This window comes from Streptomyces sp. NPDC002838, assembly GCF_040295365.1.
GTDB lineage: Bacteria > Actinomycetota > Actinomycetes > Streptomycetales > Streptomycetaceae > Streptomyces.
Window position 1 is genome coordinate 1 of sequence record NZ_JBEOVF010000050.1, and the last position, 57,671, is coordinate 57,671.

Consider the following 57,671-nt stretch of genomic DNA (forward strand, 5'->3'; position numbering starts at 1 on the left):
CCTCATGAGCAGGTCCGCGATCCTCTCCCACCTCGCCGATCTGGAGCCGAAGTACACCTCCTTCATCCTCAACTGCCCGCCCAACCGCAACGGCCGCCTCGACACCAACATCGTCAACCGGCTCGCCGAAGTCGGCGCGGCGTGGAGCCCCGACACCTCCCGGCCACCACTGCCCACCCAACTGCTGCGCGCCGAGCACCCCGTCACACCGGTCAACGCCTATGCGACCGCCTTCCACACCGGGGAGGGACCGCTGAACGCCATCGACGGACTCAGCGACGTCCGCTACGAGACCTGCTGGTCGACATGGGGCCTGTCGCTGCCGCAGTCCATCACCATCGACCTGGGCGGCGTGTGGAGCAACGTCTCCACCCTGGAGTACCTGCCCAAACAGTGGAACCGCACCAACTCCACCGACGGCGACATCACCTCGTACACCATCCTGACCAGCACCGACGGGGTCACCTTCACCCAGGCCGCCACCGGTACCTGGGCCGGCAACCGCACAACCAAGCTGGTCGAGTGGCCCGCCCGGAACGCGGGCTTCGTACGGATCCAGGTCAACGCGGCCACCGGCGGCTACGCCAACATCGGCGGCGTCCGGATCGGCGGCCGGACGGCCAAGCCGGCGCTGGTGTCCACCACGCTGCCCGGTGACGGCACCGTCTACCGGCTGGCCGCCCGGCACAGCGGCAAGGTCGCCGACGTGGCGGGCGCGGGCACCGCCAACGGCACCAACGTCCACCAGTGGCCCTGGCGCAACCAGACCAACCAGAAGTGGACCTTCACCCACACCGGCGACGGCTACTACAAGATCAAGGGTGTCGGCAGCGGCAAACTCCTGGAAGTCGCCGGTCTCTCCCGCGCCGACGACGGCAACGCCGGAATCTGGGCAGACGCCGACGCCCCCCAGCAGCACTGGGCCATCACCCCCACCGGTGACGGAAACTACTTCCTCATCAACCGCTACAGCGGCCTGTCCCTCGGCGTCGACGACGGCAACACCGCCGACGGAACCAACATCGAACAGCAGCCGTACGCATCACAGACACGCCAGCAGTGGCAGATCATCCCCTCCTGAGCCTGCCCTCCGCTCAGTACGGCGGAGTGGTCCCCGGCGGTGACGGCCCACACGCCGCCGGTGACGCCGTTGTTGGGGTTGTGGGTGACGGGCGCCAGGAAGACCGGGGCCCGTGAAGGGGCCAAGGACCTCGCGGGCTTCGGCGTACACGCCCTCTGCGTCGGCATCGGCGGCATCGGTGTCCGGGCCCTAGGCGGGGGCCTCCTCCGTCGCCCCGCGTCCGCGCAGCCACACGTACACCGGGATGCCCGCGAAGAGGAACAGCACGCCCTGGTAGACGGCCGCGTAGCCGGCGCCCGCGATCAGCCAGAAGGAGAACGCGAAGGAGAGGGCGGCGACGATCAGGTCGCGGACCAGGCCGGCCGGGCGGACCTGCTCACGGGTGCCCTTCGCCAGCCAGTACAGCTGGGCCGCGGCCGACAGGAGGTACGGCACACAACCCGTGAACGTGGTGATCAGGACGAGGACGCGGAAGGTGGTGTCCGGGCCCGCCGTGTAGTTGAGGGCGATGAGCAGCGTGCCGAGGACCGCTACCGCCCAGACGCCGAAGCCCGGCACCCCGCCCTTGCCCACACGGGCGAAGGGCGCCGGGAAGAGTCCGTCGCGGGCGGCGGCGTACGGCATCTGCGCGGCGAGCAGGATCCAGCCGTTGAGGCAGCCGGTGATCGAGGCGACGGCGACCAGGGCGATGGCGGTGCCGCCCCAGGTGCCGCCGGCGATGGCGTTCACGGCGTCGGCGAAGGGGGCGCCGGAGTCGACCAGTTGGTCGTGCGGGACCAGGCCGAAGACGGCGACGATGCCGAGGATGTAGACGAGGGCGGAGCCCAGCGTGCCGAGGACGCTCGCGCGGCCGACCGTGCGTTCGGGGTCGCGGACCTCGCCGGCGCTGACGGCGGCCGACTCCACGCCGAGGAAGCTGTAGAGGAGCAGCGCGGCGGAGGCGGCCAGCGCGCCGGGGACGCTGTCGCCGGAGGCGTTGAACGGGCCGAAGTTGTCCGTGTCGACGAAGAAGAGGCCGATCGTGGCGACCAGCAGCAGCGGGACGAACTTCAGGACGGTGGAGACGACTTGGACCGTGCCGACCCAGCGGGTGCCGGCGAAGTTCGCGGCGGCCGGCAGCCACAGTGCGGCGAGGGCGACCAGGGCTTCGAGGGTGTGGTCGCCGTGCAGGGGTATCAGGACGTCGACGTAGCCGACGACCGCGACGGCCAGGGCGGCGATGCTGACCCAGCACATCGTCCAGTACGACCATGCCGACAGGAATCCCGCGAAGGGGCCGAAGGCGTCGCGCGGGTACACGTACAGTCCGCCGGTGACCGGGCTGCGCCGGGCCAGCTTGCCGAAGAGCAGCGCGAGCAGCACCGCGCCGACCGACAGGACCGCGAAGGCGAGCAGGCTGATCCCGCCGTACGGGGCGACGGTGGCGGGCAGCGCGAAGATGCCGCCGCCGATGATGTTGCCCATGACGAGGGCGGTGGCGGCGACCACTCCGAAGGTACGGCGGGGCGAGGCGGCGGCCGGATCCGTCCCGGGCTCGGCGGCCTCGGTGGAACTGGGGGCAGTCATGGCGGTGTTCCCTGGGGACGGGGACGGGGACGGGGACGGGGGCAGGAGGGCGGGGAGGGCTTGATCGTAACCCGGCATCCCACATGCTGGGCGACCTGTTCATGTAATGGACACATACGGCTGGCCCTCGCCGCTTCGACTAGCGTCGTGACATGACCAGCGACACGTCCGTCTCTTCCGACACGACCCTCGCCGACGCCCTCGCCGCCGGGAGGACGGTCGTCCTCGACGGCGGCATGTCCAACCAGCTCGAGTCCGCCGGGCACGACCTGAGCGACGAGTTGTGGTCGGCGCGGCTGCTCGCCGAGCGGCCGGAGGCGATCACCGAGGCACACCTCGCCTACTTCCTGGCGGGCGCGGACGTGGCGATCACCTCCAGCTACCAGGCGACCTTCGAGGGCTTCGCGAAGCGCGGGATCAAGCGGGACCGGGCGGCCGAACTGCTCGGCCTGAGCATCGAGTTGGCCCTCGACGCGGCGATGGAGGCACGGGCGCAGGGCGTCACCCGGCCGCTGTGGGTGGCGGCCTCGGCCGGCCCGTACGGCGCGATGCTCGCCGACGGCTCCGAGTACCGGGGCCGGTACGGGCTGAGCGTGGCCGAGTTGGAGGCCTTCCACCGCCCCCGCCTGGAGGTGCTGGCCGCCACCGGCCCGGACGTCCTCGCACTGGAGACGGTGCCGGACGCCGACGAGGCCGAGGCGCTGCTGCGGGCGGTGCGCGGGCTCGGAGTGCCGGCCTGGCTGTCGTACAGCGTCGCGGGCGACCGCACCCGGGCCGGGCAGCCCCTGGAGGAGGCCTTCGGTCTGGCCACCGACGCGGACGAGGTCATCGCGGTCGGCGTGAACTGCTGCGTCCCCGAGGACGTCGACCGCGCGATCGAGATCGCCGCCCGCGTCACCGGCAAGCCGGTCGTGGTCTATCCCAACAGCGGCGAGGCCTGGGACGCCGAGGCCCGCGCCTGGGCCGGCAGCTCCACCTTCGCACCCGAGGAGGTGCGCCGCTGGCGGGAGTCGGGGGCGCGGCTGATCGGCGGGTGCTGCCGGGTGGGGCCGGAGGCGATCACGTCGATCGCGGGGACGCTGGCGGCGGCATGACCCCTCGCGGCTGACACCCGCACAACTCCTCCCAGTTGCTCCTCCCCACTGCTAGCCTCCGCGTCGGGAACCGGTTTCCATCCATGTTGCCGCAGTTCCCGAGGGGTGGGCGACGACGCCCGGGGAGAGGGACGAGGCAGGCATGACGAGGAAGAGCGAGGACGCGAGCCGGAGCACGATCCGGGATGTGGCGGCCCGCGCGGGGGTGTCCGCGTCGACGGTGTCGCGGGTGCTCGGCGGGGTCTATCCGGTGAGTTCGGCGACCCGCACGCGCGTGATGCGGGCGGTCCGCGACCTGGACTACGTCGCCGACGCGCGCGCCAAGGCGGTCGCGGGGGTCGGCACGCCCACGCTGGCGTTCGTGCTGGAGGACATCACCGGACCGTCGTTCGCGCTCATGGCGCACGGCGTGGAGCGCGAGGCGACCCGGCTCGGGCATCTGTGCCTGGTGTGCAGCACGGAGGGCGATGTGCGGCACGAGCTGGAGTTCGTCGAGATGATGCGCTCCCAGCGGGCGGCCGCCGTGATCCTGGTCGGCGGCACCGCCGACACTCCCGAGTACCGCGAGCGCACCCGCCGGATGGCCGACTCGCTGGCGTCGGCAGGCTCCCGCCTGGTGCTGTGCGGCCGCCCGCCGCTGGGCCCCGGCGCACCGGTGACGGTCATCGAGTACGACAACGAAGGCGGCGCCTACGCCCTGGTCGCCCACGTCCTCGCCCAGGGCCACCGGCGGATTCTCTTCCTCGGCGGCGCCCCGGACCACACCACGGCGCAGGGTCGCGAGCGCGGCTATCTGGCCGCCCACCGCGCCCGCGGTCTGGAACCCGACCCGGCGCTGCTGCTGCACGGCGACTTCACCCGGGACGCCGGGCACCGGCTGATGCGGGAGGCGCTGAAGGACGGGCTGGAGTTCACGGCGGTGGTGGCCGCCACCGACATGGTCGCGGCCGGCGCGCTGACCGCCCTGCACGAGGCGGGTCTGGACGTGCCGGGCGACGTCTCGCTGGCCGGGTACGACGACATCCCGTTCGCCCGTGACCTGCACCCCGCCCTGACCACGGTCCACGTCCCCTACGAGGAGCTGGGCCGCCTCGCCGTGCGCACCGCGCTGGGCCGCACGTCGGAGGCCTCGGACGAGCATCTGCTGCTGGGGACGCACGTGGTGGTGCGCGACTCGGTGACGGCAACCGGTTCCTGACCTGTTCCGGCGCCGGCTCGTGTCAGGTGCGGCGGACCGAGCCGGGCAGCCGCAGCCGTCGTACCACCGACCGCAGCTCCACGCTCCGGGTGGGAACGCCGTTCACGGGCACACCGTCCGCGGGCTCGCCGTCCGCGGGCTCGGCCACCGCCGCCTCGGCCTCCCGGGCGACCGCGTCCGCCGTCCACACAGCGAATCCACGATCCCGTGGACCGTATGCCGTATGCGGCTCACCGTCGCCGAAGATCCGCACCGGATGCGAGGCGTCCCACCGCTGCCAGCCGGGGTCGCCGTCGGCGGCGAACCGCACCCAGGCCCCGTGCATCGCGTCGGCGAGCTCCTGCGGGGCGCCCCAGCCCGCGAGCTTGGCGGACTCGGGCACCTCGCCGGTGTCGAAGACGAAGCCGAGCTCCAGGGCGTGGCAGGAGCCCAGGTCGGGCAGCAGCGAGGGCCAGGCGAACTCGTAGAGGTACGCGGGCTCGGGGCGGGCCTCGGCGAGGCGGTGCAGCGGGATGCGCAGCAGGTGGTCGGTGACCATCTGGCCGACGATCTCGGCGGTGCCGGCCTCGGGGTGCAGGGCGCGGTAGCCGCGTACCACCTCGTGGCCGCAGTGGCAGCGGGCCATGGCGCCGGCCAGGGCGACCGGACCGAGCCGGTCGACGCGCTCCAGCAGGCCGCCCGGGACCAGCCACAGCCGGTACTCGTCGCGGGTCCAGCCCATCATGAGCCCGACGCCCCGCGCCGCGTCACCTTCGACGAGGGCTTCCAGGGGATCGCGCGGGACGAGGTCGCCGTCGACGACGATGCCGAAGGCGGGTCCGCCGAGCACGGGGCTGCTGAGCCGTCCCACCTCGGCCTGGGTGCGCAGCAGCAGGTCACGGTCGATGTCGGCGAAGGCCGCGGCGGTGGCGGGGATCTTCAGCCGGGTCGCCATACGGCGCACCATCCGCCGTACCTTGTCGCGGTCGCTCGCCTCGGGTGGCCCGCTCTGCAGGACCGCGCGCCGGAACAGACCCTGGGCCTGCGGTGCGGCCAGCAGGGCGCCTGCGCTGATCGCCCCGGCGGACTGGCCGCCCAAGGTGACCCGGTGGGGGTCGCCGCCGAAGGCCTCGATCGACTCGTGCACCCACTTCAGGGCGGCGAGCTGGTCGCGCAGGCCGGGGTTGGCGGGGGCGTCCGGGAACAGTCCGTAGCCCTCCACTCCCAGTCGGTAGTTGACCGAGACGAGGACGACGCCGTCGCGGGCGAAGGGGTGCCCGTCGTACACCGGCACGGCGGACGAGCCGCGGGTGAGGGCTCCGCCGTGCAGCCACGCGAGCACCGGGAGCCGCGCCCCAGGGCCCGGCTCCGGTGTCCACACGTTCAGATTGAGGCAGTCGTCACCGGGCACGACCGGGTCGGACAGGTACTGCGCGAAGGCCTCCGAGTACGGCGGTTTCGGCGGCGTCGGCCCGAAGGCGCCCGCGTCGCGCACGCCGTCCCAGGGCTCGGGCGGCTCGGGCGGCCTGAACCGTCGGGGGCCGAAGGGCGGGGCCGCGTACGGGATGCCCCGGAACATCGCGACGCCGTGTTCGTACCGGCCGCGTACGGGCCCGTACGGCGTCCTGACCACAGGTTCTGCCTGGACTGCTGCCGTCATGCGCCCACCGGCCTCCCGTGCCGCGCTCGTGCACCGTGAACATCAGAGCACCACAGGGTGGCTCCGTATTCCGGCGTACGAGCGCGGCTTTGCGGCTATACGGGCGACGCGCTCACGGGGCGCACACGGGCATGTACACGAGTCACTTCGCGTACATCAGCGTGCCGAAGCCCAGCTGGTCGAAGCCGCCGCTATTGGTGCCGTAGTCGCCGCCACCTCCCTCCGGGTAGACCGTCCCGGCGATGCGCTGCAGGTACGGGACGGACAGGTTGCGGCGCCGCCGGTAATGGGAGTCGAGCATGGCCCACACCGGGCGGAGCTGGCCCCGGGCGACGTCGGAGATGACGGTGTGCTCCCTGAAGTCGCAGTTGACGCCGGTGCCCCAGGTGTACCTCGTGAAGGGCACGCTCTCGTTGAGGTTGTACTTGGCGACGTACTGAGCGGCCTTCATGAACCGGTTGCTGTCGTAGCCGTACAGGTCCTCGCCCTGGTTCCAGGCCATCTCGCAGATCGCGCCCATCTGGCCCATGCCCATGATGGTGTGGCCCTGGTCGCGGCCGGACTCCTGCCACTGGCCGAGGTTGTCCGGGTGCAGGAACGGCACGGCCTTGCGGATGGCGCCGTTGCCCGCGCCGTTCTTGAAGTAGTTCACGGCCTGGTCGTACTTGGCGCCGTCGTCGCACAGGATGCCGATGGCCAGGACGGACGCGACGTTGCACAGGTCCCAGTTCGCCCAGTAGTTGGTGATGCAGGCGCCGTTGTGCTGGGTGAGGAACTGGTTGTTGAGCGGGTAGAAGACGTTGCGCATCATGTTCTGGAACCGGCCGAGGTCGAAGCCGGCGTATCCGCGCATGAGTTCGGCCGCGTTGGCGAACTGCCAGCCGTAGATCCCCGCGGCGAGGAACCGGTCGGCGTTTCCGGTGACGGTGGTGAGCCTCGACGACCAGGCGTTGAGGATCCGCACGGCGCAGTCGGCGTTGTCGCGGGTGCCGCCCACCTGCCAGCGCAGCGCGTTCTGGTAGGCGGCGGCGATGTCGTTGTAGAGGATTCCGTAGTTCTGGCCGTCACCCCCGCGGATGACGGTCTCCTGCGGGTTGGGGGTCCAGGTGGACCGCGAGTGGGGGTTGTCGATCAGGCGTTGCCAGCCGGCACGCCACGGGTCGTCGCCAGCGGCGACCCTGACTTTGGCCCGGTTGATGTCGCCCCAGTTGTGCAGCATGCCGGGGTGGGTGAAGGTGGCCGGCGCCGCCTCGGCCGCGCCCGTGAGGGCGGTGGCCGAGGCGCCGACGGCGAGGGCGGCGGTGAGGCCGCCGGCGGTCTTCAGCAGACCGCGGCGGCTCAACTCGGGTGTGTGGAGGTGCTCGTGGGGGGAAGTGCGGCTCATGCGGTGCATCTCCATTCCGTGGAGGTTCTACATGGGGGTGATGCTCACCTCGTCGAACTCGGTGGTGCTGCGGACCAGGGGGCTGCGGGAGCAGACCACGAGGCCCACGTAGTAGGGGGCGTCGCCGAAGCCGGGGATCTCTCCCTCGGCGAGGGGGGTCCAGCTGACGCCGTTATCGGTGGAGGCGTACGCGGCGAAGCGCGTCCCGGTGCGCTTCAGCCGCAGCAGGCAGGGGGCGGTGACCGCCCCGTTGCCCGTGAAGGTGGATCGTCCGGCCACGGCGGTGCGCAGCATGAGCTGGGCGCTGGTGCCGCCGGTGACGATCGCGCCGGCCGCCTGGTCGAACGGCGACAGGGATTTGGCCATGAGCAGGCCCACCCGGTCGCCGCTCGCACCGGTACGGGAGACCAGCCGGGCGGTGACCTGGCAGTCGCCGGTGACGGGCCGCCGTACGAACTGGCCGGTCATTCCCTGATTGTTGACGGTGAGGTCGGTCCCGGCGCCCCGCACCACGAAGGTCCCGTCCTTGTGGGAGGTGCTGCCGGGGGTGCGGACGACGGCCACGCCGAAGGTGGCGAAGGCGCGGTCGTCGAGGACCACGTCGCCGAGGTCGCCGTACGTCCATGGCTCGGGCGGCGGGGTGCCGACCGTGAGGGTGAGGGTGCCGGTGGCGGCTCCGGCGGCGTTGCCCGCGGTGGTCGTGACGGTGAACTCGCCGGTCTCGGTGGGTGTTCCGGAGATCAGACCGGTGTGCGGGTCGACGCGCAGGCCGTCGGGCAGGCCCTTGGCGGTGAAGCGGACGGGCTCGTGCGCGGCTCGCAGCACGTGCCGGAACTCGGCGCCCTTGTTCGCGAACGCCGTGGTGGCGGAGGTGAGTTCGGGGGCGGAGGGCTGCGGCATGGCGGCCGAGGCGGGTGCCGAGCGCGGGCCCTTGCCGCCCACGTTCGTCTTGGCGACGGCGTAGTGGTACGTCGTGCCGGGCGTGCCGGTGGCGTCGGTGTACCGGATGCGGGTGCCGAAGCCGACCGGGCCGACCTCCATGGCGAGGGGGCGGTAGGGGCCGTCCGCGCTCTCGGCGCGCAGCACGGTGTAGCGGGCGGCCGGGTCCGGGTCGGTCCAGGCCAGTTCGACGGCGTCGGCGCCGGTGGCCGCGCTCAGCCCGGCCGCGGTGTGGGCGGGGCGGGGCGGGGACCAGACCTCGCCGGTCGTGGAGGTCACGGTGACGTTGTCGAAGGCGCCGGTGCCGGTCTCGGCGTACTCCTCGTCCACACCGAGGCAGGAGGTGAGGACGAGACCCGCGTATGCGGTATTCGGTAGACCGTCGACCTCAGTGCGACCGACTTCTGTCCACCGTATGCCGTCCGGTGAGATCGCCCCGGTGCACCACCGCCCCTTTCGGGTCAGCCGAACCCAGTACGGCTCGCGCAGCCGGTAGCCGTCGCCCGCGCCCTCGACGTACGGCGCCTCGAGCGGGGTGGCCGACTCCGGCAGGGTGCCGAGGTCGGAGATCGGGAAGGACGCCTTGGCGGTGATCATCTCCTGCTGGGACGGCGGCACGGGGGTGCTGCCGGTGGCGGAGATCTGGGCCCCGGCCGTCGGGCGTACGGTCCACACCCCGCTCCACGTGTGCAGCGGCAGCCCCTGGATCAGCATGGCCGCGTGTGCCGCGTCCGCGTCCAGACCCGCCCGCACGGTGACGCCGATCTTGGAGTACTGCGAGCTGAGCGGGAACACGATCCGCGCGGTGACCGTGCCGTCGCCGCGCAGCGGCAGATACGCCATGCGGTAGGTGTCGGCGGTGCCGGAGGCCTCCAGCACGAACCGCTCACCGTCGAACACGGCCGAGCCGGGGATCTTCACGCCTCCGATGTCCCGGGTCGACCAGGGCTCGGGGAGCCCGGCGGTCGCCGATGCCCAGGCCGAACCGCCGCTCTTGCCACGGGAGTTGGCGGCGCTGACGGTGTAGTAGTAGGTGCGGCCGGTGCGGACGCCGCGGTCGGTGTACGTCGGCTTCGAGACGCCGGAGGCGACGGTCTCGTACGGCCCGTCGGGGCTGGTGGCCCGGCGCACGGTGTAGCTCGCGGCCCAGGCGGACGGCAGCCAGGACACGGTGACCGCCCGGTCCGCGCCCGTCGCCGTGACGCCCGCCGGTGCCGTCGGCGTGCCCGGCGCGGCGGCCTTCGTACCGGCGTACGTGAGGGTGCCCCAGCCGGGGTGGTCCTCGTGGTAGCCCTCGGTCACGCGCGTGCCGTCCGGGCCCCGGAAGACGGCCTTCTCGGTGTACGGCGCGGACATGCCGAGGCGGCCCGCGTAGTGCGCGTACCCCATCTCCCACACCGGCCGGAACACCCCGCGCTGCCGGTCGGAGACGGCCGTCTTGACGTACTTGCCGGTGCGGTCGAGGTCGGGCGTGAACGGAACCGAGTCGTCGCCGAGGTTGTAGCGGGCGAAGTACTCGAAGTTGGCGAGGATCCGGCTCTCGGTGAAGCCGTACAGGTCCACGCCCTGCTGCCAGGCGACCTCGGCCGCGTCCGCGAGCAGGCCGACGGCGAGCTGCTCGTGAGCTTGGTCGCGGCCCGATTCCTGCCCCTGTCCGGTGGCGCTGACGACGCGGTGCAGCACGGAGCCGTTGCCGGCGCCGGCGGCCGCGAACCGCAGGGCGTCCTCGAACATCACCTGGTTGTCGCAGAAGACGGCGATGGCGAGGATGGTGCGCAGCGCGGCGATGTCCCAGTTGCCGTTGGCGTACAGGCAGTAGCCGGACAGGGCCGGGTACCAGACGTCGGTGAAGGAGCGCTCGCAGCTGCTGATGGATTCCGCGGGCCAGCCGTCGTAGCCGGAGTGCCGCAGGATCTCGGCGGCGTTGACGAACTTGAAGCCCTGGATCCCGGCCCCGAGCTGGCCGTCGGCACCGGTGATGCCGGTGAGGGAGGCGGCCCAGACGTCGAGGATGTCGCGGGCCTTGTCGGCGTGGCGCACGTCGCCGGTGATCGCCCACATCAGGGCGTTCTGGTAGGCGGCGGCCGCGTCGGTGACGGCCTGGCTGGTGTTGTCGGTGGGGCCGCGGCCCCAGGTGCGGATCTGTCCGGTGTTGCGGATGCCGTAGGTGTGCTGAGAGCGGAAGTCGGCGGCCAGGGCCGCGAATCCGGTGGCGATCGGGTTGCTCCCGCCGGCGACCGCGGACCGCATCCGGTCCAGGTCGGCGCGGGAGTGCAGCAGCCCGGGGTGAGCGAAGGCGTACGCCTGCTCGGCGGCCTGGGCCCAGGCGGGCGAGGCTACGGCGGACAGCAGTCCACCGGCGGCTACGCCCGCGAGCCCCGCGGCGCCGAGGAACGTACGTCTGCTGAGGGATTGCACGGATGACTCCTGGCTTACGCGTTCTGCACGGTGAGAGTGACGGACTGGGTCGCCGTACCGGCGGTGTTGGTGGCCTTGACGGTGACCGTGTAGGTGCCGGGGACCTGCGGAGTGCCGGAGATGAGGCCGGTCTTCTCGTCGATCGTCAGGCCCTTGGGCAGTGCCTCGGCGCCGAACGAGGTCGGCAGCGCGCCGGCGGTGATCAGGTAGTTGAAGACCTGCTGCTTGACGGCCGTCGCCGTGCCCGCGCTGGTGATCTCGGGCGTGGCCGTGGAGGCCGCGGTGGCCGCGTCGAGGAAGCGGAGGTTCTTCACGTGCTCGTTGGCGAACGCCGGCACCATGTCGGTGGTCAGGTACCAGCCGGGCTTGCGCATCTTGTCGTGCACGACCGTGCCGTTGATCGCCAGGTTCTGGAAAGTGAGGTTCTTGATGGGGTGGTCCGCGTCGTAGCCGGTCAGGATCGCCATGGTGGCGTGCGTGCCGTCGTAGGAGAGGTTGCGGACGTAGACGTCCTCGATGCCGCGGCCGTGCGCGGCGTTGTACCGGTTGGCCATGACCCGCATGTTGATCAGCTGACCCCAGGTGAAGTCCTCCACCCGGACGTCCTGGATGCGGATGTTGCGGATGAGGTTGCTGTCGCCGGGGTTGAGGGCGAAGCAGCCCTGGTAGAGGACCTGCGGCTCGCGGTGCTGGAGGACGTCGATGTTGCTGAAGACGATGTTCTCGATGGTCTCCGGCTTCTCCGGGTTGCCGTGGGTGCCCATGTTCACCGGGTGCGCGACGTCGGCCCAGAGGGTGGAGTCGCGGACGGTGACGTTGCGGGTGTCGCCGTACCAGTCCCAGCGGTGGGCGTAGATGGCGACGCAGTCGTCGCTGTTGCGCATGAAGACGCCCTCGATCAGCACGTCCTCGCTGCAGAACACGTCGATGCCGTCGCCCCACTGACCGCTGCTGTAGGAGTGCAGGTTGCGGACGGTGACCTGCTTGGACTGGCCGATGGTGCAGGAGTAGCCGGTCTTCGGGTTGAGGACGAGGATGCCGTCGATCTCGATGTTCTTGGAGAACGACACCAGGGTGGCGGCGTCCGAGTTCCAGATGATGCCCCGGCCCAGCAGGCGGGCGTTCTCCACGTTGACGAACTCCACGCGGGCGTTGAGCACCGCGCCGCCGGCCAGGTACACCGTCTTGCCGCTGGGCACCTTCACCACGCCGCCCGAGGGGGTGTGCAGGCCCGGGCCGAAGTAGATGACGTCGGGGTCGTCCTGCTCGGGCTGTGTCTTCTCGATGGGGTTGGCGTGCAGCTGCAGGTTGCCGTAGATGTCGCCGTCGATCTCGATCGAGAGGTTGCGCGGCTGGGTGAGGCTGAAGGTGATGGTGTCGCCGCTGACCTCGTGCTGGATGTCGTACGACAGCGGGCGGATCCGCGCGGAGGGGATGGTGCCCTTGGACCAGGTGACCTGCACCTCCACGGTGCCGGTGAAGTCGAGGCTGGCGACCGAGGTGGGGCGGACGATGCCGCTGCCGGTCTTCTCGTTGATGGTCTTCGTGGTGGCGCGCAGGACGGGCACCGGCTTCCACTGGCCGCCGGGCGTACGGGCCTTGACGACATAGGTGGTGTTGATCGGCAACGCGCCCGGGACGGGGTGGATGACCAGCCGGTCGGCGGCCTCCGGCCTGTCGTCCGCCGCGGCGGCGGTGCCGGCCGCCGTGCCGATCAGGGAGTAGGCCGCCGCGGCGGCGCCGGCGGCCTGGATGACGGTGCGCCGGGTCAGTCCGGTGCCCTGAGTGTTGTTCATGGCCAAGTTCCTTACGGTCTTGAGGAAAAGGGGGATGGGCTACTTCAGTCCGGACGTGGACATCCCGGCGACGAAGCCGCGCTGGGCGATGAGGAAGATCAGCAGGATCGGGACGACGTACATCACGGAGGCGGCGGCCTGGAGCTCGGGGACGGGCGTGCCGGCCTCGCTGACGTAGGTGGTCATCACGGCGACGGCGAGCGTGGTGCGGTCGGTGGACAGCAGCAGCTGCGGGGCGATGTAGTCGCCCCAGGTCCAGGTGAAGGCGATGATGAAGCTGGCGGACAGTACGGGCCAGGACTGCGGCAGGAAGATCCGCCAGAAGATCGACGTGTATCCGCAGCCGTCGACGATCGCGGCCTCCTCCAGCTCGCGCGGCATGCCCGCGAAGAACTGCCGGAAGAGGAAGACGAGATACGGCGCCGCGGACAGGCCCCACAGCACCCACGGCCAGTACGTGTCGACCATGCCGACCTTGGCGAAGATCAGGTAGGTCGGCAGCAGGGTGACCATCTGCGGCAGCATCATCGAGCCGAGCAGGACGCCGAACAGCACCTTCTTGCCGGGCGCGTCGAGCCGGGCGAAGCCGAAACCGACCCAGGCCGAGCTGAGGGTGACGAGCGTGGCGTAGAGGAGGGCGATGACCAGGGAGTTGCGGGCGTAGCCGAGGAAGTCGATCTGGGTGAAGGCGTCGGCGAAGTTGTGCCACTGGAAGGCCTCGGGCAGCCAGTGCACGGGCGCGGCGGCCAGTTCGCCCTGGGTCTTCAGGCCGGAGAGGATCAGCCAGCCGAAGGGGCCGAGGAACAGCCCGGTGACGGAGACGAGAACCGTGTAGAGGACGAGGCGTTTGGCGCGCACCCGCACGCGTATGTCGGTCGTCGATGACTTGGGCGGCAGCGTGGTGGCGGTCACTTCTTCGCCTCCGGGTCGACGTTGTAGAACACCGCGCCGGACGTGAACTTGAAGATGAGTCCGGTCACGGCGAGGATCAGGACGAAGAGCACCCACAGCAGTGCGGAGGCGTAGCCGTAGCGGCCGAGCGCGAAGTACTGCGCGAAGACGTGCATCATGTACAGGTAGTTGGACTGCGGGACCGTGGTGATGCCGCTCGTGTCGCCGAGCGGGGCCAGCAGCAGCGGCATGATGGTCTGCACCGAGGCGATCATCCCGGTCACCGTCTGGAAGAGCAGGACGGGCGACAGCAGCGGCACGGTGATGCTGCGGAAGGTGCGCCAGGCGCTCGCCCCGTCGATGCGGGCGGCCTCGTGGAGTTCGCGGGGTACGTCCTGGAGCCCGGCCAGCGAGATGATCATGACGTTTCCGGCGGCCCAGAGCACCGTCATCAGCAGCACGTAACGGGCGTAGGGGTCGGCGAGCCAGCCGACGGCGTCGAAGCCGAAGAAGGTCAGAACGCCGTTGGTGGCACCGGAGTTCTGGTCGAAGAGGAGCTTGAAGGCGAGGCCCGCGCCCACCGGCGGCACCACGGCGGGCAGATACAGCAGCGTGCGGAACAGGCCGCGCGCCTTGATCGGCCGGTTGACCAGGACGGCGAGGCCCAGCCCCGCGATGATCGACAGCGGCACCGAGGTCACCGCGAACAGGCCCGCACGGCCCAGCGCGTCCCAGGTGACCGGATCGTTCAGCAGCTCGCGGTAGTTGCCGAGTCCGACGTAGCGCCAGTTGGGCGAGATGCCGTCGAACGTGGTGAAGCTCAGCCACAGCGCGTACACCATCGGCGTGATGGTCAGCAGCACGAACCCGATGATCCAGGGCGAGGTGAACATGTAGAACGCCCGGTGCCTGCGCACGGTCATCGAGGTCCGCGGCCCGCCGACGGCCGGTGCGCGCCTGGCGCTCGCGGCGGCATCGGGCCGGTCCGCGACGGAGGAGATCTGGTCGACCGTCATCCCACTTGCTCCTTACCGCGCTTCAGCTGCTCGTTGATGGCCGAGTTCAGGCGCCCGGCGAGGGTGTCGACGGAGATCTGGCCGTTCATCGCGGCGGGGGCGATCTGGTTGAAGAGGGCGTCGAGCGCGTCCGCCCGGGTGTAGGGGGTGAAGGAGACCACCGAGAAGTGCTTCAGCTCGTTGTCCTGCACCTCGAGCGCCCGCTTCTGGTAGTCCTCCTTGGCCGGCATCAGTGAGCGCATCGACTTCAGGGTGGGGATGCCCCAGCCGCCGGCGGCACGTGCCTTGGCCGGCTCCTCGCCGAAGAACCACTCGAAGACCCGCCATGCGGCGTCCTTGTTCTTCGCCCCGCGCGGCATCCACAGGCCGGTGCCGCCCTGGCAGGCGCTGACTCGCTCGCCGCCCGCGAAGAGCGGAGCGGGCGCCAGGCGGGACACCTCCGCCAGCTTCTTGTCGGTGCCGATCATGCCGCCCAGCCAGTAGCCGGCGTTCGACATGGCCAGCCGCCCGGCCTGGTAGGTGGGCCCGTCCCAGCCGTTGGGGTCGGGCTGGATGAGGCTCGGCCCGACCTTGGTCTTGCAGTAGTCGATGAACCAGGCCAGGGCCCTGCGGGCCTCGGGGGTGGTGAAGTCGACCCGGGAGAAGTCGTCGTTGAAGAGGCTGCCCCCTGCGGACGCCGTCATGGTCGCCAGGAGCGTGGCCCGGGTCAGGCCCAGGTAGCTGCCGCCGAACACGGTGGTCTGTCCGCTCTTGCGCTGCACGAGGCGCTTGGCGTTGTCCAGCCACTCCTCGTACGTGATCGGCTCGGTCTCCGGCGGGTGGTCGACACCGGCCCTGCCGAAGGCCGAGGCGTTGTACCAGTACATGGAGTCCTGGGAGAAGTCCTTCGCCATGCCGTAGCGCGGGCCCTTGCCCTGGGTGCGGCCGTCGTACCGCCACAGGTCGTTGACGGGGTCCAGGTCGTCGAGCTTGAGGACGCTGCTCCGGGCGAAGTAGGGGTCCAGCTCCTCGGCCACGTCCCGGGCGGCGAAGAACGGCAAGTCCACGGCGCCGACGCCGCGCACCAGGTCGGGCGGGTTGCCGCTGGTGAGCATCGCGATCAGCTTGGTGATGTCGTACTTCACCAGGACGATCTTGATGCCGAGGTCCTTCTTGGCCTGCTGGACCTGCTCCGGGAGGACGTCCCCGGAGTTGACCATCACGGTGACGGTCTCGCCCGATCCGCTGACCCCGGTCGACACCTGCATCGCACAGCCGCTCAACGCCGCCGCGCCGGTGGCGGCGCCGGTTGCCGAGAGGGAGAGGAATCGGCGGCGGCTCAGGGAAGCACCAGCATGTGGACGCATGAACGCGCCACCTCCTGCTTCGTTCTGTTCGGAATTTCGACCACGGATCGGCCACGGAATCGGCCACGTCCCGGGATGTCGGCAACCGGTTGTTGTGCGTTGGGGAGGAGCTTCTTCCTGTCCGGAAACTGCGTCAAGAGTCTTGACGAACTTTCGAAAAGACTGTGTAACCTCGACGTCATGAGCCAGAGGGCCGGAGGGTCGCTGCGGAGCCTGCGACGGTCGAACGAAGAGCAGCTCATCGCCCTGCTGTTGGCCCATGGCCCCCTGCACAGAGCCGAGCTGGCACGTCAGGCGGGGGTCTCCCGGACCACGGTCTCGACGATCGTCGGCGAGCTGATGGAACGCGGCCTGATCATCACGGCCGATGACGAGCCCGACAGTGATCTCGACGGTCGGGCCGGGAACCGGTTGCTGATCAATCCGCGAGCGGCGGTCGTGGCCGGCCTGAACCACACCTTCGACGGCGTCTGGGCCCATCTCGCCGACCTGGCCTCGGGCGAGATCGCCGACGCCGGCACCGCCCTGGACCCCGGCACCGGGGCGGCCGAACGCATCGAGGCCGGAGCGGAGATCCTGCGCGGGCTGCTCGACGCGGCCGGACTGGACGAGCAAAAGGTCATCGGCGTCGGCGTGGGCGTGCCCGGTCCCATCCACCGGGAGACCGGGGTGGTCGGCGTGTCCCTGCCGGGCCAGCCCTGGTCGCACGTGCACGCCGCCGAGGAGTTCGAGCGGGCGCTCGGGCTGCCGGTGACCGTGGAGAACAACACCCGGCTGGAGGGCGTGGCCGAGGCCCGCCGGGGTGCCGGGCGCGGAGTGGCCGACCTGCTCTACTTCGGCCTCTCCAGCGGCATCGGCTCCGCGCTGGTCCTCGACGGACGGCTGTACCGGGGAGCGATCGGCGGCGCGGGTGAGCTCGGCCATGTGTCGGTGAGCGTCGACGGGCCGCCCTGCCCGTGCGGCAACCGGGGCTGCCTGGTGCTGTACGCCGGTCTGCCCGCCGTACTCACCGCGCTGCGGAAGGTCTACGGCGAGGACCCGGGCCTGGAGGAGATGCTGGCCCGCACCGCGGCCGGGGACGGGGCGGGCGGGCAGGTGTTCGCCGAGGTGGGCGCGGTGGTCGGCGGGGTCCTCGCGGGACTGTGCAACCTGCTCAACCCCGAGCGGATCGTCGTGGGCGGCGAGCTGTGCCGCGCCGGCGAGGCGCTGCTCGCACCGATGCGCGAGGCGATCCGGGGCCATGCCCTGCCCATGGTCCGCGAAGTGGAGGTGGTGCCGGCCGAGTTGGGGCTCGGCACACGGGTGGGCGCGGTCGGCGGCGCCGCGCTCGTCCTCAGCGAGACGCCGGATCTGGCGGCGGCGCTCAATCGGATGACCGTGAACGGGGCCGCCGTATGACGGCACCCGACGACCCCGACGACCCCGACGACCGCTCGTCGACACCCCGGCACACCTGCCCGACACCCCCCGCGCTCCCACCCCGCTTCGCCGGCAAGGTCGCCGTCGCCTTCCGCTACGCCGACGGCCACGTGGAACGGCCGACAGCGCCAGGGCTGGGCATGCCCTCGGTCAGTGTGCCGTTGCCGATCCGGAGCATGTCGGGGTCGTTCCAGGCCCCGGGACGGGAGTAGCCGTCCAGGCCGACCTGCTGGTCGAGGGTGGACAGCACCGACTCCCAGGTCGGCACCAGGTCGTCCATGGTCCGCCAGAGGTTCGCCACCCCGGGCGCCCACTGCCACGGCTTGAACAGGCCGTACTCGGAGATGGAGTACACCACCGGCCGGCCCGCGGCCCGTAGTGCCTCCCGCATACGGCGGAAGGCGGGTCCGGGCTCGAGACCGTCGTTGAGGTGGGCGCGGCACCAGTCGTACTTGAGGTGGTCGACGCCCCACTCGGCGAAGGTCTGCGCGTCAGTGGTCTCGAAGCCGAGGCTGCCGATCCCCGAGGCCTGGTAGTCGTCGTACTGCTGGCCGCAGGTCAGCGAGCCGGGCACGGAGTCAGGCCGAACTTCAGGCCCAGGCCGTGGATCTCCTCGGCGAGCGCGGCGATGCCGTCCGGAAAACGCGTGGGGCCGGCGCGCAGCCGGCCGTCCCGGCCCCGGGTGGGGGCCTGCCAGCAGTCGTCGACGACGACGTACGAGTATCCGGCGTCGCGCATGCCGGAGTCGACGAGCGCCCCGGCGCACTCCAGCAGACGGGGTGGACGCGGTCGGGCTGGGGGTCGGGGTCGGCTGGTACGTACCGTCTCTCCGCAGGGAGTAACCGATTTCACAACAGAGCAGGGACAGGGAAGCGTGCCGTCGACACGACGTCAACCTCCTCGCATCGATGGGCATCAGAAGACCTGCCCACTCACCTGCCGAAATGCGAATGTAAGCGACAGAAGGTGACCAAAAGTCTGCACACTCAGACTCTCCTCCTACCGATTGACCACGCCGACCGCCAGATCTACGGTAGAAGACGCTTTCTGAAAATGTTTCCACCCAGTGTGTCAGGAGAGACATGCCCAGCCCGCAGCCTCCAAGGGCCGTGTTCGCGATGGATCCGGTGCACCTCCCCCTGCTTTTCCCCCCGCCGCTCATGGCCCGGCTGACACAGGCGGCCGACCTCGACCCCGCGCTCGTCGTCCAGGACTTCGCCGACCCCAAGGCGGCCGATGCCCTGGCCCAGGCGGAGGTGCTGATCACCGGCTGGGGCTGCCCCCCGCTCGACGCCGGCGTCCTCGCCACCGCCCCGCGGCTGCGCACGGTCCTGCATGCCGCCGGCTCGGTCCGCTCGCTGGTCAGCGAGGCCGTGTGGGAGCGCGGGATCACCGTCTCCAGCGCGGTGACCGGCAATGCCCTGCCGGTCGCGGAGTACACGCTCGCCATGATCCTGCTCGCCGGGAAGGACACGTTCGCCCACCGCGAGCGCTTCCGCGACACGCACGCCTACCCGACCTCCGCCGAGACCGCCGCCACGGGCAACGTCGGCCGCCGGATCGGGGTCATCGGCGCGTCCCGGGTGGGCAGACGGCTGCTTGAGCTGCTGCGCCCGTTCGACTTCTCCGTGCTGCTGCACGATCCGTACGTCAGCCCCGCCGAGGCCGCCGCCCTGGGTGCCGAACTGCTGTCGCTGGAGGACCTGCTCCGGCACAGCGACATCGTCACCCTGCACGCCCCCGACATCCCCGAGACCTACCGCATGCTCGACGGCGAACGGCTCGCCCTCATCCGGGACGGCGGCGTGCTGATCAACACCTCCCGCGGCGCCCTGGTCGACCCCGACGCGCTCACCGACGAGCTGGTCTCCGGCCGGCTGCACGCGATCCTCGACGTCACCGAGCCGGAACCTCTGCCCGCCGGCTCCCCGCTCTACCGCCTGCCCAACGTCTTCCTCACCCCGCACATCGCGGGCTCCCTCGGCAACGAACTGGAACGCCTCGGCCGTATCGTCGTGGAGGAACTGGAACGCCTGGTCGGAGGCCTGCCACCGGGCCACGAGGTACGACACTCGGACCTGGCCCGTGTGGCCTGAGGCCCGCGCCGACGCGAAGCGGCGTCCCGGAGAAACAATGGGATACGGTTTCGCCACCGGCGCGGGGGCAAGGGGCGCCCCACGGATCCCGGCAGGACCCGCCAGGCACCCCCTGGCCCAGTCGCCGGGCGAGTCGGTCCCAACGGTGAAGGAGCCGCAACGGTGAGTCAGCGCAAGGCGGTCGGCGACGCCGGACGGGCCACGATCCGTGACGTGGCTCAGCGTGCGGGCGTCTCCGTCGCGAGCGTGTCGCGCGTCCTGTCGGGCAACTACCCGGTCTCGGAGGACCTGCGCCGCCGGGTGATGAAGGTCGTCCGGGACCTGGACTACGTCACCAACGCCCACGCCCGCTCCCTCGCCGGCGGCGGCACCCCCACGGTGGCGATCCTCATCAACAACATCACCGGCGCCGCCTTCGCCCACGTCGCCAAGGGCGTCGAGGGCGCGGCCACCCTGCGCGGCTGGCTCTCGCTGGTCGGCACCACCGGGGACGACCCGGAGCGGGAGCTCGCGCTGGTCAACCTCATGCGCCAGCAGGGGGTCGCCGCGGTGGTCCTGCTCGGCGGTGCCTACGACTACGACGAGTACCAGCTGCGCATGGCCCGCTTCGCCCGCTCACTGGACGCGGCCGGCTCCCACCTGGTGCTGGTGGGCAGGCCGCCCCTGGAGGGCGACGTGCCGGCCACGACGGTCGACTACGACAACGAGGGCGGGGCCTACGCGATGGCCAGCCATCTGCTGTCGGCCGGACACCGCCAGGTGCTGGTCCTGCCGGGCCACGCCGAGCTCACCACCGCCCAGGGCCGGCTGAAGGGCGCCCGGCGTGCCTTCGAGGCCTATGGCGTGCCCTTCGACGCGGGCATGGTGCGACACGGGCCGTACGACTACGAGCACGGGTACGACGCCGTCGAGGAGACCCTGCGCGACGGGCTCGACTTCACCGCGGTGCTCGCCGGAACCGACGTCGTCGCCGCGGGCGCGATGCAGGCGCTGCGCGCGGCCGGACTGCGGGTACCCGAGGACGTCTCGATCGTCGGCTACGACGACATCCCGCTGGCCTCCCAGCTCACACCCCAGCTGACCACCGTGCACGTGCCCTACGAGGAGATGGGCCGGGTCGCCCTGCGGGCGGTCGCCGACCGGCGCGAGGGCGGCTCGGGCCGCCGCAAGGGCAGTGACGGCGACCATCTGGTGCTGGGCACCCATGTCGTCGTACGGAGCTCTGTGCAGCCGCCCGCACGGCGTGGCTGATATGAGCAGCCGCAAGAGATCGTTTCGTAAACGTTTTCCCGAAGGTTTTCACCGTTGCCGGGACACCTTGCGGTTAACCGCGCCGCACTGCGGGAACCTTGCGCTAACCCAGGTCTGACCTGCATGTATCTCGCCCGGTAGAGGCGCGGCCGACCTGCGCCTGGACCTAACCCCACGGACAAACCGGCGTAACAAATTGCCCCGCACCTCTTGCTATGAACAGGGCCGTCGGCCTACCGTCCCAGGAAACGCTTACTACAGCTTCCGCTTGGCCGTACCCCCCGCAACCGCGAGCCGATGATTTCCGGCCGTCGTTCCCGGCCGGCGCCGAGCCGCCGAACACTCCCCTCTCTGGTCTCTCTCTGAGAGCGCCCTACTTTCCGAAGGAACACGTCAGATGAACTTCACCAGCCCCCGGAGAAGGTTCGCCCGTGCCGCCGTCGCGGGTTTTGCGCTGACAGGTCTGCTCACCGCCTGCGGAGGCGGCTCGGACTCCGGGGACGACGCGTCCTCCGGTCCGGTCACCCTCCCCTTCTGGGGCTGGGCCAACGGTCAGGAGGCCGTCGTGAAGGCGTTCAACGCCTCACACGAGGACGTCCAGCTCAAGTACACCAAGGTCACCGACCAGCTGACCATGCAGAAGCAGCTGACCAACGCGGTCAAGGCGGGCAACCCGCCCTGCCTGGTGCAGAACACCGCCGAGTACGTCACCAGCTGGGTCTCGCAGGACGCGCTCGCCGACATCACGAAGTACGTCGAGGGCGAGCAGGACAAGTTCAACGCCGGTTCCTGGGCGAGCGCGCAGGTGCAGGGCAAGATGTACGGCGTCCCGACCAGCTCCTCGCCGAACTTCACGATCTACCGCACCGACCTGTTCAAGAAGTACGGCATCAAGGCCCCCGCCACCTGGGACGACTTCATCGCCGCGGGCAAGGAGCTGAAGAAGCACGGCATCAAGATCACCAACTACGCCGGTGAGGACCCCAGCACCCTGGAGGTGCTGGCCATGCAGGCCGGGGCGCACTGGTACTCCGTCGACGGCGACGCCTGGAAGGTGGACTTCCAGGACGAGGGCACCCTGAAGGCCGCCAAGGTGATCCAGGAGATCATCGACAACGACCTGAACTCCAAGCTGTCCTTCGCCGACTACGCGGCCGTGCAGCGCAACTACGACAACGGCGGCACCGCCACCCGGCAGATCTCCACCTGGCAGATGGCCGGCATGGTGCAGAACTTCACCAAGTCCTTCGGCGACTGGGCCCTGTCCCCCTGGCCGACGTTCACCGGCGAGGCGCCCAAGACCCCGGCCGGCACCAACCTCACCGGCAGCGTGACGCTGGTGACCAAGGACTGTGAGCACCAGGAGCAGGCCGCCGAGGCCGCGCTGTGGATGTCCACGAACACCGACGCGGTCAAGACGATGGCGAGCCCGGAGACCGGCAACGGCGTGATGCCGGCGCTGAAGGACAGCGACACCTACGTCAGTGAAGCGATCTCCGAGAAGCTGCTCGGCAAGAACTACGAGCCTGCCAAGAAGATCGTCACCGACAGCCTGGGCACCGTCACCACCGACTGGGTCTACGGCCCGAACTGGACCGCGATGTTCACCGAGATGCAGGCCGGCTGGGCCAAGGTCGTCAGCAAGGAGCAGAAGGTCACCGACCTGCTCGCGCACATGCAGAAGTGGACGGTCGACGACCTGAAGTCCCGCAACATCAGCGTCAAGGGCTGAGGCAACGTCCGATGATTCGCTCTCTGCGCTGGAAGGGTGCCGCCTTCACGGTGCCCTTCCAGCTCGGCTTCGTCTTCCTCTACCTGCTCCCCATCGGCTACGCCATCTACCAGTCGCTGTTCCGTGTGCAGCAGTCCGGGCTCGGGCTCGGCGGCTCGACGGAGAAGTTCGTCGGCTTCGACAACTACCAGCAGGGTCTGACCGACTCGGCGTTCATGGGCTCCGTGCTGCGGGTGGTGCTGTTCGCCTGCGTGCAGATCCCGGTGATGCTGCTCATCAGCCTCCTCATGGCGCTGTTCCTGGACGCGCTCACCTCCAAGGTGGCGAGCCGGTTCCGCATCATGCTGCTGGTGCCGTACATGATCCCCGGGGTGGTCGCCGCCCTCGTGTGGATCAACCTCTACAGCCCGGACGTCGGCCCGCTGACGCCGCTGGGCGAGGTGTTCGGCTTCGACTGGAACTTCTTCGCCCCCTCGATGGTGTGGCCGTCCATCGGCAACCTGCTGACCTGGCACGGCATCGGCTACAACATGGTGATCATCTACTCGGCGCTCCAGGGCGTGCCCCGCGAGCTGTTCGAGGCCGCGCGTCTGGACGGCGCCTCCGAGAAGCGCATCGCGCTGAGCATCAAGATCCCGCACGTGCGGGGGGCGCTGGTGCTGACCGGCATGCTGTCGATCATCCAGATGCTGCAGATCTTCAACGAGCCGGCGTTGTTCCGGAACATCACCCCGCAGACGGTCAGTGACAGCTTCACCCCGATCATGATCATCTACAACCAGGCGTTCAACGCCGGCAACTACCACTACGCCGCTTCCCTGTCGGTGCTGCTCGCCCTGATCCTCGGCGTCGCCTCCTTCCTGTTCTACCGGCTCACCTCGAAGGAGGCCGACTGATGACGCTCACCGAAGAACGTACGAAGACGCACCAGGTCGGGCGTCTGAGAAGGCCGGATCCGGCGAGTCGTTCACGCGGCGGCCAGCGATTCCTCCTCGTCGGTCTGATGCTGGCCAGTGTCTACAGCCTGTTCCCGGTGTGGTGGCTGATCGTCGCCTCGACCAAGGACCGCACGGGTCTGTACCAGACCAACGGCCTGTGGTTCTCCGGCTGGCACCTGTGGGACAACCTGCAGCAGCTGTTCACGTACGAGGACGGCATCTTCCTGCGCTGGACGGCCAACTCGTTCCTGTACGCGGGTGTCGGCTCCCTCGGCGGCACGCTGCTCGCCCTCGCCACCGGCTACGGCCTGGCCCGCTTCGACTTCCCCGGCCGCAATCTGGTGTTCGCGTGCGTGGTGGGTTCGTTCCTGATCCCGATCGCTCTGCTCACGCTCCCGCTGTACCTGCTGTTCTCGGAGATCGGCCTGGTCGACACGCCCTGGGCGATGCTGATCCCCTGCCTGATCAACCCGTTCAGCGTGTACCTGGCCAAGGTGTACACCGAGGCGACGATCCCCTTCGAGCTGCTCGAGGCGGCCCGTATCGACGGCGCGGGCGAGCTGCGGATCTTCTTCAGCATCGTGCTGCGGATGATGACGACGGGTGGCGCCACGGTCTTCCTGCTGGCCTTCGTCAACACCTGGAACGCCTTCTTCCTCCCCCTCACCGTGCTGCGCGGCGAGGAGAACTGGACCCTGAACCTGGGCCTGTACAACTGGTCCGGCAAGCGCCTGGAGTCCGGCGTCGACCTGACCAGCCTGGTGCTGACCGGCGCCCTGCTGTCCATCGTGCCGATGGCGATCATGATGGTCGCGATGCGCCGCTACTGGCGTTCGGGCGTGACGCTGGGGGCGCTGAAGTGACCGTGCTGCGCAACCCCGTCATCCGGGGGTTCGCCCCGGACCCGTCCATGGTGCGGGTGGGCGACTGGTATTACGTGGCGACCAGTTCCTTCGAGTGGTTCCCGACGATCCCGATCCACCGCTCCCGGGACCTGGAGCGCTGGGAGTACGCGGGTCACGTCCAGGGTGCGGTCCCCGGCGACTCGCTGGCCGGTGTCCCCGACTCGGGCGGCATCTGGGCGCCGTCGCTGAGCTGGGACGGTGAGCGGTTCTGGGTGGTCTACTCGATCGTGCGCTCGGTCGGCACGCCGTACTTCGACACGGACACCTATGTCAGTACGGCCACGGAGGTGGGCGGTAAGTGGACCCCGCCGCGTCGCATCGCGAGCCACGGCTTCGACCCCGCGCTCTTCCACGACGAGGGCAGGTTGTGGCTGCTCAACCTCCAGAACGACCACCGCCCGGGCGGCCGGCGCTTCGCCGGGATCGTCGTGGCGGAGCTGGACCGGGAGACGCTGGCTCCCGTCGGTGACACGCATCTGCTGCTCCAGCACGAACGGCTCGTCGAGGGGCCGAAGTTGCTGAAGCGCGCCGGCTGGTACTTCCTCGTACTGGCGGAAGGAGGAACCGGTTTCGAGCATGGCGTGCTGGTGGCCCGCAGCCGCAGGCTCACCGGCCCGTACGAACTCGACGACCGCCCGCTGCTGACGTCCCGGGACGATCCGTCGCTGCCGTTGCAGAAGGCGGGGCACGGCGAGCTGGTGGGAACGCCGGACGGTGACTGGGTGTTGAGCCACCTGGCGGCCCGTCCGCTGCACACGCCCGACGGCCCGCGCTGCACGCTCGGCCGGGAGACGGCGATCCAGGCGGTGAGGTGGGACGCGGCGACGGGCTGGCCGAGGATGCGGCACGGGGGTTCGCGTCCGTCGGTGGAGGTGGAGGTGGAAGCCGAGGCCGCCGTACCGACGGATCCGGAGCCGTCCGCGTCCCACCTCACCGATGCCGCCGATCCGTTGGGCTGGCCGTGGAGCACCCTGCGCGCCGCCCCCGACCCGTCCTGGGCGGACGCCACCACACGCCCGGGCTGGATCCGGCTGCGCGGCCGGCACGGACCCGAGTCGCGGTGGGCACACAGTCTGCTCGCCCAGCGGATCACCGAGCACCGTACGGAGGCCGAGGTCACCGTCGAGGCACGGCCGCGGACGTTCACGCAGGCCGCCGGGCTGGTCCTCTGGTACAACACGGAGGCCTATCTCGCCCTCGACCTGACCTGGGCGGAGCCCGAGGGCGAGGAGCAGCGCGGCCAGCAGTGGCGGGGCGAGGGCCGTACGGTGCTCAGCCTCGTGGAGCGCGAGGAGTTCGGCACGCGACAGGCGGCCGTCGTCGACGTCGACGCGGAAGGGCCGCTGACGCTCGGCGTGACGGTCGAGGGCGCCGAGGCGTGGTTCTGGTATGTCCGGGACGGGGTGCGCACGCCGGTCGGGACGGCGCTGGACTTCAGCCAGCTCTCCGACGACTACGGGTCCAAGCTGCGTTTCACCGGGTCGATGGCCGGTATCCATGCCGTGGACCTGGTCGACGCGACGTTCACGGCCGACTTCACGGGCTTCCGGCTGGAGTGCACGCCCGACTGACGCCATCCCTGTTCGGAGTTTCGAAAGTGCGGGCCCGCGCAGTCCTGCGAAGTCCGGCCTCTTCCCGAGGTCTTGCGGCGAACCTAGGGTAGGAAGCGCTTACTATCCGTTCGGTCTCCCGACCCGCGGAAGCAGCGCTGGTCGAAACTTTTCATGGCCCTCGGGCGGGCCGGAGAGGTGGTTCCCGATGGTCCGTACGGGGAGTGCGAGCGTGACGGCCGGGCCGACCCTTGCGGTCGTGGCCCGCGAGGCGGGGGTCTCCGTGCCCACTGCCTCCAAGGTCGTCAACGGCCGGGAGGACGTCGCTCCCGAAACCCGCCGCCGGGTGACGGAGGCGCTGGACCGGCTCGGCTATGTCCGCAGACCCCGCTTCGACGCGGCGAAGGCGTCGGGCCTGGTCGACCTCGTCGTCCACTCGTTGGACAGTTCCTGGTCGGGGGCGGTGCTGCACGGGGTGGAGGCGGCTGCGCACGACGTGGGCCTGGAGGTGGTGGTGTCGGCCGGGCTGACCAGGACGCGCAGCGGCCGTCCGGAGCGCGGCTGGCTCGACAAGCTCATCGCCCGCGGCTCGTCCGGCGTGCTGTTCAACCTGGCCGAGCTGACGGAGTCGCAGTACGCCTGGCTGGACCAGCACCGCATCCCGTACGTGATGATCGACCCGGTGCTCGAACCGCCGGCCGGCGTGGTGTCGGTGGGCGCGGCGAACTGGCACGGCGGCGTGACGGCGACCGAGCACCTGCTCTCGCTGGGCCACGAGCGAATCGCCGTGATCGCCGGACACCAACGCAAGATGTGCAGCAGCGCGCGGGTCGCCGGCTACCGCTCGGCGCTCGCGTCGGCGGGGGTCCGCCACCACCCCGAATACATCCGCCACGCGGGCTTCGACGAAACGATCGCCCGCCGCCGCATGCTGGAACTCCTGGACCTCCCCGAACCGCCCACGGCCGTCTTCGTCTGCTCGGACCGCATGGCGCTGGGCGTCTACGAGGCACTGGCCGAGCGCGGCCTGACCGTGCCGGACGACATGAGCGTCGTCGGCTTCGACGACCTCCCCGAGGCCCGCTGGCTCACCCCGTCCCTCACGACGGTCCGCCAGCCCCTGTCGGAAATGGCGGCCACCGCCCTGCACTTGCTGGTCCGCATGATGCAGGGTGACCGCCCGGAGAGCACGCGGACGGAGCTGTCGACGCGGTTGGTGGAGCGGGCGAGTACGGCGGGGCCGCGCGGATAGAGCCCACGGGGTCAGGGTCCGGCGAGCACCTCGAACGCGTCGATCTCGCCGTGCCGCCGTCGTGGATGAGGCTGTACTCCTGGAACCTCGCGCTGAACACGATCAGCGCGTCCGTCCGGGCAGGCGTAGGGGTCGGCATGCCGGTCGCAGCGCAGGCCGAGGCGGCTCGTCCATCACGATCGACTTCTGCCCGTGGTGCGGCCGACGGCTCCCTCGGTCGCGACCGGACGACTGGTTCGACGAGTTGCAGCGCAGGGGCGTCGACCCGTCGGAGGACGAGATCCCGGCCGAGTTCCAGGACGCGCGTTGGTTCATCTCGCCGACTCTGCCGGGCAGCTGATCCCGTCCAGTAGCTGTGGCGGACGCGTGTATGTGCCACTGACCGCCGCATTCGCTCACTTCCGGTCATAAGCGGAGGTGTGGAACTGGCCAGGACGGCCGGGCGTCGAACGATGCGGCGGGGAGCGGGGCCGTTGTCCGGGGGTGGGGCGGCGGCGAGTGGTGGGGGGACGGGCATGACACGTTGGCGGCCGCTGCCGGACTCGTTGCCGAGGGAGGCCCGGCATCTCGTCGAGCAGCTGCGGGCGCTGAAGGACCGTACGGGCCTGAGCCTTGCCGAACTGGCTCGGCGGACCGCGTACAGCAAATCGTCCTGGCAGCGGTATCTCAGCGGGACCAAACAGCCGCCGAGGGGAGCGGTGCACGCGCTGTGCCGGGTGGCGGGAGCGGACCAGGCGCGGCTCCTGGCGCTGTGGGACCTGGCCGACGCGACCTGGCCGCGCGGCGCGATGGTGCCCGCCGGGCCACCGGAGGCCGCGCCGCCGCTGCCACTGCCGCCCGGGGCCGAGTACCGGCATTGGCGGACGGCGGCGCTGGTGGCGTTCGCCGTCATCGTGCTGCTGGTGGCGGGGCTGCTGTGGGCGCTGCCGTCGAGGGGCGGGTGACCGCACGGCCACCCGCCCCGCCCGGATTCGGCTCAGCCGACCTTGTCGTAGTACGCGTTCTTCCAGGATCCGGTGTTCTTGAGCTTCACCCGGTACTTGCCGCCGACCCGCTTGAAGGTGACGTCCCGGGCCGCGCCCCGGTACTCGACGGTGTTGCCCGAGTACGGGCCGCGGAGCTGGTTCTGGGCGTCCTTCCAGTCGTCGTCGTTGACGATGCCGTCGTCCTCCGGGAGACCGAAGTGCTCCTGCCACCACTGGGTGGCTGACTCGGTCTCCGGGCCGAACGAGCCGTCGATCTGGCTCTTCTTGAAGGCGTGCAGGTCTCCGTCCTCGTCCTCGTACCGGGCACCGTCCGCCCACAGGACGGTCTCCCACAGGGCTGTGGCGTTGCTCGAGGCGTAGTCGTCGACGCTGAGGTCCTCTTCGTCCTTCCAGTCGTCGTGGACGGCGCCGCTGCCGTCGATGCCGTGGTACGGGGCGGCGCTCGCCGCCGGCGCCATGGCCGTTGCGGTGCCCCCGGCGACCAGCAACGCGGCCGTCACCGTCGCGACAGCCCGATTGCGCATGCTCATGCAGTCTTCCTTTCCGAACCGCCGACCCCCGTGGTTCCCCCTGGGGCGGCTCGCTTCGCTTGGCACGGCAAAGAGTCACAGCGCGCGGTGGGCACGGCGAGGCCTGACGGCGTACCTGGACCGGCGGGGGACGATCCACGCCGCGTACGGCGGCGTCCCCGCCGAGGGCGGGTCGTACGGGGACCTGGTGGGACGGAAGCCTCCGTCGGTCAGCCCGCGCTCTCCCCCAGCCGTGCCGCCCAGTTGATCCCGCCGAGCAGGTGGGCGCGGAAGTCCGGGTCCTCGTACGCCTCCGAGGAGTGCCCGAGGGCCGTGTAGAAGACGCGGCCCTGTCCCTGTTCGCGGCACCACACCAGCGGGTGGTCGTCGCCCATGCCGCCGCCGTCGTACGACGACTCGTCCGCGCACGCCAACACCCGTACCGCGCCACGGGGGTTGGTGCGGAAGTCGTACCACTCGTCGGTGAAGTTCCATACGGCGGGCAGGTGCCGGGTCGCCGGGTGGTCGCGGTCCTCGACGAGAGCCTTGCCCGGCTGGAAGTCGGGGTGCCGGGCGAAGCGGGCGCCGAGCAGTTCGCCGTAGTACGGCCAGTCGTACTCCGTGCAGGCCGCCGCGTGGACGCCGACGAACCCGCCGCCCGACTCGACGTACGCCGCCAACCGCTCGCGCCCGGCCCGGGTCAGGACCTCGCCGCTGGTGGAGAGGAAGACGACGGCCGCGTACGCGTCCAGGACCCCTTCCAGGGCTTCGGCGTCCTCGGTGTGCTCGACGTCGAACTCCCCGAGGGTGCGGACGGCGGCCACGGCGTCCGGGATCGAGTCGTGACGGTAGGCGGTGGTGCGCGTGTGGACGAGGAGTCGCGAGGTCATGGCGCCGAGCCTAGAGGAGCGAATCCGCAGTTCACGACGGCCGCCGAGGGCTCGAATTTGCTTTAACTTTTAAGCATCGCTACAGTCGGGGAGCGGAACGCTTGAAATTTCAACTTCAGCCTCAGGAAACCCCTACGAAAGGCTCAGCCCCGGTGACCCCCACGCTCGACACCCGCCCTTCCACCGTCGGCCTCTCCCCCACCGTCGAGAAGCACGCCCCCCTGCACGCCTACGACGCGGGACTGCTGCTCCTGCGCCTCGCGCTGGGTTTCCTCCTGGTCGGACACGGCACCCAGAAGCTGTTCGGCTGGTTCGGGGGCGGCGGCCTCGAAGGCACCGGCCAGTTCTTCGAGCTGAGCGGCTTCCCGTCCGGTAAGACCTTGGCGCTCGTCGCCGGGCTCACCGAGACCCTGGGCGGGCTGGGCCTCGCCCTCGGCCTGCTCACTCCGCTGGCCGGGGCCGCCGTCTTCGGCACGATGCTCAACGCGATGGCCGTGAACTGGAGCGGCGGATTCTTCATGATGGACCAGGACGGAGGCGTGGAGCTCGACGTCCTGGTGGCCGCCGCTGCCGCCGGGCTGGCGTTGACCGGGCCCGGCCGCATCGCCGCCGACCGCTTCCTGCCCGTACTGCGCACGCACCGGCTCGCGTACGGAGTCGCCGCGGTGGTACTCGGTGCCGTGACGGCCAGTGCCGTCCTGCTCGTCCGCAACTAGCGCCACCCGGTAAGGGGCGAGGAAGGAGGAGGCCCATCATGTCCGTACGCCGGCTCAACCACGCCGTCCTCTACATCCGGGACGTCGACCGTGCCGCCGCGTTCTACACCGACGTACTCGGCTTCGTCACCGCGCACCGGATCCCCGGCCGGGCCGCCTTCCTGCGGGCCCCGGACAGCGCCAACGACCACGACCTCGGACTCTTCGCGCTCGGCGCGCAGGCGCCGGGACCGCAGCGGGGCGGGGTCGGGCTCTACCACCTCGCCTGGGAGGTCGGGACGCTCGGGGAACTCGCCGAGACGGCACGACGGCTCACCGAGCGCGGGGCGCTGGTCGGTTCGTCCGACCACCGGATGTCGAAGTCCCTCTACGCCAAGGACCCCGACAGCAACGAGTTCGAGGTGATGTGGCGGGTGCCGCGCGAGGACTGGCCGGCCGGCGAGGACATGGGGCCCCGTCCGCTCGACCTCGCCGCAGAGCTCGCGCGCTGGGGCGCCGACCTCAGGACGGGGGCCGCGGCGGGCTCCGCCACCTAGGGCCCTTCTGATGGATCTCCGCGGTGTCGGTCCAGCGACGACCGACCGGTGCGGAACGGACCTCAACCCGGACAACAACGCCGACGTCAACGACCCGACGCCCGACGGCCTCGTCAGCGACGTCCTCGACAAAAAGCGCGTGTCGCCACGCTCAAGTTCACCGCGTCCAGGACCACCGGCGACACCAGCGGCAACCAGTGCTACGCCACCGCCCGCCCGAAGGCGTCCTACATCTCCCTGGACCGAACCGGCACGGACCACCTGGTTCTCGGTGAGTACTGCAACACCAACAACGGCGGTACCAGCCCCGGCCGGGTCGGCACCTACCCGATGACCGCCCTCACCGCCGCCGTGGAGGGCGCGCCCGGCACGACCGCCAACGCGGACGCCGCCTACGGTCTGCCCACGGGCGCGACCTTCAACGGTGAAGCCCTCTGGCACAAGATCCAGGGCGCTATGCGCTACGAGGGCAGGTGGTACTTCCACCGCAGCAACGGCTACGACAACGGCCGCCTGCTCCAGGCCACACCGACCGTCGTCGACGGCACCACTCAGCTCGTCGGCAATGCGAAGGCGCTGCAGAGTTCCTTCGGTCCCGAAGACCTGTACCTCGCGCACGGCCGTGGCGACGGTTTCGCACCGCAGCTGTGGTCGCTGAGCGAGCACGCGCCGAGCAGCAAGTGCTCCGCCTGCAAGCGTGAGCTGTACAGCTACAACATGAGCGAAGTGATCGGCGACTTCGCCCCGTAGCACCGCGAGCCCCCCGACGGAACGAGGTCGCGGGAGGTGTGCCGCTGTACTCCCCCGCGACCCCGATCCGTTTTCCGTGCGTGTACACCCCGAGCGTGCGGCGCGTAGCCTCGGCGGCCATGAATGCCATCCCCGCGCTGCTGGACCACCTCGTTCTCGCCACCCCCGATCTGGCGGTGACGGTCGCCGACTTCGCCCGGCGTACCGGTGTGACGCCCGCTGCCGGCGGTGTGCACGTCGGTCTCGGGACCCGGAATTGTCTGGTGTCCCTGGGTGGCAGCCGTTACCTGGAGATCATCGGGCCCGATCCGGAGCAGAGCGCGCCCGGGCAGCCACGGCCCTTCGACGTCGACGCGCTCTCCGGGCCCCGGACGGTGACCTGGGCGATCAGTCCGCCCGATCTGGACGCGGCGGTCGAGGCGGCTCGGGCGCAGGGCTACGACCCTGGCCACGTGCACCCGATGAGCCGCCGCAGACCGGACGGCACCCTGCTGGAGTGGCGCCTGACCGACGGGGACACCGCGCATCCCTCGGGCCTGGTGCCGTTCCTCATCGACTGGGGTGCCTCGGCCCACCCGACCTCGTCGGACCTGCCGGCCACTCCCCTGCTCGCGGTCTCCGCGAGCGCCCCCGACCCGGACGAGATCCGTCCCCTGCTGTCCGCCGTCGGCACCTCGCTCGCCCTCACCGCCGGACCGGTCGGGATCTCCTTCACCGTCGACTCGCCGAACGGGCCCATGACCTTCGGGTGAGCGGCGGGAGGCGTCCGATTTCTTCAAGACGGGTCGGCGCGCCCCTGCCTACGGTGGCCGCATGACTCCACGATTCGATGCGATCGGCATGGTGGCCTCCGACATGGCCGCCTCCGTCACCTTCTACCGCCGCCTCGGATTCGCCTTCCCGGAGGGCGCCGAGGAGCTGCCGCACGCCGAGGCCGAACTGCCGGGCGGGCTGCGTCTGATGCTCGACAGCGAGGAGACCGTCCGCTCGTTCCTGCCGGAGTGGCAGCCGCCGACCGGGGGCGGGCGCACCTCGCTGGCCCTGCTGTGCGCGAGTCCGGCCGAGGTCGACTCCGTGTACGAGGAGATGGTGGGCGCGGGGTACCACGGCGAGCTCAAGCCGTGGGACGCCGACTGGGGACAGCGGTACGCGAGCCTGCTCGACCCCGACGGCAACGGCGTCGACCTGTTCGCGCCGCTACCCGGTGCGGCCCAGTAGCTCGCCCAACGGCATGCCCGCCAACTCCCGTACGTCCCGGGCCAGATGAGCCTGGTCGGCGAACCCGGTCCGCGCCGCCGTGTCCGCGAAGGGCACCCCGGCACGGGCCAGGGCGAGGGCGCGCCGCAGCCGCAGCACCCGGGCCAGCGTCTTGGGACCGTAGCCGAAGGCGGCCAGTGAGCGGCGGTGCAACTGGCGGGCGCCCAGGCCGAGTTCGTCGGCGGTCGCGGCGACGGGGCGGCCCGCGTCGAGGGCGGCCACCAGGTGCCGCAGCAGCGGGTCGAAGGGTCCGGCGCCGGAGGCCCACCGCAGCGCCACCTCTTCGAGGCCGCTCGCCGGCTCGGCGGCCGCGTTCACCTGCGCGGTGATCCGCCGCACCTCCGAGGCGGGCCACAGGTCGGCCAAGTCCACCCGCCGGTCGCGCAGTTCGTGCGCCGGCACGCCCAGGAGCGCGGGCGCGGTGCCCGGGTGGAAACGGACGCCCGCCCAGCTGCTCGGGCCGCCCTCGGTGACGTACGCGCGCGTGTCGGGCCCGGCGACGAGCAGTCGTCCCTCTTTCCACAGCAGGTCCATGCAGCCGTCGGGCAGGACGCGCCCGGAGACGGTCCCGGACGGGGTGTTCGTCCAGACGACCGCGCCCGCCAGACGGGAAGGCCTCTCCGCGTACACGTACGCCAGGCTACGCCGCTCGCGTCCGATGCTCCTGCGGGCTCACCCCGTACACCCGCTTGAAGGCGCTGGACAGCGCGAACGCACTGCCGTAGCCCACCTGGCGGGCGATCGCGTCAAGCGTGTCGTCCGTGTCGCGCAGACGGTCCGCGGCGAGGGCGAGGCGCCAGCCGGTGAGGTACGTCATCGGGGGCTCGCCCACGAGATCCGTGAAGCGGCGGGCCAGCGCGGCCCGGGACACCCCGGCCTTGGTGGCGAGCGAGGCCACCGTCCAGGGGTGGGCGGGATCGTCCTGCACCAGGCGCAGCACCCGGCCGACCACGGGGTCCGCGAGCGCCGCGTACCAGGCGGGCGGCTCCGCCTCCGGGCGGGAGAACCAGGCCCTGAGCGCGGCGATGACCAGCAGGTCGAGCAGCCGGTCCAGGACTACCTCCTGGCCCGGTTCGTCCCGCACGATCTCCTCCATCAGGAGCGGGGTGAGCGGGCACTGCCACACGTCGTCGGTGAGGGAGAGCAGCGGCGGCAGCGCGTCCAGCAGCCGGCCGCTGATCTCGCCCTCCATCTGATACGTGCCGATCAGCACGACCGTGGAGCCGTCCAGCCGGTCGCCCCAGGTGCGGACGCCGAGATCCATGGAGCCGTTCAGGTCCCGGCCGTCGGGGTGGCTGCAGACGCCGCCCGGCAGGATCAGCGCCTGCGGGGCCGTGCCGGGGTCGTCGGCGCAGGTGTACGGGGCCGGGCCGCGCGCGATGGCGAGGTCGCCGGCCCGCAGCCGGACCCGCTCCCCCGTGTCCGGGACGATCCAGGCGTCGCCGCGGACCATGAGCATGACCGTCAGCGGCGCCCGGTCCTCCACGCGCACCGCCCACGGCGGCTCGAAACACGCGCGGATCATGAAGGCGCCCCGTGCTCGAGGGCCCTCCAGGAGGCCTGCGAGTACGTCCATGGCGCCAGCGTAGACGCCCGCGCATGGGAATGAGCCGTTCAGCGATGGGCCGTTGGGGCGTGCGGCCGTTGACTGGAGGCATGACGGAGAACATGGCGAACACAGTGAGCACTCAGGACATGACGGTGGTGGTGACCGGCGCCTCGGGGCGTACGGGCGGTCGCGTGGCCCGGGCCGCCGCGGCGGCGGGACTCACGGTGCGGCCCGCGTCCCGCGCCCGGGGCTTCGACTGGGAGGACCCGACGACGTGGGCCAGGACCCTGCGGGACGCCGACGCGGCGTACCTCGTGTTCCCGTCCGACGTCGGCGCCCCCGCGGCCGCCGAGGCGGTCGGGGCCATCGCCCGGGAGGCGGTCGGGCTCGGGGTACGACGGCTGGTGCTGCTGTCGGCGCGCGGCGCGGAGCTGGCGGTGCCGGCCGAGGAGGCGCTGAAGTCGTCGGGCGCGGACTGGACGGTCGTACGGGCCTCGTGGTTCATGCAGAACTTCAGCGAGGGTCCGCTGGTGGAGGGGCTGCGGCAGGGCGAGCTGGTGTTCCCGGGCGGTGAGGTGCGGGAGCCCTTCGTCGACGTGCGGGACATCGCGGATGTCGTCGTGGCGGTGCTGACGTCCGGGGAGCGGTATGCGGGGCGGACGCTGGAGCTCACGGGGGCGCGGTCGCTGACCTGGCGGGAGGCGGTCGGGGAGATCTCCGAGGCGGTCGGCACGAAATGTGCTTACACGCCGGTCCCTGCGCGGGCGTATGGGGAGACGCTGGCCGGGTTCGGGGTGCCGGCGGAGGAGGTGGAGGCGCTGGTGGAGGTGTTCGAGGACACGCTGGATGGGCGTAATGCGCATGCCACCGACGAGGTGCGTCAGGTGCTCGGGCGTGAGCCGCGGGACTTTGGGGAGTTTGCGAGGCAGGCCGCGGCAGAGGGGACGTGGGAGGTCTAGCGGGGAGCGCCGTCAGGGGTGCGGGTTGCCTGCGGGCCGCGGGTTGTGCGTGGTTGGTCGCGCCCACGCGGCGGAGCCGCAAATCGATACAGCCCCGCGCCCCTGCAGCACTCACTCACCCGGTGCTGAGTCGTCCCCCTGCTTTGTCCCGTTCTTCGCCGGAGGCCTGATCCGTGACGTCACATCCTCCGGCGGCAAGAACCTCGACCACCGCTCCGGGAACTCCGACGGCATGTCCGGGTCGTCGGGGTCGTCGGGGTCGGTCTCCCGCGCCGCGGCCGCTCGGGCGACGTACTCGGCGACCTGGGCCTCGCGCAGGCGTTCGTTGGCGGCACGGGCCGCGGCCGTGGCGGCGGCCGGCCAGACCCGGTCGATGGCGGCGTTGACGGCGGCCCCGACGAGGACGGCGAAGGCGGAGACGCCGATCCACAACAGGACGGCGACGGGCGCGGCCAGGGAGCCGTAGATGGTGGGGCCCTCGACGGTGTTGGTGAGGTAGATGCGCAGCAGGAAGCTGCCGAGCACCCACATGCCGAGGGCGACCAGGGCGCCGGGCACGTCCTCGATCCACGGGGAGCGCACGGGCACGGACACGTGGTACAGCGTCGTCAGGAAGACGATGGACAGCACGATGACGACGGGCCAGTAGAGCACCTGTACGACGGTCGTCGACCACGGCACGATGTTCACGACCGCGTCCGGCCCCGCCACCATCAGCGGCAGCGCGATCGAGCCGATCAGCAGGGCCACGATGAAGAGCAGGAAGGCCATCAGGCGGGTCTTGACGATGCCCCGGACGCCGTCGAGGCCGTACATCACGGTGATGGTGTCTATGAAGACGTTCACCGCGCGGGAGCCGGACCACAGGGCGAACAGGAAGCCGATGGAGATGACGTCGGGCCGGCCGCCCTTCATCGCGTCGTGCAGGATCGGCTGGGCGATCTGTGTCACGCCCTTGTCGGACAGGATCGTGCGCGAGGCTTCCAGGATGTTGGTCTCCAGGCTCGCGATGGTGTCGGCGCCGGTCCAGTCGTCGACGTAGCCGAGCAGCCCGATCATGCTGAGCAGCAGCGGCGGCACGGACAGCAGCGTGAAGAACGCGGCCTCGGCCGCCAGGCCGAGGATGCGGTACTCGATGCAGGAGTTGACGGTGTCCTTGAGCAACAGCCAGGCGGTCCTGCGCTTCGAGACGTTCCGGTAGAGGGCACGCGCCCGGTGGAGGCGGCCGGAGGGTGGTTGAGGGGATTCACTTGCTGGCTGCACGACCCAACGGTATCCGTCGTGCCTGGCAGCGCTCATCTCCCGGTGCCCGTTCCTCGAGAATGCGTCCACTCGCCCGAGTGTAAATCGAACCATTTTTCTGTCATGTCCGCGTTGGCCGAAATGTTCGGCAGGAGAAAACGGAACCGGCGCCAGCGCATTACACCGGCATTTCGGTGAGTTCCCCGGTCGCACGGAAAGCGGAACCGTGCGTCGAGCCGAGCGATTCGGCGTGCGCCGTCGGAAAAGCGTCAATGACTGAAACGCCCTTGAACCGTTCATGAACGTGCCGAAAGAATTTGAGCCGTATACGTTGCGCTCCACTCCTTTCTCGCGGGCATCACATTTCTCCTTCGTTTTCTTTTCTCTCATTTCATGTTCGACGCACCAGGAACACCATCAGGGAGCGCCCGTGGGGGGAAATCAAGGCGCCGGCACCGAAAGCGTTCTCGCCGAGGTGCTGGCCGGTGTCGTACGCAGGGAACACATACCGGTCGACAGCCACTTCTTCGACGACCTCGGCGCGAACTCGCTGGTGATGGCCCATTTCTGCGCCCGGGTCAGAAAACGCCCCGACCTGCCGTCGGTGTCCATGAGGGACGTCTACGGCCATCCGACGATCCGCCGACTGGCGGCGGCGCTCGCCGAGACGCCGGCCGGCGGTGCCACGGTGGCGGTCGCGGCGGAACGTCCCGAGCCGGGCAGCACGGCGCGTTACGTCCTGTGCGGGACGCTGCAGCTCGCCGTCTTCGCCGTCTACTGCCTGCTCGCCGGGACGGTCACCGCCCGGGGGTACGCATGGGTGTCCGCGGGGGACGGTGTGGCCGGGCTCTACTCGCGCTCCGTGGTCTTCGGCGGCGCGTTGTTCGTCGGCGCGTGCGTCCTGCCGGTGGGGGCGAAGTGGGTGCTCGTCGGGCGCTGGAAGAAGGCGGAGTTCCCGGTCTGGAGCCTGGCGTACGTCCGCTTCTGGACCGTCAGGGCGCTGCTGCACGCCAGCCCGATGGTCCTGTTCGCCGGCAACCCGCTGTACGTGCTGTACCTGCGGGCGCTGGGCGCGCGGATCGGCGCGGGTGTCACGATCCTCTCCCGCTCGGTGCCGGTCTGCACCGACCTGCTGACCGTCGGCGCCGGCTCGGTGATCCGCAAGGACTGCCACTTCCTGTGCTACCAGGCGCGGGCCGGCCGGATCCGCACCGGCCCCGTGACCCTCGGCAGCGGAGTCCACGTCGGCGAGCAGACCGTCCTCGACATCGGCACCTCGATGGGCGACGGCGCCCGGCTCGGCCACTCCTCCGCCCTGTACGGCGGCCTCGCGGTCCCGGCCGGGCAGCGGTGGCACGGCTCCCCCGCCCAGCCCACGGACGTCGACCACGTCCGGGTCCCTCCGGCGCCCTGCTCGACCGCCCGCCGGTGCGCCTACGCCCTGGCCGCCCTGCTCCAGACGCTCCTGCTGTACGTCCCGCTCGCCGTCGGGGGCGCCCACCTGCTGATCACGCTCGTACCCGCGCTCGACAAGGCCTCCCAGGACCTGTCCACGGCCCGCTTCCTCGCCGAGGCGCTCGCCCTGTCCCTCGCCCTGTTCGCGGCCTACGTCGTCCTCGGCCTCGCCGCCGTGACCCTGCTCCCGCGCCTGCTGAAACCGTTCCTGCGCCCCGACCGGGTCTACCCGCTGTACGGCTTCCACTACTCGGTGCAGCGCGCCGTCGCCCGCCTGACCAACATCCGCTTCTTCAAGTGGCTGTGCGGCGACAGCTCGTACATCGTTCCCTACCTGCGGACCCTCGGCTACGACCTCTCACAGGTCGAGCAGACCGGATCCAACTTCGGCACGGAGGTGCGGCACGAGACGCCGTACCTGGTCACCGTGGGAAGCGGCACGATGGTCGCCGACGGGCTGTCGATCGTGAACGCCGACTTCTCCGGTACGTCCTTCCGCGTCTCGCGCGCCACGATCGGGCCGCGCAACTTCCTCGGCAACCACATCGCCTACCCCGCGGGCGGCCGCACCGGCGACAACTGTCTGCTGGCGACCAAGGTGATGGTCCCGCTCGACGGCGAAGTCCGCGAGAACGTGGGCCTGCTCGGCTCGCCCTGCTTCGAGATCCCGCGCTCGGTGGAGCGCGACAGCCGCTTCGACCATCTGCGCGAGGGTGACGAGCTGCGCCGCCGCCTGGCCGCGAAGAACCGCTACAACCTCGGCTCGATGGGGCTGTTCCTGTTCGTCCGGTGGCTGCACTGGTTCGCGCTCACCGTGCTCGGCTTCGTCGCCGTCGATCTCCACGACGGCCGTGGCACCGTCGGCGGCCTGCTGATCGGCGCCACCCTGATCGTGGGCCTGGTGTTCACCGTCGGCTATTACGTCCTGGTGGAGCGGCTGATCGGGCGGTTCCGCGCGCTGCGCCCGCAACTGTGCTCGATCTACGAGCCGTACTTCTGGTGGCACGAGCGGCTGTGGAAGGTGCCCGACCGGCACCTCGTCGTGCTCAACGGGACGCCGTTCAAGAACGTGGTCTGGCGGCTGCTGGGCGTCCGGCTGGGCCGCCGGGTCTTCGACGACGGCTGCGTCATCACCGAGCGCACGCTCACCGCGATCGGCGACGACTGCACGCTGGCCGCCCACACCAAGGTGCAGGCCCACTCCCAGGAGGACGGCACCTTCAAGTCCGAGCACATCACGATCGGCGCCGGCTGCACGCTCCAGGTCGGCGCGCTGGTGCACTACGGCGTCGCGATGGGGGACGGCGCCGTCCTCGCCCCCGACTCCTTCCTGATGAAGGGCGAGGAGATGCCGCCGGGGGCGTACTGGGGCGGGAATCCGGCGGTCGCGCCGCGGCACGCGTGAAGGGGGAGCACAGTCATGGAGACAATTCCGCGCTGGACGCTTGATCCGGTACCGGGTCGGGCGGAGTACGAAGTGCCGCTGCCGGAGGGTGTGGTGGCGGAGCCCGCCGCTCTGTCGGCCGCCCACGGCAAGGTCCTCGCCGCGCTGTCCGGCGAGGACATATCCGGCGAGGGCACCGGGCTGGACGTGAACATCACGGACGGCATCCTGCGGCTGCGGTACCGCACCGACGTTCTGGACGCCGAGGCCGCCGCCCGCATCGCGGGCTACCACCTGACCGCCCTCGCCGACCCGGAGCGACGGAGTCTGGTGTCCGAGGCCGAACTCCGGTTCCAGATCGACGAGTTGGCCGGGCCGCACCGCGAACTGCCCGACCGCCGGGTCCACGAGTTGTTCGAGGGGCGGGTGGCGGCTGATCCGGATGCCGTGGCGGCCGTGCAAGGTGAGCGGCAGTGGACGTACGGCGAACTCAACGCCCGGGCGAACCAGTTGGGGCGGGCGCTGCTGGCACGCGGGCTGCGCGGCGAGGGTGTCGTCGCCGTGGTGATGGAGCGGAACCTGGACTGGATGGCGGCCGTGCTGGCCGTCCTCAAGGCGGGCGGGGTGTATCTGCCGGTCGAGCCGCACTTCCCGGCCGGGCGCATCACGGCGACGCTGGACCGGGCGGGCTGCGAGCTCGTCCTGACCGAGCGCGGCAGTGCCGCCGCGCTCGACCGGACGGCCCTGTTCGTGGACGCGGCCTACACCGAGGGACACCCGGACGCCAATCTCGGCGTCCCCGTCTCGGCGGACCAACTCGCCTACATCTACTTCACCTCCGGCTCCACCGGCGAGCCCAAGGGGGCCATGTGCGAGCACGCCGGCTTCCTCAACCACGTGCTCGCCAAGCTCGACGACCTCGGGATCGGCGCCGGGGACGTGGTCGCGCAGACCGCGCCGCAGTGCTTCGACATCTCCCTGTGGCAGCTGGTGGCGGCGCCGCTGGTCGGCGGGCGGACCCTGCTGGTGGAGCAGGAGACCGTGCTGGACGTGGCCCGGTTCGTGGACACGGTGGAGCGGGGCCGGGTCAACGTGCTCCAGGTCGTGCCGTCGTATCTGGAAGCCGTACTGGCCGAGTTGGCCCGGCGGCCGCGTGAGCTGCCGGATCTGCGTTGTGTGTCCGTCACCGGGGAGGCGGTGAAGAAGGAGCTGGTGCAGCGCTGGTTCACCGCTCGGCCCGGGATCCCGCTGGTCAACGCGTACGGGCTGACGGAGACCTGCGACGACACCAACCACGAGGTGATGGACCGGGTGCCGGACGGGGAACGGGTGCCGCTCGGGCGGCCGATCGCCAACGTGCGGGTGTACGTCGTCGACGAGCGGCTGAGGCCCGTGCCGCTGGGGGCGCCCGGCGAGATCGTGTTCTCCGGGGTCTGTGTCGGGCGCGGGTACGTCAACGATCCCGAGCGGACCGCGGCGGCCTTCACCGAGGACCCGTACCGACCCGGCGAGCGGCTGTACCGCAGCGGGGACCACGGGCGCTGGCTGCCCGACGGGAAGCTGGAGTTCCTGGGGCGGCGGGACGGCCAGGTGAAGATCCGGGGCTTCCGGATCGAGATCGGCGAGATCGAGAACGCGCTGCTGCGGGTCCCCGGCGTCCGGGACGGCGCGGTGGTCGTCGTCCGGGGCGCACAGCTGGTGGCGTTCTGCACCGGCCCGGAGCCGGTCGGCGCGGACGGGGTGCGGGAGCGCCTGGCCGCGTCGCTGCCCGCGTACATGGTGCCCTCGGTCGTCCACTGGCGGCAGGCACTGCCGCTGACCGCCAACGGCAAGACCGACCGCAGGACGCTCACCGCGCTCGCCGAGGAACCAGGGCCTGTGTCGAAAGTGGCGCCTGCCGGCCGACGCCTGGCACGCTCCCCCGCTGCCTCAAGGGCGCGGGAGGTGCCCCCACTCGCCGCACCGGGCGAAAGCCCAAGTACATCCAGTACGAGGGCTTCCGCCCGGCACGCCGAGAGCACGCACCGGACGCCGCCCGGCCCGCCCTCCGGGCGGACGACGCCACTTTCGACACACGCCCTGGACGCGGGCAAGGACGCTCCCGCCACGCCGGGCGAGCGGCGGATGGCGGCCGCCTGGGCCGAGGTGCTCGGCATCCCCGCGGACCGGATCGGCCGCCTCGACCACTTCTTCGACCGCGGCGGCACCTCGCTGGCCGCCGTGAGGCTGGCGATCGCCCTGGACCGGGCGATCACCCTTCAGGACGTCACCCGCCGTCCGGTCCTCGCGGACCTGGCGGGGCTGCTCGACACGGCTCGACCGCACGGCTGAGTTCCACTGCGCCGCTGAGTTCCACCGCACGACTGAGTTCGACCGCACGACTGAGTTCGACCGCACCGCTGAAAGGAACACCGAGATGTCGTCGTCCTCGTCTCCGACCCTGCTCCCGGATGTCGATCCGGCCCCGGGCCGTCCTCCCCTTCTGCATGCCGATGCCGGTGGCGACCCCGCGGGCTGGGCGGCCGGGCACCGTGCCGCGCTGCGGGCCGTCGTCGCCGGGCACGGCGCGGTGCTGGTCCGCGGCCTCGGCCTGAGTGACCCCGCCTCGACGGAGGCCGTCTTCCGGCGGCTGGCCGACCGTCTGATGCCCGACCGGGAGCCCTTCGCGCCCCGGCGCCGTTACGCGGACGGCGTGTACTCCTCCTCCAAGTGGCCCTCGAACCAGCAGATGTGCGCACACCACGAGCTGAGTTACGCGCTGGAGTTCCCCGGTCTGCTGCTGTTCGCCTGCCTGGAGGCGCCCGCCTCGGGCGGCGCGACCGGACTGGCCGACGCGTCGGCCGTGCTCGACGCGCTGCCCGCCGCACTGGCCGGACGGTTCGAGCGCGAGGGCTGGCTGCTGACACGGACGTACAACGACGAGATCGGGGCGTCGGTGGCCGAGGCGTTCGGCACCGACGACCGCGCCGCCGTCGAGCGCTACTGCCGGACGCACGCCATCGACTTCGCCTGGCAGCCGGACGGTTCGCTGCGCACCCGGCAGCGGCGCGATGCCGTGGTCCGCCATCCGGCGACCGGCCGGCGCTGCTGGTTCAACCAGATCGCCTTCCTCAACGAGTGGACGATGGAACCGGAGGTCCGCGAGTACCTGGTGGACGTGTTCGGCCCCGACGGGCTGCCCTTCAACACCCGTTTCGGGAACGGCGATCCGATCGGCGAGGACGTCGTCCGCGTGATCAACGAGGTGTACGAGGCCCACACCGTGCGTGAACCGTGGCGCTCCGGCGACCTGCTGCTCGTCGACAACGTCCGTACCGCGCACGGCAGGGAGCCCTTCGACGGCCCGCGCGAGGTGCTGGCGGCGCTGGGCGACCCGGTGCGGCTGTCCGAGTGCGGGGTGAGGGCCGCATGAGCACTGTCGGAGCGCCGCCGTTCGCCGTGGTCTCCGGCGAGCAGGTGCAACAGGCCCTGGACGGGCGGGAGTCGGAGATCGCCGAGCTCGTCGAGGCCGTGTACCGGCTGCACGGCGCCGGTGACTCGGTGAACCCACCGTCGTACTTCCTGCGCTTCCCGGACCGCCCGTCCTCCCGGATCATCGCGCTGCCCGCGTCCCTCGGCGGACCGCTGCGGGTGGACGGCCTGAAGTGGATCTCCAGCTTTCCGGAGAACACACGGTCGGGGCTGCCGCGGGCGTCGGCGGTGCTGATCCTCAACGACCCCGACACCGGTTATCCGTACGCCTGTCTGGAGAGCTCGGTCATCAGCGCCACCCGTACGGCGTCCTCGGCGGCGCTGGCGGCCGACCGGCTCAGTGCGGGGCGGGTCCGGCCGCGGCGGGTCGGTTTCATCGGTACCGGTCTGATCGCCCGCTACATCCACACCCATCTCACCGCCACCGGCTGGGAGTTCGAGGAGACCGGGGTGTACGACCTGGCCGCCGACAGCGTGGCGGGCTTCCGGGGCTATCTGGAACGATCGGACGCCAAGGGTCGTGTCACCGTGCACTCCACGGCCGAATCCCTCATCCGCTCCTGCGACCTGCTGGTCTTCGCGACGGTCGCCGTGGCACCGCACGTGCGCGAACTGTCGTGGTTCGCGCACCACCCGCTGGTGCTGCACGTGTCGCTGCGCGACCTCGATCCGAGGATTCTGCTCACGTCCGCCAACTTCGTCGACGACGTCGAGCACTGTCTGAAGGCCGAGACCTCGCCGCATCTGGCCGAACGGCTCACCGGGAGCCGGGCGTTCATCGACGGCACGCTGAACGACGTACTGACCGGGCGGGTCACCGTCCCGGCGGACCGCACGGTGGTGTTCTCGCCCTTCGGGCTGGGGGTGCTCGACCTCGCGGTCGGCAGGTTCGTCCACGACGAGGTGGCCCGGCGGGGCGGGCTGCACGTCGTGGACGGGTTCTTCCACGAGCTGCGCCGGTACGGCTGACCGGCCGTGACGCATAAGGGGGGCATCGTGCCCGTCATTTCCGAACCCGCGGAATTCAACGAGGAGGAGCTCTACGTCGACCTGCGGGCCGCGCTGGGGCTGCCGCTGTACCTGAAGTGCGAGGGGTTCAACTTCGCCGGGTCGATCAAGCTGAAGGCCGCGGCCGAGATGGTGACGGCCGCCGAGCGCGACGGCCTGCTGCGGCCGGGCTCGGTGCTGATCGAGTCCTCGTCCGGGAACCTGGGCGTGGCGCTGAGCGTGATCGCGGCGAGCCGGGGTCACCGGTTCCTGTGCGTGACCGACGCGCGCTGCAATCTGCCGACGATCCGGCTGATGGAGGCGCTCGGCAGCCACGTCCACGTCATCGGCGAGCCGGACGCGCACGGGGGGTTCCTGGGTGCCCGGCTGGCGTACGTGAGCGCGCTGTGCGCCGCCGACGAGCGGTACGTGTGGCTCAACCAGTACACGAACGCCGGCAACTGGCGGGCGCACTACCGCACGACCGCGCCCGCCATCGCGCGCCGCTTCCCGGACCTGGACGTCCTGTTCGTCGGGGCCGGCACGACCGGGACCCTGATGGGCTGCGCCCGCTGGTTCTGGCAGTGGCGGCGCCGGGTGCGGGTGGTCGCCGTCGACAGCGTCGGCTCGGTGAGCTTCGGCGGGGTGCCGGGCCGCCGGATGATCCCCGGCCTGGGCACGAGCGTGCCGCCGCCGCTGCTGGACGAGTCGTACGTGGACGAGGTGGTCCGCGTCGAGGAGCCGGACGCCATCCGCGTCTGCCGCCGGCTGGCGGGGCGGGGCTTCCTGTTCGGCGGCTCCACCGGAACCGTGGTCAGCGGGGCGGATCAGTGGCTGGCCCGGCACTCCGGCCGACGGCACCTCACGGCGGTGGCCATCGCCCCGGACCTCGGCGAGCGCTACCTCGACACGGTGTACCGCGAGGGCTGGCCGACCGACGTCGCCGAACCGGAGGCGCCGCCGGCCCTGGCGGGCCTGGCCTGAGGGCCAGGGGACTGGCTGTCGTGTCATGGTGGTGACCTCCGCCGCGTTGGGTAGGTTCGCAGACATGGCAGGCAGCACCCACAGCGTGACCAATCAGCCTCCGCCGCTGGTCGGGTACGACGTCTTCACCGCCGACCGGGCTCTGACGGCGGCGGTGCAGCGGCACCTCGATCCGGAGCTGCTCGACGAGGCGCGCAACGAGCTCGCGGCGCTCGGCCGGACCTCGGGCTCGGCGCAGGTGCAGGAGTGGGGGGCGCAGGCGAACGAGCATCCGCCGGAACTGCGCACACACGACCGGTACGGCCACCGGATCGACGAGGTCGACTTCCATCCGGCCTGGCACCGGCTGCTCGGCAAGGGCGTCTCGGCGGGGCTGACCGCGGCCTGGGCGCGGCCCGGCGGACATGTGCGGCGGGCGGCCGGGTTCCTGGTGTGGACGCAGGTCGACGCGGGCAACTGCTGTCCCCTGTCGATGACCCACGCGGCGGTGCCCGCCCTGCGTACCGACCCCGGGCTCGCCGCCGAGTGGGAGCCCCGGCTGACGTCCACGGTCTACGACCGTGAGCTGCGGCCCGCGCACCTCAAGGCCGGGGCACTGTTCGGGATGGGCATGACGGAGAAGCAGGGCGGCAGCGACGTACGCGCCAACACGACGGCCGCGACGCCGCTCGCCGAGGACGGGACGTACGCGCTGACCGGGCACAAGTGGTTCTGCTCGGCGCCGATGTCGGACGGGTTCCTGGTCCTCGCCCAGGCTCCGGAAGGGCTGACCTGCTTCCTGGTGCCGCGCGTGCTGGAGGACGGCACCCGCAATGTCTTCATGATCCAGCGGCTCAAGGACAAGCTGGGCAACCGGTCGAACGCCTCCAGCGAGGTCGAGTTCGACGGCACCTGGGCGCGCCGGGTCGGCGAGGAGGGGCGCGGGGTGCGCACCATCATCGAGATGGTGGCGGCGACCCGGCTCGACTGTGTGCTCGGCTCGGCGGGGCTGATGCGGCAGGCCGTCGCGCAGGCGATCCACCACTGCACCTACCGCGAGGTGTTCGGCGACCGGCTCGTCGACAAGCCGCTGATGCGCAACGTACTGGCCGATCTGGCCCTCGAATCGGAGGCGGCGACCACGCTCGCGCTCCGCCTCGCCGCGGCCTACGACGACGACGGCGAGCAGGAGCGGGCGCTGCTGCGGATCGCCGTACCGGCCGCGAAGTACTGGGTGACCAAGCGGTGTGCGCCGGTGGCGGTCGAGGCCGCCGAGTGCCTGGGCGGCAACGGGTACGTCGAGGAGTCCGGGCTGCCCCGGCTGGTGCGCGAGTCGCCGCTGAACTCGATCTGGGAAGGCGCCGGCAACGTGCAGGCCCTTGACGTAGTGCGCGCACTGCAACGCGAACCGCAGGCCCTGAACGCCTATCTCCAGGAGGTCGGAAAGGCACGCGGTGCCGACCACCGTCTGGACGGGGCGATCAAGGACCTGCTGACCGAACTCGCCGACCTGGAGGGCATCGAGGGCCGGGCCCGGCGGCTGGCCGAGCGGCTGGCGCTGGTGCTCCAGGGGTCGCTGCTCGTGCGGTACGCCCCGCCGGAGGTCGCGGACGCGTTCTGCGCCGCGCGCCTGGGCGGCGACGGGGGCGCGGCCTTCGGGACGCTGCCGCACAGCCTGGACCTGGCGTCGGTGGTGGAGCGGGCCCGGCCGGTGGCCTGACCCGCGCGCACGCGCGGCGGGGGTGGTGCTGCGCCGACACGGCACCACCCCCGCCTGAAGGCCCGTTCGAGCCGCGGACGCCGCGCGCGGCGGCGTCGCTCAAGTTTCAAACACGGCGGGGCGGTCCACCAGGGTCGCAAGGGGTTGCAACTTGACCGTGTCTGTGGACGGACTGTGCCCCTCCGACTGTATGCCTCCGTCCGGGACGGAGGGGCGAGTTGGGGCGATTTGAGCAATCTCAGGGTGCATCTTCCGCATAATTGCAAGGTCTTCGTCCCCAGCGGCGCCCGACTGCCGTAGCATCCCTGTACGGGCCACCCCACCTGCTCCTCGGTCAACGTACGGATCACCAGGCGCAGTTGGCCCGCCTCGGGAGGATGCAATGAAACATCGTGGCAGACACCGTCGGCGCAAGCGGGGCCAAGCGCTGCGCGCTTTCCTGGCCGGGACCGCCCTCGCGCTGACCGCCGCCGCCACCATGATCAGCGTCTCCCAGGCCACGGTCGGTGACGCCCCCGGGAAGTTGAAGTCCCTCGCCGGGACCGACGCGCCGCGGCTGACGGAGCACCAGGTGCCGCAGCGCGCGCTGGACCGGCTCGCCTCCTCGATGGGCAGGCCCGTCGGGGTCGGCGCGGTCCTCGCCGGCGCCGACCACACCCTGCGCGACGCGTCCGACTGCACGACCGACGAGCGGGAGGCGCTGCCCGTCGAGCCCGCCGCCACGCGCGCCTACTGCTGGGACGCGGCCGACACCCGCTCCTGGCGGCCCGGCGCGGTCACCACCTCCGGGGACGCCGACGACGACGGCATCTGGGGCCAGAACCGCGTGATCCTCTCCGGCTGGACCCAGGACACGGACGCGACCGGCCGCGGTCTGGCCCGGGTCGCCTTCGTCGACGCCAACAACCCGGGCCGCCTCGGCTACGGCTGGGTGCTCCTCGTCGTGCCGGTGGACGGCGGCCGCGACTACCGGGGGCTCGACTCCCAGCTCTCCGGCATGGTCTGGTACCAGGACAAGCTGCTGGTCACCACGGACGACGGGGACGGGGACGCGCTGTACGTGTACGACATGAACCGCGTCCAGCGCGCCACCGTCGACAGCGACGCCGTCGGCCGGGTGCGCGGCGGCTGGTCGGCGCACGGCGCCCGGTACGTACTGCCCGCCGTCGGCTCGTACCGGCTGGCCGGCGGCGGTGCCGCGGTACGCCCCGCGAGCATCGCCCTCGACCGCAGCACGGCACCGGACAGCCTGGTCGCGAGCGAGCGGACGCCCGAGGACGGCGACCGGGCCGCCCGCCTGTGGCGCTACGCCCTCAGCTCGGACCCGGACCGCGGCGGGCTGCTGGCCACGGACGCGACCGGGCAGGCGAGGGCCGTCGAGGCGTACGAGACGAAGGCGGCCGGCAGCGGGGGCGTGCTGTCGTACGACTCCGAGTGGTACGTGAGCCGGACCGCCGCCGACCCGGACGGGCGGGGCACGCTGTGGCGCCCGGACGGGGACGGCGGGCGGGCCGCCGAGTGCGGTACCGACGAGACGAAACGCTGCTGGAGCGCGCGGACCGAGTCCCTCTCCTACTGGGAGGCGACCGGCGAGGTCTGGTCCCAGTCGGGACAGGTGCTGTTCGCGCTGCCGATGGCCTCGATCGACAGATCACTGGGATAGATGATTCCCTGACCACCATGGCCAACATCCCCGTGACCACCTGGTCCCTGGAGCAGACCGCCCCGACCGACCTCCTCCCGGCCGCCACGCCGGAGGGGGACGTGCGGATCGTCCGGTCCGAGGTGCCCTCGCCCGAGTTCAGCCGCTTCCTGTACGCGTCCGTCGGCGGGGACATCAACTGGATCGACCGGCTGGGCTGGACGTACGCGCGGTGGCAGGAGCACCTGGACCGGCCCGGCGTGGAGACGTGGGTGGCCTACGACCGGGGAACGCCCGCGGGGTACGTGGAGCTGGAACCGCAGGACGACGGGGTCGTGGAGATCGTCTACTTCGGGCTGCTCCCGGCCTTCCGCGGGCGGCGGATCGGCGGGCGCCTGCTGTCGTACGGCGCCGCCCGCGCCTGGGACCTCGCGGAGCGCTGGCCGAGCCGGACGCCGACCAAGCGGGTGTGGCTGCATACATGCAGCCTGGACGGCGAGCACGCGATGGACAACTATCTGCGCCGCGGCTTCAAGCTCTTCGACACCAAGGTCGAGGAGGAGCCGCAGGTCACCGCACCGGGACCCTGGCCTGGGGCGTACCCCGCCTGACCTGCGCGGACACCGCGCCGGCCGCGAGGTGTGACCGACAACACCCTCATCTCACACTTTGGGACCAGGGTGTCCACTTGGTGGACAAAGCTGGACTGTGTCCAGATCGCCATGACACGCTTCCGTCATGTCTGGAACTGGAATTGCCTTGGTGAGTCGGCGACACGTCGACCTCGGCCGCATGTCCAGCGCCATCTGTCCGGCAAGCTGACAGTCCCAGCCCTGCCCGACAATTCCTGACTTCCCCTCTCATCCTGCGCAAAGACGCGCCCTTATGCCCATGCGCCCGTATGCGCAGGTCAGAGCCGCTTTCCCGCCTGTCCCGAAGGACGTATCAACCATGGCCGCCAACCCGCAGAAGCCTGCCGCCGCGACTCCCCGCCGCAAGGTGAGCCGTCACCGCGGTGAAGGCCAGTGGGCCGCGGGGCACTTCACCCCGCTGAACGGCAACGAGCAGTTCAAGAAGGACGACGACGGTCTCAATGTGCGGACACGCATTGAGACGATCTACTCCAAGCGCGGCTTCGACTCCATCGACCCCAACGACCTGCGGGGCCGGATGCGCTGGTGGGGCCTGTACACCCAGCGCAAGCCCGGGATCGACGGCGGCAAGACCGCGATCCTGGAGCCGGAGGAGCTGGACGACGAGTACTTCATGCTGCGGGTCCGCATCGACGGCGGCCGGCTCACCACGCGGCAGCTGCGCGTGATCGGCGAGATCTCGCAGGAGTTCGCGCGCGGCACCGCCGACATCACCGACCGGCAGAACGTGCAGTACCACTGGATCCGGATCGAGGACGTGCCCGAGATCTGGAACCGGCTCGAGGCGGTCGGCCTGTCCACCACCGAGGCCTGCGGTGACACACCCCGCGTCGTCCTCGGCTCGCCCGTCGCCGGGATCGCCGCGGACGAGATCATCGACGGCACCCCGGCCATCGAGGCGATCCAGCGCCGGATCATCGGCAACAAGGACTTCTCGAACCTGCCCCGCAAGTTCAAGTCCGCGATCTCCGGCTCGCCGCTGCTCGACGTGGCGCACGAGATCAACGACATCGCCTTCGTCGGTGTGAACCACCCCGAGCACGGCCCCGGCTTCGACCTGTGGGTCGGCGGCGGTCTGTCCACCAACCCGAAGATCGGCGTCCGGCTCGGCGCCTGGGTGCCGCTGGACGAGGTCCCGGACGTCTACGAGGGCGTCATCTCGATCTTCCGCGACTACGGCTACCGGCGGCTGCGCACCCGCGCCCGCCTGAAGTTCCTGGTCGCCGACTGGGGCGCGGAGAAGTTCCGCCAGGTTCTGGAGGACGAGTACCTGCGGCGCAAGCTGGTCGACGGACCGGCGCCCGCCCAGCCCGTGGAGCGCTGGCGCGACCACGTCGGCGTGCACCGGCAGAAGGACGGCCGCTTCTACGTCGGTTTCGCCCCGCGCGTCGGCCGCGTCGACGGCGCCACGCTCACGAAGATCGCCGAGCTCGCCGAGGCGCACGGCTCGGGCCGGGTCCGCACCACCGTCGAGCAGAAGATGATCGTGCTCGATGTCGAGGAGGCGCGGGTCCAGTCGCTGGTCGAGGCCCTGGAGGCGCTCGACCTGACCGCCAAGCCCTCCCCGTTCCGGCGCGGCACGATGGCCTGCACCGGCATCGAGTACTGCAAGCTCGCCATCGTCGAGACCAAGGCGCGCGGCGCCTCGCTGATCGACGAACTGGAGCGCCGCATCCCGGACTTCGACGAGCCGATCACCATCAACCTCAACGGCTGCCCGAACGCCTGTGCGCGTATCCAGGTGGCGGACATCGGTCTCAAGGGCCAGCTGGTCCTCGACGACGACGGCAACCAGGTCGAGGGCTACCAGGTGCACCTGGGCGGCGCGCTCGGTCTGGAGGCCGGCTTCGGCCGCAAGGTGCGCGGTCTGAAGGTGACGTCGGAGGAACTGCCCGACTACGTGGAGCGCGTCCTGAAGCGGTTCCAGGAGGAGCGCGAGGACGGCGAGCGGTTCGCGACGTGGGCCGCGCGAGCTTCCGAGGAGGCGTTGTCGTGAGTGAGCGGGCCGCCCCCTTCTACTGCCCCTACTGCGGTGACGAGGACCTCCGGCCGAGTGAAGCCCTGGAAGGCAGCCACGGCGCGTGGGAATGCACGGCGTGCAACCGCGCATTCCAGTTGAAGTTCCTCGGGCTGCTCGCCCGCGGACTTCGACCCACCGAAGCAGGGGGAGATCAGATATGACCACGGCTCAGGAAGAGCGCACGACAGCGGATCTCAAGGCGCTCGCCGAACAGGCGGGCCGCGACCTGGAGAACGCCACCGCGCTGGAGATCCTCCAGTGGGCGGTCGACACCTTCGGCAAGCAGTTCTGCGTGACCTCCTCGATGGAGGACGCGGTCGTCGCCCACCTGGCGTCCCGCGTGCTGAAGGGCGGCGCCAAAGTCGACGTAGTCTTCCTCGACACCGGCTACCACTTTCCCGAGACCATCGGCACCCGGGACGCGGTCGAGGCCGTGATGGACGTCAACGTCATCACGCTCACCCCGCGCCAGACGGTCGCCGAGCAGGACGCGGAGTACGGCCCCAGGCTGCACGACCGCAACCCCGACCTGTGCTGCGCCATGCGCAAGGTGGAGCCTTTGGAGCGGGGGCTGAAGAACTACCTGGCCTGGGCGACCGGTCTGCGCCGCGACGAGTCCCCGACCCGGGCGAACACCCCGGTCGTCGGCTGGGACGACAAGCGGCAGAAGGTCAAGATCTCCCCGATCGCCCGCTGGACCCAGGACGACGTGGACGCGTACGTCGCCGAACACGGCGTACTGACCAACCCGCTGCTGATGGACGGTTACGCCTCCGTCGGCTGCGCCCCCTGCACCCGCCGTGTCCTTCAGGGCGAGGACGCGCGCGCCGGCCGCTGGGCCGGCCGGGCCAAGACCGAGTGCGGGCTGCACGGATGACGATCACCGAGACACGTCAGGAGACACACGTGACGACCGGAGCCACCATCTGGCTCACGGGTCTGCCGAGTGCCGGCAAGACCACCATCGCGTACGAGCTGGCAGGCCGGCTCCGGGCGGAGGGCCACCTCGTCGAGGTGCTCGACGGCGACGAGATCCGCGAGTTCATCTCGGCGGGCCTCGGCTTCAGCCGCGAGGACCGGCACACCAACGTGCAGCGCATCGGCTTCGTCGCCGAACTGCTCGCCCGCAACGGCGTCAAGGCGCTCGTCCCGGTGATCGCGCCCTACGCGGACAGCCGCGAGGCCGTCCGCAAGCGCCACCAGGAGAGCGGGGCCGCGTACGTGGAGGTGCACGTGGCGACTCCTGTCGATGTGTGCTCCGTACGCGACGTGAAGGGTCTGTACGCCAAGCAGGCCGCGGGCGAACTGTCCGGGCTGACCGGGGTCGACGACCCGTACGAGGAGCCCGAGTCGCCCGACCTGCGGATCGAGTCGCAGCACCAGACCGTGCAGGAGTCCGCAGCGGCGGTCCACGCCCTGCTCACCGAAAGGGGACTGGCATGACGACGACCGTTGCCACGGTGACGGGGGGCGATGAAGGTACGGATTCGCCGTACGCCCTCTCGCACCTGGACGCGCTGGAGTCCGAGGCGGTGCACATCTTCCGCGAGGTGGCGGGTGAGTTCGAGCGGCCGGTGATTCTGTTCTCCGGCGGCAAGGACTCCATCGTCATGCTGCACCTGGCGCTGAAGGCGTTCGCCCCCGCCCCGATCCCCTTCTCGCTGCTGCACGTCGACACCGGGCACAACTTCCCCGAGGTCATCGACTACCGCGACCGCACGGTCGCCCAGCATGGGCTGCGCCTCCATGTGGCCTCCGTACAGGACTACATCGACCGCGGTGTCCTCAAGGAGCGCCCCGACGGCACCCGCAACCCGCTGCAGACCCTGCCGCTGACCGAGAAGATCCAGGCCGAGCGGTTCGACGCCGTCTTCGGCGGCGGGCGCCGGGACGAGGAGAAGGCCCGGGCCAAGGAGCGGGTGTTCTCGCTGCGGGACGAGTTCTCGCAGTGGGACCCGCGCCGGCAGCGGCCCGAGCTGTGGAACCTGTACAACGGCCGGCACGCGCCCGGCGAGCACGTCCGCGTCTTCCCGCTGTCCAACTGGACCGAACTGGACGTCTGGCAGTACATCGCCCGCGAGGAGATCGAGCTGCCGGAGATCTACTTCGCCCATGAGCGTGAGGTGTTCCAGCGGGCCGGCATGTGGCTGACCGCCGGTGAGTGGGGCGGACCGAAGGACGGCGAGACCGTCGAGAAGCGGCTCGTCCGCTACCGCACCGTGGGCGACATGTCCTGCACGGGTGCCGTCGACTCCGACGCCACCACGCTGGACGCCGTGATCACGGAGATCGCCGCCTCCCGGCTGACCGAGCGGGGCGCGACGCGCGCCGACGACAAGCTCTCCGAGGCCGCGATGGAAGACCGCAAGCGCGAGGGGTACTTCTAGACATGAGCACGCTCACGACCGAGGAACTCTCGGCCACCACCCTGCTGCGATTCGCCACCGCGGGCTCCGTCGACGACGGCAAGTCCACGCTCGTCGGCCGCCTGCTGCACGACTCCAAGTCGATCCTCACCGACCAGTTGGAGGCCGTCGAGCGCGCCTCCGCGAGCCGCGGCCAGGAGGGTCCCGACCTCGCGCTGCTGACGGACGGTCTGCGCGCCGAGCGCGAGCAGGGCATCACGATCGATGTCGCCTACCGCTACTTCGCCACCCCGCGCAGGCGGTTCATCCTCGCCGACACCCCCGGCCATGTGCAGTACACCCGCAACATGGTCACCGGCGCCTCCACGGCCGAGCTGACGGTGATCCTGATCGACGCCCGCAACGGCGTCGTCGAGCAGACCCGCCGGCACGCCGCCCTCGCCGCGCTGCTGCGGGTGCCGCACGTGGTCCTCGCCGTGAACAAGATGGACCTGGTCGACTACCAGGAGTCCGTGTTCGCCGCGATCGCCGAGGAGTTCACGGCGTACGCGCTCGAGCTGGGCGTCCCGGAGGTCACCGCGATCCCGATCTCGGCGCTGGCCGGCGACAACGTCGTGGAACCGTCCGCGAACATGGACTGGTACGGCGGTCCGACCGTCCTGGAGCACCTGGAGACGGTTCCGGTCGCCCACGACCTGAGCCATTGCCACGCCCGCCTTCCCGTGCAGTACGTGATCCGTCCGCAGACCGCCGAGCACCCGGACTACCGGGGGTACGCCGGCCAGATCGCGGCGGGTTCCTTCCACGTCGGCGAGCAGATCACGGTCCTGCCGTCCGGCCGTTCCACGAAGATCTCCGGCATCGACCTCCTGGGCAAGCCGGTCGACGTCGCCTGGACCACGCAGTCGGTGACCCTCCAGCTGGAGGACGACATCGACATCTCGCGCGGCGACCTGATCGTGCCCAGCAAGGACGCGCCGCCGACCACCCAGGACATCGAGGCGACCGTCTGCCACGTGGCCGACGCGCCGCTGACCGTCGGTCACCGGGTGCTGCTCAAGCACGGCACCCGCACGGTCAAGGCGATCGTGAAGGACATCCCGTCCCGGCTCACGCTCGCCGACCTGTCCCTGCACCCGCACCCGGGGCAGCTCGTCGCCAACGACATCGGCCGGGTGAAGATCCGCACCGCCGAGCCGCTGCCGGTCGACTCCTACGCCGACTCGCGGCGCACCGGCTCGTTCATCCTGATCGACCCGAGCGACGGCACCACGCTCACCGCCGGCATGGTCGGCGAGTCGTTCGCCTCTCCGGAGCCCGTCAAGGACGCGGCCGAGGACGACGGGTGGGACTTCTGAGCATGACCTCCACCGACTACTACTCCACGTTCGCGAAGGAGGGCGGCCGCGTCGGCAGCGGTGCTCTCGGCAGCGGGCAGGGCGGAGTGGCGCGATGTGTGCGCTGACGTACGCGCACTGCCCGCGCGCCCGTACCTCCCACCGCCGTAGACGAAAACCCGCCGAGCTCCCGGCCACGACCTGAGAGACGTGACCGCCGGGCCAACGAGAGGAACACCTCCCGTGCCTGCCAACCGATCCGCCCTCCTGCGCCGCGGCATGGCCGCCGTCGCCGCGCTCCCCCTGCTCGCTCTGGCCGCGTGCGGCTACGGCTCCCAGGCCAAGGACGACGGCACCGTCAAGATCGCCGCCGGGGCGAAGAAGGTCGATGGTCTCGACTCCGTCAAGATCGGCTACTTCGGCAACCTGACCCACGCGACCGCCCTGGTGGGCATGGAGAAGGGCTTCTTCCAGAAGGAGCTCGGCGCCACCGAGGTCAAGCCCGCCGTCTTCAACGCGGGCCCGTCCGAGATCGAGGCGCTGAACTCCGGGTCACTCGATATCGGCTGGATCGGCCCGTCCCCGGCGATCAACGGTTACACCAAGTCCCAGGGCAAGAACCTGCGCATCATCGGCGGTTCGGCGTCCGGCGGGGTGAAGCTCGTGGTCGACCCGGACAAGATCAAGTCGCTGAAGGACGTCAAGGGCAAGAGGATCGCCACCCCGCAGCTGGGCAACACGCAGGACGTGGCGTTCCTCAACTGGATCGCGGACCAGGGCTGGAAGGTCGACGCGCAGAGCGGCAAGGGCGACGTCACGGTCGTCCGCAGTGACAACAAGGTCACGCCGGACGCCTTCAAGGCCGGTTCCGTCGACGGTGCCTGGGTGCCGGAGCCGACCGCGTCGAAGCTGGTCGCCGAGGGCGGCAAGGTGCTGCTGGACGAGGCGACGCTGTGGCCGGACAAGAAGTTCGTGATCACGAACGTCATCGTGCGGCAGGACTTCCTCAAGGAGCACCCGAAGGTCGTCGAGGCCGTGCTGAAGGGCTCCGTCGAGACCAACAAGTGGATCAACACCCACCCGGACGAGGCGAAGGCGTCGGCGAACAAGCAGCTGGAGATCGACTCCGGCAAGGCCCTCCCGGCGGACGTCCTGGACCCGGCCTGGAAGTCGATCCAGTTCACGGACGACCCGCTGGCCTCCACCCTCGACACCGAGGCGGAGCACGCGGTCAAGGCCGGCCTGCTGGAGGAGCCCGATCTGAAGGGCATCTACGACCTCACGCCGCTGAACAAGGTCCTCAAGGCCGAGGGCGTAAGCCCGGTCGACGACGCCGGTCTCGGCGTCAGCTGATCGAACGACCCCGATGAGTTCCCAGGAGGTGACGACCATGGCCACGACCCTCGCCAAGGCCGCCGACGGTACCGAGACGGCCGAGTACGCCGCCCGCATCGAGCACGTCTCGAAGTCGTTCGCGGGCCCCGCCGGGCAACAGCTCGTGCTGGACGACATCACCCTCGATGTCGCGCCCGGCGAGTTCGTCACCCTCCTGGGAGCCTCGGGCTGCGGCAAGTCCACGCTGCTGAACCTGGTGGCGGGGCTCGACAAGCCCAGCGCGGGTGGCATCACGACGGACGGCCGCCCGGCGCTGATGTTCCAGGAGCACGCCCTCTTCCCGTGGCTGACCGCGGGCAAGAACATCGAACTCGCCCTCAGGCTCAGGGGAGTTCCGAAGAACGAGCGCCGCGACAACGCGGAGGAGCTGCTCGAACTCGTCCGGCTGAAGGGCGCGTACGGCAAGCGGGTGCACGAGCTGTCGGGCGGTATGCGCCAGCGCGTCGCGATGGCCCGGGCGCTCGCGCAGGAGAGCAAGCTGCTGCTGATGGACGAGCCGTTCGCCGCGCTGGACGCCATCACCCGGGACGTCCTGCACGACGAGCTCACCCGGATCTGGGGGGAGACGGGGCTGTCCGTCCTGTTCGTCACGCACAACGTGCGCGAGGCGGTACGGCTCGCGCAGCGGGTCGTCCTGCTGTCCTCCCGGCCGGGCCGGATCGCGCGCGAGTGGACCGTGGACATTCCGCAGCCGCGCCGCATCGAGGACGCCCCCGTCGCGGAGCTGTCCATCGAGATCACCGAAGTACTGCGTGGGGAGATCCGCCGCCATGGCCAGCACTGAGCCGAAGACCACCGAGGCCAAGGCCCGGGGCATGGCCCAAGGGAATGCCCCGGGCAACTACGGGCTGGACGGCCTGGAGGCGGGGCTGGACGCCCTGGAGGCCTCGGTCACCGGCCGTACGCCCTTCCGGCAGACCTTCGTCAACAAGATCATTCCGCCGATCATCGCCATCGCGGTGGTCCTGGTGGGCTGGCAGATCACCTTCCACGTCGTCGACGACCCGACCAAGATGGCCTCACCGGGCGACGTGTGGAACGTCGTGCACCAGGCGTGGCTGCAGGGCGAGCTGCTCGGCTACATCTGGACCAGCGTCTCGCGCGGTCTGCTGGGCTTCCTGTTCGCGCTGGTCATCGGCACCCCGCTGGGTCTGCTAGTGGCCCGGGTGAAGTTCGTGCGCGCGGCCATCGGCCCGATCCTGTCCGGCCTGCAGTCGCTGCCGTCGGTGGCCTGGGTGCCGCCGGCCGTGCTCTGGCTGGGCCTGAACAACTCGATGATGTACGCGGTGATCCTGCTCGGTGCCGTGCCGTCCATCGCCAACGGCCTGGTGTCCGGCGTCGACCAGGTGTCGCCGCTGTTCCTGCGGGCGGGC

The 57,671-nt window shown here is 70.8% G+C and carries 52 protein-coding genes (1 of these 52 running past the window's edge); 37 read left to right on the top strand and 15 right to left on the bottom strand.

Annotated elements, in window-relative coordinates; genetic code table 11:
* The coding region (locus tag ABT063_RS41050) for an RICIN domain-containing protein (RefSeq protein WP_351066023.1) at positions 1–1,081 on the top strand (1,081 nt) is incomplete at its 5' end.
* Between the two features lie 189 nt (positions 1,082–1,270).
* Here the strand turns inward: ABT063_RS41050 and ABT063_RS41055 are convergent.
* Positions 1,271–2,647, bottom strand: coding sequence for an amino acid permease (locus tag ABT063_RS41055; RefSeq protein WP_351066025.1), 1,377 nt, complete (start codon positions 2,645–2,647; stop codon positions 1,271–1,273).
* 152 nt (positions 2,648–2,799) lie between these two features.
* On the opposite strand from ABT063_RS41055, the gene mmuM reads away from it, so the two are divergent.
* Positions 2,800–3,741: a homocysteine S-methyltransferase gene (gene mmuM / locus ABT063_RS41060; protein WP_351066027.1), complete on the top strand. Its 942-nt coding sequence runs from the start codon at positions 2,800–2,802 to the stop codon at positions 3,739–3,741.
* Between the two features lie 142 nt (positions 3,742–3,883).
* The gene (locus ABT063_RS41065) at positions 3,884–4,939 is read left to right on the top strand and encodes a LacI family DNA-binding transcriptional regulator (protein ID WP_351066029.1); all 1,056 of its coding nucleotides are present in this window, start codon (positions 3,884–3,886) and stop codon (positions 4,937–4,939) included.
* Positions 4,940–4,961: 22 nt separating this feature from the next.
* On the opposite strand, the gene ABT063_RS41070 is transcribed toward ABT063_RS41065, so the two are convergent.
* From ABT063_RS41070 to ABT063_RS41100, 7 genes are all read right to left on the bottom strand, one after another.
* Positions 4,962–6,578 (bottom strand): carboxylesterase/lipase family protein, encoded by a 1,617-nt coding sequence (locus tag ABT063_RS41070; RefSeq protein WP_351066030.1) that lies wholly within the window; start codon positions 6,576–6,578, stop codon positions 4,962–4,964.
* Between the two features lie 142 nt (positions 6,579–6,720).
* Positions 6,721–7,962, bottom strand: coding sequence for an alginate lyase family protein (locus tag ABT063_RS41075; RefSeq protein WP_351066032.1), 1,242 nt, complete (start codon positions 7,960–7,962; stop codon positions 6,721–6,723).
* A 27-nt stretch (positions 7,963–7,989) separates the two neighbouring features.
* Entirely contained in the window at positions 7,990–11,319 is a 3,330-nt protein-coding gene (locus tag ABT063_RS41080) for a putative Ig domain-containing protein (protein ID WP_351066034.1), read from the bottom strand.
* 14 nt (positions 11,320–11,333) lie between these two features.
* Positions 11,334–13,115 (bottom strand): putative Ig domain-containing protein, encoded by a 1,782-nt coding sequence (locus ABT063_RS41085; protein WP_351066036.1) that lies wholly within the window; start codon positions 13,113–13,115, stop codon positions 11,334–11,336.
* Positions 13,116–13,154: 39 nt separating this feature from the next.
* Complete coding sequence (locus tag ABT063_RS41090; protein WP_351066038.1) at positions 13,155–14,027, bottom strand: carbohydrate ABC transporter permease; 873 nt, start codon at positions 14,025–14,027, stop codon at positions 13,155–13,157.
* Positions 14,024–15,022, bottom strand: a complete 999-nt coding sequence (locus ABT063_RS41095) for a carbohydrate ABC transporter permease (RefSeq protein ID WP_351066040.1) — start codon at positions 15,020–15,022, stop codon at positions 14,024–14,026. The genes ABT063_RS41090 and ABT063_RS41095 overlap by 4 nt, the downstream gene beginning before the upstream one ends.
* On the bottom strand, positions 15,019–16,368 hold the full coding sequence (locus tag ABT063_RS41100; RefSeq protein ID WP_351066042.1) for an extracellular solute-binding protein: 1,350 nt from the start codon (positions 16,366–16,368) through the stop codon (positions 15,019–15,021). The genes ABT063_RS41095 and ABT063_RS41100 overlap by 4 nt, the downstream gene beginning before the upstream one ends.
* A 180-nt stretch (positions 16,369–16,548) precedes the next feature.
* Here ABT063_RS41100 and ABT063_RS41105 point away from each other — a divergent pair, with 180 nt between their 5' ends.
* Complete coding sequence (locus tag ABT063_RS41105; protein WP_351066044.1) at positions 16,549–17,766, top strand: ROK family transcriptional regulator; 1,218 nt, start codon at positions 16,549–16,551, stop codon at positions 17,764–17,766.
* 115 nt (positions 17,767–17,881) lie between these two features.
* Here ABT063_RS41105 and ABT063_RS41110 read toward each other — a convergent pair whose 3' ends face one another.
* Together ABT063_RS41110 and ABT063_RS41115 are read right to left on the bottom strand one after the other, a co-directional pair.
* Positions 17,882–18,361 (bottom strand): alpha-amylase family protein, encoded by a 480-nt coding sequence (locus ABT063_RS41110; protein ID WP_351066046.1) that lies wholly within the window; start codon positions 18,359–18,361, stop codon positions 17,882–17,884.
* The gene (locus ABT063_RS41115; protein ID WP_351066048.1) at positions 18,346–18,639 is read right to left on the bottom strand and encodes an alpha-amylase family protein; all 294 of its coding nucleotides are present in this window, start codon (positions 18,637–18,639) and stop codon (positions 18,346–18,348) included. The genes ABT063_RS41110 and ABT063_RS41115 overlap by 16 nt, the downstream gene beginning before the upstream one ends.
* 230 nt (positions 18,640–18,869) lie before the next feature.
* Here ABT063_RS41115 and ABT063_RS41120 point away from each other — a divergent pair, with 230 nt between their 5' ends.
* The 9 genes from ABT063_RS41120 to ABT063_RS41155 all read left to right on the top strand — a co-directional run bounded on the left by ABT063_RS41120 (position 18,870) and on the right by ABT063_RS41155 (position 28,455).
* Positions 18,870–19,883: a hydroxyacid dehydrogenase gene (locus ABT063_RS41120; protein ID WP_351066049.1), complete on the top strand. Its 1,014-nt coding sequence runs from the start codon at positions 18,870–18,872 to the stop codon at positions 19,881–19,883.
* Between the two features lie 162 nt (positions 19,884–20,045).
* Entirely contained in the window at positions 20,046–21,134 is a 1,089-nt protein-coding gene (locus ABT063_RS41125) for a LacI family DNA-binding transcriptional regulator (RefSeq protein ID WP_351066051.1), read from the top strand.
* 397 nt (positions 21,135–21,531) lie between these two features.
* The gene (locus ABT063_RS41130) at positions 21,532–22,866 is read left to right on the top strand and encodes an ABC transporter substrate-binding protein (RefSeq protein WP_351066053.1); all 1,335 of its coding nucleotides are present in this window, start codon (positions 21,532–21,534) and stop codon (positions 22,864–22,866) included.
* Positions 22,867–22,877: 11 nt separating this feature from the next.
* On the top strand, positions 22,878–23,762 hold the full coding sequence (locus ABT063_RS41135) for a carbohydrate ABC transporter permease (RefSeq protein ID WP_351066055.1): 885 nt from the start codon (positions 22,878–22,880) through the stop codon (positions 23,760–23,762).
* Complete coding sequence (locus ABT063_RS41140; protein ID WP_351066057.1) at positions 23,762–24,667, top strand: carbohydrate ABC transporter permease; 906 nt, start codon at positions 23,762–23,764, stop codon at positions 24,665–24,667. The genes ABT063_RS41135 and ABT063_RS41140 overlap by 1 nt, the downstream gene beginning before the upstream one ends.
* Positions 24,664–26,280 carry a glycoside hydrolase family 43 protein gene (locus tag ABT063_RS41145; RefSeq protein ID WP_351066059.1) on the top strand — a complete coding sequence of 539 codons (1,617 nt, stop codon included), beginning with the start codon at positions 24,664–24,666 and terminating at the stop codon, positions 26,278–26,280. The genes ABT063_RS41140 and ABT063_RS41145 overlap by 4 nt, the downstream gene beginning before the upstream one ends.
* A 187-nt stretch (positions 26,281–26,467) precedes the next feature.
* On the top strand, positions 26,468–27,511 hold the full coding sequence (locus ABT063_RS41150; protein WP_351066060.1) for a LacI family DNA-binding transcriptional regulator: 1,044 nt from the start codon (positions 26,468–26,470) through the stop codon (positions 27,509–27,511).
* A gap of 61 nt (positions 27,512–27,572) precedes the next feature.
* Complete coding sequence (locus ABT063_RS52430) at positions 27,573–27,851, top strand: DUF6980 family protein (protein WP_502990990.1); 279 nt, start codon at positions 27,573–27,575, stop codon at positions 27,849–27,851.
* 175 nt (positions 27,852–28,026) lie between these two features.
* On the top strand, positions 28,027–28,455 hold the full coding sequence (locus ABT063_RS41155; RefSeq protein WP_351066062.1) for a helix-turn-helix domain-containing protein: 429 nt from the start codon (positions 28,027–28,029) through the stop codon (positions 28,453–28,455).
* 32 nt (positions 28,456–28,487) lie between these two features.
* Here ABT063_RS41155 and ABT063_RS41160 read toward each other — a convergent pair whose 3' ends face one another.
* On the bottom strand, positions 28,488–29,027 hold the full coding sequence (locus ABT063_RS41160; RefSeq protein WP_351066064.1) for a peptidoglycan-binding domain-containing protein: 540 nt from the start codon (positions 29,025–29,027) through the stop codon (positions 28,488–28,490).
* Positions 29,028–29,236: 209 nt separating this feature from the next.
* Entirely contained in the window at positions 29,237–29,896 is a 660-nt protein-coding gene (locus ABT063_RS41165; protein ID WP_351066065.1) for a ThuA domain-containing protein, read from the bottom strand.
* Between the two features lie 152 nt (positions 29,897–30,048).
* On the opposite strand from ABT063_RS41165, the gene ABT063_RS41170 reads away from it, so the two are divergent.
* The 5 genes from ABT063_RS41170 to ABT063_RS41190 all read left to right on the top strand — a co-directional run bounded on the left by ABT063_RS41170 (position 30,049) and on the right by ABT063_RS41190 (position 33,116).
* Positions 30,049–30,612 carry a DoxX family membrane protein gene (locus tag ABT063_RS41170; protein WP_351066067.1) on the top strand — a complete coding sequence of 188 codons (564 nt, stop codon included), beginning with the start codon at positions 30,049–30,051 and terminating at the stop codon, positions 30,610–30,612.
* 38 nt (positions 30,613–30,650) lie between these two features.
* Complete coding sequence (locus ABT063_RS41175; RefSeq protein ID WP_351066069.1) at positions 30,651–31,148, top strand: VOC family protein; 498 nt, start codon at positions 30,651–30,653, stop codon at positions 31,146–31,148.
* Positions 31,149–31,196: 48 nt separating this feature from the next.
* The gene (locus tag ABT063_RS41180; protein WP_351066071.1) at positions 31,197–31,898 is read left to right on the top strand and encodes a hypothetical protein; all 702 of its coding nucleotides are present in this window, start codon (positions 31,197–31,199) and stop codon (positions 31,896–31,898) included.
* Between the two features lie 119 nt (positions 31,899–32,017).
* Positions 32,018–32,650, top strand: a complete 633-nt coding sequence (locus tag ABT063_RS41185; RefSeq protein ID WP_351066073.1) for a VOC family protein — start codon at positions 32,018–32,020, stop codon at positions 32,648–32,650.
* A gap of 61 nt (positions 32,651–32,711) precedes the next feature.
* On the top strand, positions 32,712–33,116 hold the full coding sequence (locus ABT063_RS41190) for a VOC family protein (RefSeq protein WP_351066075.1): 405 nt from the start codon (positions 32,712–32,714) through the stop codon (positions 33,114–33,116).
* Here ABT063_RS41190 and ABT063_RS41195 read toward each other — a convergent pair.
* On the bottom strand, positions 33,096–33,785 hold the full coding sequence (locus ABT063_RS41195) for a helix-turn-helix domain-containing protein (RefSeq protein WP_351066077.1): 690 nt from the start codon (positions 33,783–33,785) through the stop codon (positions 33,096–33,098). The genes ABT063_RS41190 and ABT063_RS41195 overlap by 21 nt on opposite strands.
* A gap of 10 nt (positions 33,786–33,795) precedes the next feature.
* Positions 33,796–34,731 (bottom strand): AraC family transcriptional regulator, encoded by a 936-nt coding sequence (locus tag ABT063_RS41200; protein WP_351066079.1) that lies wholly within the window; start codon positions 34,729–34,731, stop codon positions 33,796–33,798.
* A 92-nt stretch (positions 34,732–34,823) separates the two neighbouring features.
* Here ABT063_RS41200 and ABT063_RS41205 point away from each other — a divergent pair, with 92 nt between their 5' ends.
* Positions 34,824–35,663, top strand: coding sequence for an NmrA family NAD(P)-binding protein (locus ABT063_RS41205; protein WP_502990991.1), 840 nt, complete (start codon positions 34,824–34,826; stop codon positions 35,661–35,663).
* 111 nt (positions 35,664–35,774) lie between these two features.
* Here ABT063_RS41205 and ABT063_RS41210 read toward each other — a convergent pair whose 3' ends face one another.
* Positions 35,775–36,926: a YihY/virulence factor BrkB family protein gene (locus tag ABT063_RS41210; protein ID WP_351066083.1), complete on the bottom strand. Its 1,152-nt coding sequence runs from the start codon at positions 36,924–36,926 to the stop codon at positions 35,775–35,777.
* Between the two features lie 409 nt (positions 36,927–37,335).
* Between ABT063_RS41210 and ABT063_RS41215 the strand changes: the two genes are divergently transcribed.
* The 18 genes from ABT063_RS41215 to ABT063_RS41300 all read left to right on the top strand — a co-directional run.
* Positions 37,336–39,765, top strand: coding sequence for a Pls/PosA family non-ribosomal peptide synthetase (locus ABT063_RS41215; protein WP_351066084.1), 2,430 nt, complete (start codon positions 37,336–37,338; stop codon positions 39,763–39,765).
* A gap of 15 nt (positions 39,766–39,780) precedes the next feature.
* The gene (locus tag ABT063_RS41220; RefSeq protein ID WP_351066085.1) at positions 39,781–42,075 is read left to right on the top strand and encodes a non-ribosomal peptide synthetase; all 2,295 of its coding nucleotides are present in this window, start codon (positions 39,781–39,783) and stop codon (positions 42,073–42,075) included.
* Between the two features lie 85 nt (positions 42,076–42,160).
* Entirely contained in the window at positions 42,161–43,156 is a 996-nt protein-coding gene (locus tag ABT063_RS41225; RefSeq protein ID WP_351066086.1) for a TauD/TfdA family dioxygenase, read from the top strand.
* Complete coding sequence (gene sbnB, locus ABT063_RS41230; protein ID WP_351066087.1) at positions 43,153–44,184, top strand: 2,3-diaminopropionate biosynthesis protein SbnB; 1,032 nt, start codon at positions 43,153–43,155, stop codon at positions 44,182–44,184. Before ABT063_RS41225 ends, sbnB begins: the two co-directional genes overlap by 4 nt.
* A gap of 27 nt (positions 44,185–44,211) precedes the next feature.
* Positions 44,212–45,186 carry a 2,3-diaminopropionate biosynthesis protein SbnA gene (gene sbnA / locus ABT063_RS41235; protein WP_351066088.1) on the top strand — a complete coding sequence of 325 codons (975 nt, stop codon included), beginning with the start codon at positions 44,212–44,214 and terminating at the stop codon, positions 45,184–45,186.
* Positions 45,187–45,250: 64 nt separating this feature from the next.
* Positions 45,251–46,885: an acyl-CoA dehydrogenase family protein gene (locus ABT063_RS41240; protein ID WP_351066089.1), complete on the top strand. Its 1,635-nt coding sequence runs from the start codon at positions 45,251–45,253 to the stop codon at positions 46,883–46,885.
* Between the two features lie 382 nt (positions 46,886–47,267).
* Positions 47,268–48,548: a hypothetical protein gene (locus tag ABT063_RS41245; RefSeq protein ID WP_351066090.1), complete on the top strand. Its 1,281-nt coding sequence runs from the start codon at positions 47,268–47,270 to the stop codon at positions 48,546–48,548.
* Positions 48,549–48,565: 17 nt separating this feature from the next.
* Positions 48,566–49,138, top strand: a complete 573-nt coding sequence (locus ABT063_RS41250) for a GNAT family N-acetyltransferase (protein WP_351066091.1) — start codon at positions 48,566–48,568, stop codon at positions 49,136–49,138.
* Positions 49,139–49,265: 127 nt separating this feature from the next.
* Positions 49,266–49,349 (top strand): putative leader peptide, encoded by an 84-nt coding sequence (locus tag ABT063_RS41255; RefSeq protein ID WP_309486338.1) that lies wholly within the window; start codon positions 49,266–49,268, stop codon positions 49,347–49,349.
* 129 nt (positions 49,350–49,478) lie between these two features.
* On the top strand, positions 49,479–51,176 hold the full coding sequence (locus ABT063_RS41260) for a nitrite/sulfite reductase (protein ID WP_351066092.1): 1,698 nt from the start codon (positions 49,479–49,481) through the stop codon (positions 51,174–51,176).
* Positions 51,173–51,361 (top strand): hypothetical protein, encoded by a 189-nt coding sequence (locus ABT063_RS41265; RefSeq protein ID WP_351066093.1) that lies wholly within the window; start codon positions 51,173–51,175, stop codon positions 51,359–51,361. Before ABT063_RS41260 ends, ABT063_RS41265 begins: the two co-directional genes overlap by 4 nt.
* Entirely contained in the window at positions 51,358–52,077 is a 720-nt protein-coding gene (locus tag ABT063_RS41270) for a phosphoadenylyl-sulfate reductase (RefSeq protein WP_351066094.1), read from the top strand. The genes ABT063_RS41265 and ABT063_RS41270 overlap by 4 nt, the downstream gene beginning before the upstream one ends.
* Complete coding sequence (gene cysC / locus ABT063_RS41275; RefSeq protein WP_351066095.1) at positions 52,074–52,643, top strand: adenylyl-sulfate kinase; 570 nt, start codon at positions 52,074–52,076, stop codon at positions 52,641–52,643. The genes ABT063_RS41270 and cysC overlap by 4 nt, the downstream gene beginning before the upstream one ends.
* The gene (gene cysD, locus ABT063_RS41280; RefSeq protein ID WP_351066096.1) at positions 52,640–53,587 is read left to right on the top strand and encodes a sulfate adenylyltransferase subunit CysD; all 948 of its coding nucleotides are present in this window, start codon (positions 52,640–52,642) and stop codon (positions 53,585–53,587) included. Before cysC ends, cysD begins: the two co-directional genes overlap by 4 nt.
* A gap of 2 nt (positions 53,588–53,589) precedes the next feature.
* Entirely contained in the window at positions 53,590–54,924 is a 1,335-nt protein-coding gene (locus ABT063_RS41285) for a sulfate adenylyltransferase subunit 1 (protein WP_351066097.1), read from the top strand.
* 222 nt (positions 54,925–55,146) lie between these two features.
* Positions 55,147–56,256, top strand: a complete 1,110-nt coding sequence (locus ABT063_RS41290) for an aliphatic sulfonate ABC transporter substrate-binding protein (protein ID WP_351066098.1) — start codon at positions 55,147–55,149, stop codon at positions 56,254–56,256.
* 37 nt (positions 56,257–56,293) lie between these two features.
* The gene (locus ABT063_RS41295; protein WP_351066099.1) at positions 56,294–57,082 is read left to right on the top strand and encodes an ABC transporter ATP-binding protein; all 789 of its coding nucleotides are present in this window, start codon (positions 56,294–56,296) and stop codon (positions 57,080–57,082) included.
* Positions 57,069–57,671, top strand: the 5' portion of a protein-coding gene (locus ABT063_RS41300) for an ABC transporter permease (RefSeq protein WP_502990992.1). It continues 321 nt past the right edge of the window; 603 of the gene's 924 nt are visible here — the first part of the coding sequence; the start codon lies at positions 57,069–57,071; its stop codon lies off the right edge, out of view. Before ABT063_RS41295 ends, ABT063_RS41300 begins: the two co-directional genes overlap by 14 nt.

Bases quoted from the DNA above. Each gene is read 5' to 3' on its own strand.
- ABT063_RS41095 (WP_351066040.1), bottom strand. From the start codon at position 15,022: ATGACGGTCGACCAGATCTCCTCCGTCGCGGACCGGCCCGATGCCGCC.
- ABT063_RS41270 (WP_351066094.1), top strand. From the start codon at position 51,358: ATGACCACGGCTCAGGAAGAGCGCACGACAGCGGATCTCAAGGCGCTC.
- ABT063_RS41130 (WP_351066053.1), top strand. From the start codon at position 21,532: ATGAACTTCACCAGCCCCCGGAGAAGGTTCGCCCGTGCCGCCGTCGCG.
- mmuM (WP_351066027.1), top strand. From the start codon at position 2,800: ATGACCAGCGACACGTCCGTCTCTTCCGACACGACCCTCGCCGACGCC.
- sbnB (WP_351066087.1), top strand. From the start codon at position 43,153: ATGAGCACTGTCGGAGCGCCGCCGTTCGCCGTGGTCTCCGGCGAGCAG.
- ABT063_RS41175 (WP_351066069.1), top strand. From the start codon at position 30,651: ATGTCCGTACGCCGGCTCAACCACGCCGTCCTCTACATCCGGGACGTC.
- ABT063_RS41070 (WP_351066030.1), bottom strand. From the start codon at position 6,578: ATGACGGCAGCAGTCCAGGCAGAACCTGTGGTCAGGACGCCGTACGGG.
- ABT063_RS41100 (WP_351066042.1), bottom strand. From the start codon at position 16,368: ATGCGTCCACATGCTGGTGCTTCCCTGAGCCGCCGCCGATTCCTCTCC.
- ABT063_RS41105 (WP_351066044.1), top strand. From the start codon at position 16,549: ATGAGCCAGAGGGCCGGAGGGTCGCTGCGGAGCCTGCGACGGTCGAAC.
- ABT063_RS41155 (WP_351066062.1), top strand. From the start codon at position 28,027: ATGACACGTTGGCGGCCGCTGCCGGACTCGTTGCCGAGGGAGGCCCGG.
- ABT063_RS41255 (WP_309486338.1), top strand. From the start codon at position 49,266: ATGTCTGGAACTGGAATTGCCTTGGTGAGTCGGCGACACGTCGACCTC.
- ABT063_RS41075 (WP_351066032.1), bottom strand. From the start codon at position 7,962: ATGAGCCGCACTTCCCCCCACGAGCACCTCCACACACCCGAGTTGAGC.
- ABT063_RS41140 (WP_351066057.1), top strand. From the start codon at position 23,762: ATGACGCTCACCGAAGAACGTACGAAGACGCACCAGGTCGGGCGTCTG.
- ABT063_RS41160 (WP_351066064.1), bottom strand. From the start codon at position 29,027: ATGAGCATGCGCAATCGGGCTGTCGCGACGGTGACGGCCGCGTTGCTG.
- ABT063_RS41085 (WP_351066036.1), bottom strand. From the start codon at position 13,115: ATGAACAACACTCAGGGCACCGGACTGACCCGGCGCACCGTCATCCAG.
- ABT063_RS41245 (WP_351066090.1), top strand. From the start codon at position 47,268: ATGAAACATCGTGGCAGACACCGTCGGCGCAAGCGGGGCCAAGCGCTG.
- cysC (WP_351066095.1), top strand. From the start codon at position 52,074: ATGACGATCACCGAGACACGTCAGGAGACACACGTGACGACCGGAGCC.
- ABT063_RS41295 (WP_351066099.1), top strand. From the start codon at position 56,294: ATGGCCACGACCCTCGCCAAGGCCGCCGACGGTACCGAGACGGCCGAG.
- ABT063_RS41150 (WP_351066060.1), top strand. From the start codon at position 26,468: ATGGTCCGTACGGGGAGTGCGAGCGTGACGGCCGGGCCGACCCTTGCG.
- ABT063_RS41225 (WP_351066086.1), top strand. From the start codon at position 42,161: ATGTCGTCGTCCTCGTCTCCGACCCTGCTCCCGGATGTCGATCCGGCC.
- ABT063_RS41250 (WP_351066091.1), top strand. From the start codon at position 48,566: ATGGCCAACATCCCCGTGACCACCTGGTCCCTGGAGCAGACCGCCCCG.
- ABT063_RS41220 (WP_351066085.1), top strand. From the start codon at position 39,781: ATGGAGACAATTCCGCGCTGGACGCTTGATCCGGTACCGGGTCGGGCG.
- ABT063_RS41055 (WP_351066025.1), bottom strand. From the start codon at position 2,647: ATGACTGCCCCCAGTTCCACCGAGGCCGCCGAGCCCGGGACGGATCCG.
- ABT063_RS41205 (WP_502990991.1), top strand. From the start codon at position 34,824: ATGGCGAACACAGTGAGCACTCAGGACATGACGGTGGTGGTGACCGGC.
- ABT063_RS41260 (WP_351066092.1), top strand. From the start codon at position 49,479: ATGGCCGCCAACCCGCAGAAGCCTGCCGCCGCGACTCCCCGCCGCAAG.
- ABT063_RS41240 (WP_351066089.1), top strand. From the start codon at position 45,251: ATGGCAGGCAGCACCCACAGCGTGACCAATCAGCCTCCGCCGCTGGTC.
- ABT063_RS41165 (WP_351066065.1), bottom strand. From the start codon at position 29,896: ATGACCTCGCGACTCCTCGTCCACACGCGCACCACCGCCTACCGTCAC.
- ABT063_RS41065 (WP_351066029.1), top strand. From the start codon at position 3,884: ATGACGAGGAAGAGCGAGGACGCGAGCCGGAGCACGATCCGGGATGTG.
- ABT063_RS41190 (WP_351066075.1), top strand. From the start codon at position 32,712: ATGACTCCACGATTCGATGCGATCGGCATGGTGGCCTCCGACATGGCC.
- ABT063_RS41285 (WP_351066097.1), top strand. From the start codon at position 53,590: ATGAGCACGCTCACGACCGAGGAACTCTCGGCCACCACCCTGCTGCGA.
- cysD (WP_351066096.1), top strand. From the start codon at position 52,640: ATGACGACGACCGTTGCCACGGTGACGGGGGGCGATGAAGGTACGGAT.
- ABT063_RS41135 (WP_351066055.1), top strand. From the start codon at position 22,878: ATGATTCGCTCTCTGCGCTGGAAGGGTGCCGCCTTCACGGTGCCCTTC.
- ABT063_RS41200 (WP_351066079.1), bottom strand. From the start codon at position 34,731: ATGGACGTACTCGCAGGCCTCCTGGAGGGCCCTCGAGCACGGGGCGCC.
- ABT063_RS41185 (WP_351066073.1), top strand. From the start codon at position 32,018: ATGAATGCCATCCCCGCGCTGCTGGACCACCTCGTTCTCGCCACCCCC.
- ABT063_RS41120 (WP_351066049.1), top strand. From the start codon at position 18,870: ATGCCCAGCCCGCAGCCTCCAAGGGCCGTGTTCGCGATGGATCCGGTG.